Origin of the sequence: Pseudomonas sp. IT-P176 (assembly GCF_949767245.1) — a bacterium.
Taxonomy (GTDB): domain Bacteria; phylum Pseudomonadota; class Gammaproteobacteria; order Pseudomonadales; family Pseudomonadaceae; genus Aquipseudomonas.
Genome location: NZ_CATKPN010000048.1, coordinates 1 through 57,671, shown reverse-complemented (window position 1 = coordinate 57,671; position 57,671 = coordinate 1). Strand labels below are relative to the sequence as shown.

At 63.5% G+C, this 57,671-nt stretch carries 43 protein-coding genes, 1 pseudogene and 1 riboswitch (1 of these 45 running past the window's edge); of the genes and pseudogenes, 25 read left to right on the top strand and 19 right to left on the bottom strand.

Annotated features, from left to right (window positions below; all coding sequences use genetic code 11):
* The 3 genes in view from imuA to ACM6IP_RS14695 are tightly spaced (at most 7 nt apart) and all read left to right on the top strand, a layout consistent with a single transcriptional unit that may run on beyond the window.
* A protein-coding gene (gene imuA, locus ACM6IP_RS14705) for a translesion DNA synthesis-associated protein ImuA (protein ID WP_159996857.1) crosses the window boundary here: on the top strand, positions 1 to 368 show its 3' portion. 250 nt of this gene lie to the left of the window's left edge; only the last 368 of its 618 coding nucleotides appear in the window; the start codon falls outside the window, past its left edge; its stop codon occupies positions 366 to 368.
* 7 nt (positions 369 to 375) lie between these two features.
* Entirely contained in the window at positions 376 to 1,791 is a 1,416-nt protein-coding gene (locus ACM6IP_RS14700) for a Y-family DNA polymerase (RefSeq protein ID WP_414861736.1), read from the top strand.
* On the top strand, positions 1,767 to 4,865 hold the full coding sequence (locus ACM6IP_RS14695; RefSeq protein ID WP_414861735.1) for an error-prone DNA polymerase: 3,099 nt from the start codon (positions 1,767 to 1,769) through the stop codon (positions 4,863 to 4,865). Before ACM6IP_RS14700 ends, ACM6IP_RS14695 begins: the two co-directional genes overlap by 25 nt.
* A gap of 1 nt (position 4,866) precedes the next feature.
* On the opposite strand, the gene ACM6IP_RS14690 is transcribed toward ACM6IP_RS14695, so the two are convergent.
* Positions 4,867 to 5,817, bottom strand: coding sequence for an alpha/beta fold hydrolase (locus ACM6IP_RS14690; protein WP_414861734.1), 951 nt, complete (start codon positions 5,815 to 5,817; stop codon positions 4,867 to 4,869).
* Between the two features lie 325 nt (positions 5,818 to 6,142).
* On the opposite strand from ACM6IP_RS14690, the gene ACM6IP_RS14685 reads away from it, so the two are divergent.
* From ACM6IP_RS14685 to ACM6IP_RS14665, 5 genes are all read left to right on the top strand, one after another.
* Positions 6,143 to 6,817: a CsgG/HfaB family protein gene (locus tag ACM6IP_RS14685; protein WP_177440723.1), complete on the top strand. Its 675-nt coding sequence runs from the start codon at positions 6,143 to 6,145 to the stop codon at positions 6,815 to 6,817.
* Positions 6,818 to 6,845: 28 nt separating this feature from the next.
* Positions 6,846 to 7,214 (top strand): DUF4810 domain-containing protein, encoded by a 369-nt coding sequence (locus ACM6IP_RS14680; RefSeq protein ID WP_095171761.1) that lies wholly within the window; start codon positions 6,846 to 6,848, stop codon positions 7,212 to 7,214.
* A complete protein-coding gene (locus ACM6IP_RS14675) occupies positions 7,211 to 7,870 on the top strand; it encodes a DUF799 domain-containing protein (RefSeq protein WP_095171763.1) in 660 nt (219 codons plus the stop codon). The genes ACM6IP_RS14680 and ACM6IP_RS14675 overlap by 4 nt, the downstream gene beginning before the upstream one ends.
* Before the next feature lie 222 nt (positions 7,871 to 8,092).
* Positions 8,093 to 10,168: an ATP-binding protein gene (locus ACM6IP_RS14670; RefSeq protein ID WP_414861733.1), complete on the top strand. Its 2,076-nt coding sequence runs from the start codon at positions 8,093 to 8,095 to the stop codon at positions 10,166 to 10,168.
* Positions 10,169 to 10,291: 123 nt separating this feature from the next.
* Positions 10,292 to 10,531: a DUF465 domain-containing protein gene (locus tag ACM6IP_RS14665; protein ID WP_095171767.1), complete on the top strand. Its 240-nt coding sequence runs from the start codon at positions 10,292 to 10,294 to the stop codon at positions 10,529 to 10,531.
* Between the two features lie 38 nt (positions 10,532 to 10,569).
* Here ACM6IP_RS14665 and ACM6IP_RS14660 read toward each other — a convergent pair whose 3' ends face one another.
* Together ACM6IP_RS14660 and ACM6IP_RS14655 are read right to left on the bottom strand one after the other, a co-directional pair.
* Positions 10,570 to 11,676, bottom strand: a complete 1,107-nt coding sequence (locus tag ACM6IP_RS14660) for an SMP-30/gluconolactonase/LRE family protein (protein ID WP_414861732.1) — start codon at positions 11,674 to 11,676, stop codon at positions 10,570 to 10,572.
* A complete protein-coding gene (locus ACM6IP_RS14655; RefSeq protein WP_414861731.1) occupies positions 11,676 to 12,830 on the bottom strand; it encodes a sterol desaturase/SRPBCC family protein in 1,155 nt (384 codons plus the stop codon). The genes ACM6IP_RS14660 and ACM6IP_RS14655 overlap by 1 nt, the downstream gene beginning before the upstream one ends.
* A 120-nt stretch (positions 12,831 to 12,950) precedes the next feature.
* On the opposite strand from ACM6IP_RS14655, the gene ACM6IP_RS14650 reads away from it, so the two are divergent.
* Entirely contained in the window at positions 12,951 to 13,355 is a 405-nt protein-coding gene (locus ACM6IP_RS14650) for a DUF488 domain-containing protein (protein WP_414861730.1), read from the top strand.
* Between the two features lie 6 nt (positions 13,356 to 13,361).
* Here ACM6IP_RS14650 and ACM6IP_RS14645 read toward each other — a convergent pair whose 3' ends face one another.
* From ACM6IP_RS14645 to ACM6IP_RS14635, 3 genes are all read right to left on the bottom strand, one after another.
* A complete protein-coding gene (locus ACM6IP_RS14645; protein WP_159996843.1) occupies positions 13,362 to 14,225 on the bottom strand; it encodes a LysR family transcriptional regulator in 864 nt (287 codons plus the stop codon).
* A 143-nt stretch (positions 14,226 to 14,368) separates the two neighbouring features.
* On the bottom strand, positions 14,369 to 14,683 hold the full coding sequence (locus ACM6IP_RS14640; RefSeq protein WP_095171774.1) for an SCP2 sterol-binding domain-containing protein: 315 nt from the start codon (positions 14,681 to 14,683) through the stop codon (positions 14,369 to 14,371).
* 51 nt (positions 14,684 to 14,734) lie between these two features.
* The gene (locus ACM6IP_RS14635; protein ID WP_414861729.1) at positions 14,735 to 15,445 is read right to left on the bottom strand and encodes a histidine phosphatase family protein; all 711 of its coding nucleotides are present in this window, start codon (positions 15,443 to 15,445) and stop codon (positions 14,735 to 14,737) included.
* A gap of 205 nt (positions 15,446 to 15,650) precedes the next feature.
* Here ACM6IP_RS14635 and sohB point away from each other — a divergent pair, with 205 nt between their 5' ends.
* Both sohB and ACM6IP_RS14625 read left to right on the top strand, forming a co-directional pair.
* A complete protein-coding gene (gene sohB / locus ACM6IP_RS14630; protein ID WP_095171778.1) occupies positions 15,651 to 16,673 on the top strand; it encodes a protease SohB in 1,023 nt (340 codons plus the stop codon).
* 222 nt (positions 16,674 to 16,895) lie between these two features.
* The gene (locus ACM6IP_RS14625) at positions 16,896 to 20,798 is read left to right on the top strand and encodes a dermonecrotic toxin domain-containing protein (protein ID WP_414861728.1); all 3,903 of its coding nucleotides are present in this window, start codon (positions 16,896 to 16,898) and stop codon (positions 20,796 to 20,798) included.
* Positions 20,799 to 20,825: 27 nt separating this feature from the next.
* On the opposite strand, the gene ACM6IP_RS14620 is transcribed toward ACM6IP_RS14625, so the two are convergent.
* Entirely contained in the window at positions 20,826 to 21,320 is a 495-nt protein-coding gene (locus tag ACM6IP_RS14620; RefSeq protein ID WP_095171782.1) for a DUF934 domain-containing protein, read from the bottom strand.
* Positions 21,304 to 22,962, bottom strand: coding sequence for a nitrite/sulfite reductase (locus ACM6IP_RS14615; RefSeq protein ID WP_095171784.1), 1,659 nt, complete (start codon positions 22,960 to 22,962; stop codon positions 21,304 to 21,306). The genes ACM6IP_RS14620 and ACM6IP_RS14615 overlap by 17 nt, the downstream gene beginning before the upstream one ends.
* Before the next feature lie 521 nt (positions 22,963 to 23,483).
* On the opposite strand from ACM6IP_RS14615, the gene ACM6IP_RS14610 reads away from it, so the two are divergent.
* Positions 23,484 to 24,569: an ABC transporter substrate-binding protein gene (locus ACM6IP_RS14610; protein ID WP_320332572.1), complete on the top strand. Its 1,086-nt coding sequence runs from the start codon at positions 23,484 to 23,486 to the stop codon at positions 24,567 to 24,569.
* An 8-nt stretch (positions 24,570 to 24,577) separates the two neighbouring features.
* On the opposite strand, the gene ACM6IP_RS14605 is transcribed toward ACM6IP_RS14610, so the two are convergent.
* A complete protein-coding gene (locus ACM6IP_RS14605) occupies positions 24,578 to 24,796 on the bottom strand; it encodes a DUF2970 domain-containing protein (RefSeq protein WP_095171787.1) in 219 nt (72 codons plus the stop codon).
* Positions 24,797 to 24,909: 113 nt separating this feature from the next.
* Here ACM6IP_RS14605 and ACM6IP_RS14600 point away from each other — a divergent pair, with 113 nt between their 5' ends.
* Positions 24,910 to 25,755, top strand: a complete 846-nt coding sequence (locus tag ACM6IP_RS14600; RefSeq protein WP_414861727.1) for an SDR family NAD(P)-dependent oxidoreductase — start codon at positions 24,910 to 24,912, stop codon at positions 25,753 to 25,755.
* Positions 25,756 to 25,830: 75 nt separating this feature from the next.
* Here the strand turns inward: ACM6IP_RS14600 and ACM6IP_RS14595 are convergent, their stop codons facing one another.
* Both ACM6IP_RS14595 and ACM6IP_RS14590 read right to left on the bottom strand, forming a co-directional pair.
* Positions 25,831 to 27,603 (bottom strand): acyl-CoA dehydrogenase C-terminal domain-containing protein, encoded by a 1,773-nt coding sequence (locus ACM6IP_RS14595; RefSeq protein ID WP_414861726.1) that lies wholly within the window; start codon positions 27,601 to 27,603, stop codon positions 25,831 to 25,833.
* Between the two features lie 76 nt (positions 27,604 to 27,679).
* Positions 27,680 to 29,302 (bottom strand): acyl-CoA synthetase, encoded by a 1,623-nt coding sequence (locus tag ACM6IP_RS14590; protein ID WP_095171790.1) that lies wholly within the window; start codon positions 29,300 to 29,302, stop codon positions 27,680 to 27,682.
* Between the two features lie 206 nt (positions 29,303 to 29,508).
* On the opposite strand from ACM6IP_RS14590, the gene ACM6IP_RS14585 reads away from it, so the two are divergent.
* Complete coding sequence (locus ACM6IP_RS14585) at positions 29,509 to 31,785, top strand: PAS domain S-box protein (protein WP_401131164.1); 2,277 nt, start codon at positions 29,509 to 29,511, stop codon at positions 31,783 to 31,785.
* Positions 31,786 to 31,789: 4 nt separating this feature from the next.
* Positions 31,790 to 32,425: a response regulator transcription factor gene (locus ACM6IP_RS14580; protein ID WP_159996831.1), complete on the top strand. Its 636-nt coding sequence runs from the start codon at positions 31,790 to 31,792 to the stop codon at positions 32,423 to 32,425.
* Between the two features lie 598 nt (positions 32,426 to 33,023).
* Here ACM6IP_RS14580 and ACM6IP_RS14575 read toward each other — a convergent pair.
* Positions 33,024 to 33,953: a LysR family transcriptional regulator gene (locus ACM6IP_RS14575; RefSeq protein WP_401131258.1), complete on the bottom strand. Its 930-nt coding sequence runs from the start codon at positions 33,951 to 33,953 to the stop codon at positions 33,024 to 33,026.
* A gap of 98 nt (positions 33,954 to 34,051) precedes the next feature.
* Here ACM6IP_RS14575 and ACM6IP_RS14570 point away from each other — a divergent pair, with 98 nt between their 5' ends.
* From ACM6IP_RS14570 to ACM6IP_RS14550, 5 genes are all read left to right on the top strand, one after another.
* On the top strand, positions 34,052 to 34,915 hold the full coding sequence (locus ACM6IP_RS14570) for an AraC family transcriptional regulator (protein WP_159996827.1): 864 nt from the start codon (positions 34,052 to 34,054) through the stop codon (positions 34,913 to 34,915).
* Positions 34,916 to 35,013: 98 nt separating this feature from the next.
* A complete protein-coding gene (locus ACM6IP_RS14565; RefSeq protein WP_320332567.1) occupies positions 35,014 to 36,840 on the top strand; it encodes a DUF1302 domain-containing protein in 1,827 nt (608 codons plus the stop codon).
* Positions 36,841 to 36,852: 12 nt separating this feature from the next.
* Positions 36,853 to 38,190: a DUF1329 domain-containing protein gene (locus ACM6IP_RS14560; RefSeq protein WP_401131255.1), complete on the top strand. Its 1,338-nt coding sequence runs from the start codon at positions 36,853 to 36,855 to the stop codon at positions 38,188 to 38,190.
* Between the two features lie 72 nt (positions 38,191 to 38,262).
* Positions 38,263 to 39,618 carry a DUF1254 domain-containing protein gene (locus tag ACM6IP_RS14555; protein ID WP_414861725.1) on the top strand — a complete coding sequence of 452 codons (1,356 nt, stop codon included), beginning with the start codon at positions 38,263 to 38,265 and terminating at the stop codon, positions 39,616 to 39,618.
* 3 nt (positions 39,619 to 39,621) lie between these two features.
* Positions 39,622 to 41,025, top strand: coding sequence for a DUF1254 domain-containing protein (locus ACM6IP_RS14550; RefSeq protein ID WP_414861724.1), 1,404 nt, complete (start codon positions 39,622 to 39,624; stop codon positions 41,023 to 41,025).
* Positions 41,026 to 41,358: 333 nt separating this feature from the next.
* Here the strand turns inward: ACM6IP_RS14550 and ACM6IP_RS14545 are convergent, their stop codons facing one another.
* Complete coding sequence (locus tag ACM6IP_RS14545) at positions 41,359 to 43,332, bottom strand: alkyl/aryl-sulfatase (RefSeq protein WP_414861723.1); 1,974 nt, start codon at positions 43,330 to 43,332, stop codon at positions 41,359 to 41,361.
* A gap of 151 nt (positions 43,333 to 43,483) precedes the next feature.
* Here ACM6IP_RS14545 and ACM6IP_RS14540 point away from each other — a divergent pair, with 151 nt between their 5' ends.
* The 4 genes from ACM6IP_RS14540 (at position 43,484) to ACM6IP_RS14525 (ending at position 48,413) form a co-directional block, all read left to right on the top strand.
* Positions 43,484 to 44,155: an ABC transporter ATP-binding protein gene (locus ACM6IP_RS14540; RefSeq protein ID WP_095171897.1), complete on the top strand. Its 672-nt coding sequence runs from the start codon at positions 43,484 to 43,486 to the stop codon at positions 44,153 to 44,155.
* A complete protein-coding gene (locus tag ACM6IP_RS14535; protein ID WP_414861722.1) occupies positions 44,152 to 46,629 on the top strand; it encodes an ABC transporter permease in 2,478 nt (825 codons plus the stop codon). The genes ACM6IP_RS14540 and ACM6IP_RS14535 overlap by 4 nt, the downstream gene beginning before the upstream one ends.
* Positions 46,619 to 47,692 (top strand): lipocalin-like domain-containing protein, encoded by a 1,074-nt coding sequence (locus ACM6IP_RS14530; protein WP_414861721.1) that lies wholly within the window; start codon positions 46,619 to 46,621, stop codon positions 47,690 to 47,692. The genes ACM6IP_RS14535 and ACM6IP_RS14530 overlap by 11 nt, the downstream gene beginning before the upstream one ends.
* Positions 47,693 to 47,834: 142 nt before the next feature.
* A complete protein-coding gene (locus ACM6IP_RS14525) occupies positions 47,835 to 48,413 on the top strand; it encodes a hypothetical protein (RefSeq protein WP_159996809.1) in 579 nt (192 codons plus the stop codon).
* 279 nt (positions 48,414 to 48,692) lie between these two features.
* Here the strand turns inward: ACM6IP_RS14525 and ACM6IP_RS14520 are convergent, their stop codons facing one another.
* From ACM6IP_RS14520 to ACM6IP_RS14510, 3 genes are all read right to left on the bottom strand, one after another.
* The gene (locus tag ACM6IP_RS14520; protein WP_414861720.1) at positions 48,693 to 50,090 is read right to left on the bottom strand and encodes a VOC family protein; all 1,398 of its coding nucleotides are present in this window, start codon (positions 50,088 to 50,090) and stop codon (positions 48,693 to 48,695) included.
* Between the two features lie 180 nt (positions 50,091 to 50,270).
* Positions 50,271 to 51,200, bottom strand: coding sequence for an alpha/beta fold hydrolase (locus tag ACM6IP_RS14515; protein ID WP_414861719.1), 930 nt, complete (start codon positions 51,198 to 51,200; stop codon positions 50,271 to 50,273).
* Positions 51,201 to 51,220: 20 nt separating this feature from the next.
* Positions 51,221 to 52,675: a flavin-containing monooxygenase gene (locus tag ACM6IP_RS14510; protein ID WP_414861718.1), complete on the bottom strand. Its 1,455-nt coding sequence runs from the start codon at positions 52,673 to 52,675 to the stop codon at positions 51,221 to 51,223.
* Positions 52,676 to 52,902: 227 nt separating this feature from the next.
* Between ACM6IP_RS14510 and ACM6IP_RS14505 the strand changes: the two genes are divergently transcribed.
* The gene (locus ACM6IP_RS14505; protein WP_414861717.1) at positions 52,903 to 53,976 is read left to right on the top strand and encodes a diguanylate cyclase; all 1,074 of its coding nucleotides are present in this window, start codon (positions 52,903 to 52,905) and stop codon (positions 53,974 to 53,976) included.
* Positions 53,977 to 53,988: 12 nt separating this feature from the next.
* Here ACM6IP_RS14505 and ACM6IP_RS14500 read toward each other — a convergent pair.
* From ACM6IP_RS14500 to ACM6IP_RS14490, 3 genes and pseudogenes are all read right to left on the bottom strand, one after another.
* Positions 53,989 to 54,897: pseudogene (locus tag ACM6IP_RS14500) on the bottom strand (ABC transporter substrate-binding protein); the annotation flags it as partial.
* Complete coding sequence (locus ACM6IP_RS14495; protein ID WP_401131237.1) at positions 54,890 to 55,261, bottom strand: (2Fe-2S) ferredoxin domain-containing protein; 372 nt, start codon at positions 55,259 to 55,261, stop codon at positions 54,890 to 54,892. The pseudogene ACM6IP_RS14500 and the gene ACM6IP_RS14495, both read right to left, overlap by 8 nt.
* 13 nt (positions 55,262 to 55,274) lie before the next feature.
* Positions 55,275 to 57,140, bottom strand: coding sequence for a TonB-dependent receptor plug domain-containing protein (locus ACM6IP_RS14490; protein WP_414861737.1), 1,866 nt, complete (start codon positions 57,138 to 57,140; stop codon positions 55,275 to 55,277).
* A gap of 204 nt (positions 57,141 to 57,344) precedes the next feature.
* Positions 57,345 to 57,550, bottom strand: a riboswitch (cobalamin riboswitch).
* Positions 57,551 to 57,671 lie beyond the last annotated feature (121 nt).

Here is a 57,671-nt window from a genome sequence, read left to right as displayed (position 1 = left end):
CGCCGCCCTGCGTGCCCTATCCCCAGGCGTGGCAGAACGCCGGGATCGACCTGCGCCAGTTGTCGGTCATCCAGGCCAGTGACCGCGAGGCCCTGTGGGCGGCGGAACAATGCCTGCGCTCGGGCAGTTGCGGCGCAGTACTGTGCTGGCCGAAACAGGCCGATGACCGCGCCTTGCGGCGTTTGCAGGTGGCTGCCGAAACCGGCCAGACCCTGGCCTTCGCCTATCGCTCGATCAAGGACGCGATCAACCCTTCGCCGGCAGCCCTGCGCATCGCTATCGATGCGCGGCCCGCCCAGTTGCGGGTGCTCAAGTGCCGCGGCGGGCTGGCCCGTACGGCGCCCATTGCCTTCGCCCCGGGGCATTGAGGTTGCTATGCGCTGGGTCTGTATCCTGTTCCCGCAACTGGCGCTGGACGCTGTCTTGCGTCAGCGCAGCGACCCCGACGAGCCGCTGGCGCTGCTGAGCGGCCCGGCACAACGCCGGGTGTTGCAGGCGGTGAATGAGCCGGCGCGGGCCCTGGGCTTGCGGGCCGGGCAGTCGATGACGGCCGCCCAGGCCCTGAGCAAGGCTTTTGCCTGCGCCGACTATGACCAGGCGGGAGTGGAACACTGGCAGCAGTTTCTCGCGGCCTGGGCCTACCGCTTCAGTTCCCAGGTCAGCGTGCATTTCCCACGTACCGTACTGTTTGAAATCGAGTCGAGCCTGGCGCTGTTCGGGCCCTGGCCGCAGTTCGAGGCCCGCTTGCGTGCCGAGCTGACGGCCCTGGGGTTTCGCCATCGCCTGGTGGCGGCGCCCAATCCCTTGGCCGCGCGGATCCTGGCCAACGCCTACGACGGCCTGGCGGTGTCGGACTCCCAGGCCCTGGGGCCGTTGCTTGGGCAGATGCCGGTCGAGCGCATCGGCCTGGCGCCGACGGTCGCCAGCGCCCTGTCACGCATGGGCCTGCGCACCCTTGGCCAGGTCCAGGCGCTACCCCGGCAAACCCTGGCCCGGCGGTTTGAGGCAGCGGTGCTCAAGCACCTCGATACCCTGCTGGGCGACCGACCGCTGGCCTTGGCCTTCTACCTGCCGCCGGACCGCTTCGACGTGCGCATCGAACTGAATTTTGATGTGCAATCGCACCAGGCCCTGCTGTTTCCGTTGCGCCGGCTGACCGCTGACCTGGCGGCGTTTCTCTGTGGTCGTGACAGTGGCGTGCAGCGGTTCGACCTGTACCTGGAGCACGCCGGCCTGCCTGATACCCTGATCAAGGTCGGGCTGCTGAGTGCCGAGCGCGACCCGGGCATGCTGTTCGAGCTGGCCCGGGGGCGCCTGGAACAGGTACAGGTCGAGGCCCCGGTACGTGGGTTTCGCCTGTCGGCGCAGGACTTGCCGAGCTTTGTACCGCAGCGCCGCGAGCTGTTCGACGAACGCCCGCAGCAATCCTTGCCCTGGGAGCAGTTGCGCGAGCGCCTGCGCGCCCGCCTGGGCGACGATGCCGTGCAGGGCCTGGGATTCCAGGCCGACCACCGCCCCGAGTGTGCCTGGCAACCCCATGCCCAGAGCCAGCCTGCCACGCTGCTGTCGCGGGCGCAGCGCCCGGGCTGGTTGCTGACCGAGCCGCAGGCGGTACAGGAAAGCGCGGCACGGATTCTCATGGGGCCGGAACGCATCGAGTCCGGCTGGTGGGATGGCGCCGATGTGCGCCGCGACTATTACCTGATCCAGACTCGTGCCGGGCAACAGGGCTGGGCCTATCGCGGGGTGGGCGAGGGTGGGCCGCTGTGGCTGCAGGGCTGGTTTGCATGAGCGGCGGGTATGCCGAGCTGCACTGCCTGTCGAACTTCAGTTTCCAGCGCGGTGCCTCCAGTGCCGGGGAACTGTTCGAACGGGCCAGGCGCCAGGGCTACCAGGCCCTGGCGATCACCGACGAATGCACCCTGGCCGGCATCGTTCGCGCCTGGCAAGCGGCCAGGGTGCAGGGGTTGCCGCTGATCATCGGCAGTGAAATGCGCATCGAGAACGGCCCGAAGCTGGTGCTGCTGGTGGAGAACATCGAGGGTTATCAGGCCCTGTGCCGCCTGATCACCCAGGCCCGGCGGCGTGCGGAAAAAGGCCAGTACCGGGTCCTGCGCGAAGACTTTGCCGAGCCCCTGCCCGGGCTGTTGGTCTTGTGGCTGCCGGACCCGGACGATGCGCCGGGCGAGGGCGCCTGGTTAAAAGGGCTGTTTGGCGCGCGGTTGTGGCTGGCGGTGGAGTTGCATTGCGGGCAGAACGATGCCCGGCGCCTGGCCGATCTGCAGGCCCTGGCGGCACAGTTGCAGATCCGCGCCGTGGCCAGCGGTGATGTGCACATGCATGCCCGTGGTCGCCGGGCGCTGCAGGACTGCATGACTGCGATTGCCCTGCATGTGCCGGTGGCCGCCGCCGGGCAGCGCCTGCACCCCAATGGCGAGCGGCATCTGCGCAGTCTTGAGGCGCTGGGTGAGCTGTATCCGCGCGCGCTGCTCGACGAAACCCTGGAGATTGCCCAACGCTGCCGTTTCGATCTCACTCAGTTGCGCTATCAATACCCTCGTGAGCTGGTGCCTGAAGGGCAGACGCCGACCTCCTGGCTGCGCCACTTGACCGCGCAGGGCCTGGCCCGGCGCTGGCCGCAAGGCCCGGACAGCAAGGTGCAGGCGCTGATCGACAAGGAACTGCAACTGATTGCCGAGCTGGGCTACGAGAGCTATTTCCTCACCGTCGAGGACATCGTCAGCTTCGCCCGGCGCCAGCGCATCCTGTGCCAGGGCCGAGGCTCGGCGGCCAACTCGGCAGTGTGTTTTGCCCTGGGCATTACCGAAATCGACCCGAGCCGGATGAACATGCTGTTCGAGCGGTTCCTGTCCCGCGAGCGCAACGAGCCGCCGGATATCGACGTCGATTTTGAGCACGAGCGCCGTGAGGAGGTCCTGCAATACGTGTTCCAGCGCTATGGTCGGCGCCGGGCGGCGCTGACGGCAGTGGTCAGCACTTACCACGCGGCCGGGGCGATCCGCGATGTGGCCAAGGTCCTTGGTTTACCGCCCGACCAGATCAACGCCCTGGCCGACTGCTGCGGCCACTGGAGTGACGACGCGCCGGGGCTTGCGCGTTTGCGTGAAAGTGGCTTTGACCCTGACACCCCGCTGCTGCGCCGGGTGTTGAGCCTGACCCGGCAACTGATCGGCTTCCCTCGGCACCTGTCCCAGCACCCGGGTGGCTTCGTGATTTCCGAGCAGCCGCTGGACAGCCTGGTGCCGGTGGAAAACGCGGCCATGGCCGAGCGCACGATCATCCAGTGGGACAAGGACGACCTGGACATGGTCGGCCTGCTCAAGGTCGACATCCTGGCCCTGGGCATGCTCAGCGCCATTCGCCGCTGTTTCGACCTGCTGCGCTACCACCGCGGGTTGGACCTGAGCCTGGCGAATATCCCGGCCGAAGACCCGCCGACCTACGAGATGATCTGCCGCGCCGACACCATCGGCGTGTTCCAGATCGAGTCCCGGGCGCAGATGTCGATGCTGCCCCGGCTGCAACCTCGCACCTTCTATGACCTGGTGATCGAAGTGGCGATCGTCCGTCCCGGGCCGATCCAGGGCGGGATGGTGCACCCCTATCTGCGGCGGCGGAACAAGGAGGAGCCAGAAACCTATCCCAGCGTGGCGCTCGAAGCGGTGCTCAAGCGCACCCTGGGGGTGCCGTTGTTCCAGGAACAGGTCATGCAGATCGCCATCGTGGCGGCCGACTACAGCCCCGGCGAGGCGGATCAACTGCGCCGCGCCATGGCCGCCTGGAAACGTCACGGTGGCCTCGACTCGCACCAGGTGCGCCTGCGCGAAGGCATGCTGAAAAACGGCTATTCAGAGGCGTTTGCCGCGCAGATCTTCGAGCAGATCAAGGGGTTTGGCAGCTACGGTTTCCCCGAGTCCCACGCCGCCAGCTTTGCCCTGCTGACCTACGCCAGTTGCTGGCTCAAATGCCATGAGCCGGCGGCGTTTGCCTGTGCCTTGATCAACAGCTGGCCGATGGGTTTCTACAGTCCCGACCAGATCCTCCAGGACGCGCGCCGGCATCAACTGCAGATCCGCCCGGTGGACATCAGCGCCAGTGCCTGGGATTGCAGCCTGGAACCGATTGCCCAGCAGCAGCCGGCGATCCGCCTGGGCTTGCGCATGATCAAGGGGTTTCGTGAGGAGGACGCCCGGCGTATCGAGGCGGCACGCCTGTGCCGGGCCTTCGTCGATGTGGCCGACCTTGGCCAGCGCGCCGGGCTCGATGCCCGGGCCCATGCGTTGCTGGCCGATGCCGGCGCCTTGCGTCCGCTCGCCGGCAATCGTCACCGGGCGCGTTGGGAGGTGGCGGGGGTGCAGCAACAACTGGGACTGTTCGCCGGCTTGCCGAGCCAGGACGAACCGCCGGTGAGCCTGCCGACCCCCACCGTCAGTGAAGACCTGCACGCCGACTACCACAGCGTCGGCACCACGCTCGGCCCCCATCCGCTGGCACTGTTGCGCGAGCAGTTGCGGGCCCGGCGTTGCCGCAGCTCACTGCAGTTGCTGGAGGTCGAACACGGACGCAACGTCAGCGTCGCCGGCCTGGTCACCGGCCGCCAGCGTCCGGGCACCGCCAGTGGCGTGACCTTCGTCACCCTGGAAGACGAGTTTGGCAACATCAACGTGGTGGTCTGGCGCGACCTCGCCGAGCGCCAGCGCAAGACCCTGGTCGGGGCGCAATTGCTCAAGGTCGACGGGCGCTGGGAAAAGGTCGGCGAAGTGCGCCACCTGATCGCCGGCCGCCTGAGCGACCTGAGTCCGCTGCTGAACGGCATCAGCGTGCACAGTCGGGATTTTCATTGAATCAGCCGTTGGCGAAATTGCGCAACAGTCGCGCGGTTTCCACTGGACGCTCCAGCATGGGCAAGTGGTTGCAGCCGTCCAGGGTCACCAACTGCCGGGCCTGATGGGGCGGCAGGCGGTTTTCCAGGGTCTGCAGGGCAGAGATATCGATCACTCGATCCTCGCGGCAGCCGACGCCGAGCACCGGTATGTTGAGCCGGCCCAGACGCGGGTCCAATGCCCGCCATTGGGAAGGCGGGCGGATTTGCTCCAGGGTCGATTCGATGAAGGCGCGCTGGGCGCGGTTGAGACTGATGGCGTCTGCCACCTGCTGGTCGGACATCGGCAGTGGATCGAGGTAGACCAGGCGCGCGGTGCGTTCGACACCGGCACGGTCATCGTAGATAAACGGGTTGTCACCGGCATTCAGGGCACGGATGAAGTCGTTTTCGACAAAGCTCAATCCCAGGGATCCGATCAGCGCCAGTCGGGCTACCCGCTGTGGCCGTTCGACGGCATGCACCCCGGTTATGGCGCCGCCCATGGAATGACCGACCAGGGTGAGCTGTTGGAGATCAAGCGCCTGGATAAACCCATCAAGGCGCGTCGCCTGGGCTTCAATGTCATAGTTCTGGCCCGGGAGGCGCGTCGATTCACCCCAGCCAGGAAGGTCGGGAATGATCAAGTGAAAGTCTGTGCCGAGGTCTGCGGCGAGGCGGGCCCAAACGTCCTTGCCGGAAGCAAACCCATGGACGAGCAGCAGGCTCGGGCCGTTTTTCTCGCCCTCGTAATAGGCCCAGGTCGTGTCACCGACCTGGATCGCACGGGACTGCAGGGCGGTGCCTGGGGGCGGCAAACCATCGGCACGGGCCGTGGCGAGGCAAGGCAGCAGGGCCAGCGCAAGACTGAGCAAATGGGCCAGCAGTCGGTTGCGGGATTTATCGCGACGGGTGAAGCGCGGGTCAACGTCCATGTCATTACAGTCCTGTAGGCGAGGTGGGTGGGCTCATGCCCTGCAGGATCGATTTGAAGAGGAGTGCGGCGTCGCGGCAATGCTGGCAACCGGGAAAAACTGCCAGTTGAAGTTTCCGCTTGCTGCCGACCTCGAAGGTGGCCGGCACAGCGCCTTATTAGTGCTGTCCTCGGCGATAGCACTTTGCAATAATGCCGCGCGCCGACTCCTCGAAGCCTGGCTGTCGATTTCCATCCCATCATTATCTTTTGTTGCTGCAACGTGCAGTAACCAGGCCTGTTCGTGCCGGGATAAACAGTTTTTACATAAGGAATATGCAGTGAGAATGATCTCTCGGATGGTGCTGTCAGGTGCAGCGATAGCCATCGCGGCCACGCTCGGCGGATGTGCAACCGAAAGCTCCCGTGCCTTGCCGGTGGCCAAAGTCGAAAGCGCCACTCAGGCCTGGAGCGGTGCTCGGGTGCCTATGGCAGTCGGCAAGTTCGACAACCGCTCCAGCTACATGCGCGGGATTTTCTCTGATGGCGTAGACCGTCTCGGTGGCCAGGCCAAGACCATCCTGATCACACATTTGCAGCAGACCAACCGCTTCAGCGTGCTGGACCGAGACAACATGGGTGAAATCCAGCAGGAAGCGGCTATCAAGGGCCAGGCCCAACGCCTCAAGGGCGCCGACTTTGTGGTGACCGGCGATGTCACCGAGTTCGGTCGCAAGGAAACCGGCGATCGCCAACTGTTCGGCATTCTTGGTCGTGGCAAGACCCAGGTGGCTTACGCCAAGGTCAACCTGAATATCGTCAACATCAGCACCTCGGAAGTGGTGTATTCGACCCAGGGCGCGGGCGAGTACGCGTTGTCCAACCGCGAAGTGATCGGCTTCGGCGGTACCGCTTCCTACGACTCGACCCTCAACGGCAAGGTCCTGGACCTGGCCATGCGCGAAGCGATCAATCGTCTTGTAGACGGCATGAACGCCGGTGCCTGGAAGCCGGGCAACTGATCAAGGTCGATCACCAGGAGCGATACCGATGAGCAAGTGTATGGCGTGGCCAATGATGGCCCTGGCCTTGTCGGGCAGCGTGTTGCTGGCCGGATGCAGCACCCCGAAAACCCTGTACCAATGGGAAGACTACCAGCCCCAGGTGTATGAGTACTTCAAGGGCGAAGAGCCCAAGGAAGCTCAGGCCGAAGCGCTGGAGCGCGACCTGCAGAAGATCAATGCCACGGGCAGCACCCCGCCACCGGGTTACCACGCCCACCTGGGGCTGTTGTACCTGAGCATGGGCAAGGACGATCAGATGGTGCAGCAGTTCCGGACCGAGAAAGCCCTGTTTCCCGAATCCGGGCCGTACATGGACTTCCTGCTCAAGAACGCCAAGACCGGAGATGCCAAATGATCGTGCGCTCAGTAAAACTGCTGGCTGGGGCCCTGGCCCTGGCCCTGCTGGGTGGATGTGTCAGCCCCAAGACCGTGGACTATTCGGCGTACAAGCAAAGCCGTCCGAAAAGCATCCTGGTGTTGCCGCCGCTGAACGACTCGCCGGACGTCAAGGCCACTTACAGCATGCTGTCCCAGGTGACCTTCCCATTGGCGGAAGCCGGTTACTACGTCTTGCCCATCGCCCTGGTTGACGAGACCTTTCGCCAGAACGGCCTGACCACGCCGGCAGACATCCACCAGGCGCCCGCCAATAAGCTGCAGGAGATCTTCGGTGCCGACGCCGCGCTCTACATCACCGTGAGTGAGTACGGCACCAGCTACATGCTGATCGCCAGCGACACCGTGGTCACGGCCAGCGCCAAGTTGGTGGATCTGCGCACCGGCACTACCCTGTGGACTGGCACCGCCCGGGCCTCCAGCGAAGAGAGTGGCGGCGGCGGTGGTGGCGGCCTGGTCGGCATGCTGATTACCGCGGCGGTCAAACAGATCGTCAACAGCTCCACCGACGCCGGTCACCCGGTTGCCGGCATCACCAGTGTCCGGCTGCTGTCAGCTGGGCAACCAGCAGGCCTGCTGTATGGACCGCGTTCGCCCAAGTACGGCACCGATTGAGCTGAACTGACTGCGGATTCAGGCGTAGCTCGGCCCGCACATCGCGGGCTGACAAGCGCCGCGAGTTGGACAACAATGAAACCATCAGCGCCGGCCGCGCTCCAAGCTTTGAGCGCGGGCCCACCTGCGTCGGTCCGTTGTTCCACCTTTGCGCTGTGCGCACAGAGTCCATCGATGCAGTTTCTAACGCAGAATCATGGTTGTAGCGGGTGGAGCGGCGAAATGGCCGAACGCATTCGCGCGTTCGACTGGAGCGTCACCGAACTGGGCAGCTACGATACCTGGTCGCGCAGCCTGCGCAGTTCGGTGCAGTTGCTGCTGGCCTCACCGGTGCCGCTGGTGATGCTCTGGGGACGCCCCGGCTACATGATCTACAACGATGCCTATTCGGTGTTTGCCGGCGGGCGTCATCCCTATCTGCTCGGCTCGCCAGTGGAACTGGGTTGGCCGGAGGTCGCCGAATTCAACCGTAACGTGGTCGACACCTGCCTGGCTGGTGGCACCCTTTCATACCGCAACAAAGAGCTGGAGCTGTTGCGTAACGGCCAGCCCGAAGCCGTGTTCATGGACCTCTACTACAGCCCGGTGGCCGATGATGACGGCGTGCCGGCCGGGGTCCTCGCGATTGTCGTGGAAACCACCGCCCACATGACCTCTGAACGCCTGCGCGAACAGGCCGAAGCAGCCTATCGTGCCGACAACGAACGGGTACGCCTGGCGCTCAATGCCGGGGCCTTGCTGGGGTCGTTTGTCTGGGACATTCGGGCCAATCTGCTGTCCGGGGATGAGCGGTTTGCGCGGACTTTTTCCTATCCGTGCGAGCAGTCGCTGGAGCTGATGTCACCCGAGTACGCCGCGACCAGAATCCATCCCGATGACTTGCCAGAGGTTAATCAGCTGGTGGAGCAAGCCCTGGAAAATGGTGGCCCGTTCAATGCTGAATACCGTATCCGGCGGGCGGATGACAGTTATTGCTGGGTGCTGGCCAGTGGTTGCTGCGAGTTCGATGAACAAGCTCAACCCCTGCGTTTTCCCGGGGTGCTGATCGATATCCACGAGCGCAAGACTGCCGAAGAGAACCTGCTCAAGTTCACCCGCAACCTGGAGCAGCGGGTCGCCGATGAGGTGGAAGGGCGCCTCGCCGCTGAGGAGCAATTGCGCCAGTCGCAGAAACTCGAAGCCATTGGTGGATTGACCGGCGGCATTGCCCATGACTTCAATAATCTGTTGCAGGTGATCGCCGGCAACCTGCACCTGTTGGCCCGCCATGAAGCCGAGAACGCCAACGTGCAGCGCCGGGTCGGTGCCGCCCTGGCAGCCGTCGAGCGCGGTGCCATGCTGTCCTCGCAACTGCTCGCCTTTGCCCGCCGCCAGCCCTTGTCGCCGGCGGTCTACAACCCTCGGCAAATCTACCAGCGCCTGGGGGAATTGCTGCAGCGTGCGCTGGGCGAAACCATTCAGATCGATGTGCAACTGCCCGACGACCCCTGGTGCATTTCGGTCGACCGCAACCAGTTGGAAAACGCCTTGCTCAACCTGGCGATCAATGCCCGTGACGCGATGCATAGCGAAGGCACGATTGTGATCAGTGGCAAAAACGTCGTGCTCGATCGCTTCGTGTGCGTCGGCAAGGGCATCAGCGCTGGCGACTATGTGCGCCTGTCGGTGATCGACCCCGGCGAGGGCATGGATGCGGCGACCCTCAAGCAGGCGTTCGAACCGTTCTTCACCACCAAGGCCGACGGCCAGGGCACCGGCCTGGGCCTGAGCATGGTGTTCGGTTTCGTCAAACAGAGCGGTGGGCATATCGAGATGACCAGCGAGGTCGGCGGCGGCACGTGCGTGCACATGTATTTTCCTCGCAGTGAACGCGCCCAGAGCCGTGAGATGCCATCGCGAAGTGTGCCAGGCACAGGCGGCAACGAGACGATCCTGGTGGTGGAGGACAACGAGGAAGTACGTGGTACCGCCGCCGAATTTCTCCAGGCCTCGGGCTACCAGGTGTTGCTCGCGGGCAATGGCGACAGTGCCATGCAGTTGCTGCTGGACGGGGCGACGGTGGACCTGATTTTTACCGACGTGGTGATGCCCGGGCTGATCAAGAGTTCCGACCTGGCCGCCTGGGCCAAGGTCCAGGTGCCTGCAGTGGCGGTGCTGTTCACCTCGGGCCATACCCGCGACATCATTTCCGACAATCATCAGCTTAGCCCCGACACCTACTTGCTGAGCAAGCCCTATGGTCCGGATGCGCTGTTGAGCATGATCCGCAGTGTCCTGGGGGAGAGCGGCCGCGGGTGAGGGGCGACGAACGGACACCGCTGGTCCGATTGACGGTCGACAGCGACCCTCAGGCAAGGCCATGCTGATAACTGGTGAACACAGGACAAGTGTTCGCCACCGATCAACAAACGGAGGTGTTCCATGCCGGTGAAACATGACCTGTATCAGGACTTGAGCTATTCAAAGGAAGACATTCAGAAAAAGCGTGCCAATGATCCCCACCTGCACGCGCTGCTGGATAAATACTCGGATATCGACACCCAGGTACTGAAGGCGGAAGCCGCTGCCCAGGCCGACGACGAGGTGAGGAAGCTCAAGGCCAAACGCCTTACGATCAAAGACGAAATCTCCAAAAGCTTGAACGGTGCCTCCAAGGCTTGACCACTCGGCGGGGGCGCAGCGTCGCCCCCGTGATTTACTCAAGGCAGTGCTGACAACGCCTTGGCCAAAGGCAGTCGCACCATATGACTGGACTTCAGCGAACCGAAATACAGCCAGTCGCCATACTCGCGGACCGTGGTGATGGGTGAGTAGTTGCCACTGCTGGCATCCTGCAGGTTACTGATCACCTTGCCGTCCAGATCCAACCCCAGGGCAAACGCTCGGCGCTCCACCGGCTTGGGCAGGAGCATCATCGCCCTGACGATCATCTTGCGCACGAACGGATACCCGGCCAACCCATCGAGCAGGCTGTTGCGCGGTGCGTACAACGCCACCCAGAAACGCTCCTGGCCATTGAAGCTGAGGTTGTCCGGCAAGCCCGGCAGGTTGTCGACGAACACTTCGCGGGTGCGTGCCTTGGGGCCGCTCAGCCAGTAGCGGGTGATGCGATAGGCACCGGTTTCGTTAACCAGCACAAAGCTGTCATTGGGCCCCAGCGCCACGCCATTGGCGAACTCCAGGCGGTCCAGCAACTGCTCGGTCTTGCCACTCTGGAAGTCATAGCGCAACAGACGCCCGTCACCCCCGTGCTCGATGATCGCCTCGCCATCATGGCCGTAGCCCCACCGACTGGAAGCATCGCTGAAATAGGCGTAGTGCCCGGTCCGGTCGATGACCACATCATCGGTAAAGCCCAGGGGCACGCCGCCGGCCTCGGTGCTCAGGGCGATCAACTGGCCTTGGGTATCGAGGGCCAGCAGGCCCTTGATGGCGTCGGCGATGATCAGCCGGCCATCCGGATGCCGGGCCAGGCCCAGGGGGCGGCCGCCGGTGTCGGTCAGCACCTTGAGGACCTTGCCGTCCAGGCTGCTGCGGATTACCCGGCCGTCATGCAGGCCGCTGATCAGGAAGCCGTCTTCCAGCAGCAGGGCTTCGGGCCCCGGGAGGTTGGCCGCGCCGACGTGCTCCACGTCCCTGAGCCGTTGGTTTTCGGCAAACACCCCCGAGACCAGGGAAGGTGCTGGCGACGGCTTCCAGGCCACGGGTTGCACCTGGGTCGGCGCCAGCAGCAGGAACAGCCCGATCAGCACCACGACCACCAACAGCAAACCACTGAGGCTGACGCGCCGGCGCGCGCCGCTCATCAAGCGACGGCTCCGGCGGGCTTGACCAGCGTGCCCAGCGCGCGGTCGCGCAGGGCCAGCAGCGACACCGCTGACTCGCGGTCGATCCGCCGCTTGAGCAGCAATTGATTGGCCAGGCGCATCCACAGACCGCTGAAGCGGTACTCCAGGGTACGCACAAAACGGCTGCCGTCGCCCTCGCTGCTGCATTCATAGGTCAACAGCAATTCCAGGCCATGATCGCCCTGGGCCCGGGCGCTCCAACGACGCCCCGGCAGGTATTCGTTGACCTCCCAGCTCAGGTGCCCGGCGCGACCACCGGCGTGGATGTCCTCTTCAAAACGTGCCCCGGCATGCAGCGGTCCTTGCGGCCCCTCGACCCGCAGCGAGGAGGGGTGCCACTCCGGCCAGCGGGTGGCGCTGCTGGCGTAGGCGAGCACGGCAATCGGCTCGCGGGCAATGTCGATCTGGTGCTGCAGGCGGGTCATGGGCGTTCTGCTCCAAGGCAGGTGGGCGTGGTTGGGGTGGTCTTCCCAGTACAGCGTGTCAAACAGGTAGTCCATCAGTGGCAACACGATGTTGAAGTTGCGCGCCTGCATCAGCTCGCGCCGATGATGCAGTTCATGCAGGTGGCGCATCTGGCGGATCCACGGCAGGCGGGTGAGGGGATTGCTCGGCGGCAGGTGTTCGCAGGCATGAAACACTTCGTAGGTCAGGTAGCCGAGGATCATGCAGCCGGCGAACAGTCCAGCAACGTTGCCATTGAACTGCGCCAGCAACCACCAGGCGGGCAAGGTGACCAGCAGGCAATGCACCACGATCAGCCAGGCCGGAAACAGAATCACCCGCCAGTCGCGCGCGGTGTCGTAGGCCATTTGGCCGGGGGCGAAAAAACTGTGGTGATCGCCGGCATGACGGGCATAAAACAGGCGGGCAAAGGCATGCTTGTGATGGCCCAGGTGCCGGTGCACGGTATAGACCACCAGGTTGAACAGCAGCAGGGTCAGCGGCACCGCCAGCCATTCGAGCACTTGCACCTGCTCCAGCGTACCCCAGAACAGGCTGATCGCCGTGATCCCGAACACCAGCACAAACCCTGCGTGTAGCCACGGATTGTAGAAGCGGTGGATCTCGGCGCGATATCGGTTGCGAAACGCCTGCGTGGTTTGCCTCACCCTGATCACCTGTTGTCGTTGTTATTGACAGAAGATTAGTCGCGGGCAAATTATCCGGCCAATGGATCTGCGTAATAGCCGGTGATCCAGGCGCTGAATGCCGATCCGGGAGGCCAGGTGATGATTGACTGCAAACGTGCTTACGCGCCGGCGGAGGCCAGTGACGGTTGTCGAGTGCTGGTGGATCGGCTCTGGCCGCGCAATTGTCCCCGCCAGCAGTTGGCGCTGGCTCAATGGCTGCCGCAGGTGGCGCCCTCGACTGCGCTGCGACGCGCCTTCAAGACCGCCGAAATTGACTTTGCGCACTTTCGCCTGGGTTACCGACAAGAGTTGGCGGCGCAACCGGGCCATTGGTGGCAATTGCTGGAGTTGGCCGAACGTGGCCCGCTGACGCTGATCTACGCGGCTCGTCATGAGACGCAGAACAATGCCCGAGTCCTTGCCGAGTGGCTGGAGGACGAGCTGGACCGATGTGACACTGGCAGTTCACCGGTGTGTTATGCCGAGCTGTTCAAGGCGCCTTGAGCGCCTTCAGAGCAGTGGGTCCCAGCGCTGTGACCAGTCGCTTTCCCGCTGGACCAGTTGGCGCAGTAGCTCGAACGCCTGCTGCAGTACCTGGGAATCACGATCGCGCGAATACACCAGGAACGTCGGGTAGCTGAACTCCGGCGCCTTGGGCACCCGCTCCAGCACCCCGCTGTCCAGATAGGACTGCACCACCCGGGTCCGGAAGTAACCGGCGCCACCGTTCTGCAGAATGTACTGCAACGCCAGCGGCCCGAGGTTGAAACTCAGCACGGCTTTGGCCTTGTCCGGCAGCGCAGAGTCGTGCTGACGGCGAAAGTCGCTGCCCCAGTCGATGTACACATAGGGTTCGGGTTGCGAGGGCAGTCGTACCAGGATCAGCTTTTCCTCGAGCAGTTGCTCGACCTGCAGCCGCGGCCAGTATTCGGGTTGAAACACCAGGGCGGCGTCCAGCACGCCCATTTCCAACTGCCGCAGCAGGGCTTCGCCGTTGCCGATTTCCGTGCGCAGGGCGTAGGCCGGAATGTTGGCGCGAATGTCCCGGGCCCAACTGAGCATCAACGGATTGCACAGGCTGACCTCGCCACCGATGTGCAGCACATTGCGGTAGCCGTCCGGCAGGGGCAAGTCGCGGCGGGCCGCCTCCCAGGTCTGCACCAACTGATTGGCATACACCACAAAGGCCTCACCGTCGGCCGTCAGGCGGGCGCCGGCACGGTTGCGCACGAACAGGGTGGCGGCCAGTTGGCTCTCGAGTTTTTGTACCCGCGCGGTGATCGCGGTCTGGGTGACGTGGAGTTTTTCCGCGGCCGCGGCCAGGCTGCCGCAACGCACGATTTCCAGGAAGGTACGGGCGAGATCGATGTCCATGGGCCGGTCGCTGACGTAAAGGGCCCCGCAGTGTAGAGCAAGCGGGCACTGAAGGCCCGTCGGGGGCCTGAAACGACGAATCCCGCCTTGGCGGCGGGATTCGTCTGCAGCTTGGCCGGGCCTCCACAGGGGAGGCCGCTGGCTTAGGCCGGGAACAGCTCGGACAGTTTCATCGCCAGCATCATGTCGCCTTCAGCGCGCAGTTTGCCGCCCATGAAAGCCTGCATGCCATCGGTTTCGCCGCTGACGATGCCTTGCAGGGTTTCGCTGTCCATGACCAGGGTCACTTGGGCGTCCGGGTTCTCGCCTTCTTTCAGTTCGCAGGTGCTGTCTTTGACAACCAGCGAGAAGTTCTTGTCTTCGTCGATACGGAAACCGAACACCAGGTCCAGGCCGGCAGCGGCGGCTGGGTTGAACTTGGCTTGCATTGCTTGTACGGCGTCAGCTACGGAGGTCATGGTTCGATCCTTTTATGGGGTGTTACAGCAAGGGTCACAGTAATCCGGGGTTCATCGGAAAGTGATGAGTTCCGGGGCCTTCAACAGTTGCAGGTGGGCATGACTGTTGAAAGAAGCCAGGGCCACCTCGCGACCACGGAACTTCAAGTGGTTGAGCGAGGTGTTGACGATTTGCCAGTTCAGCTCGAAAGCCTGTTTGGCTGGCATCAGCGTAATCAGGTGGAGCAGGGCGGTAATGGTGCCGCCGGAGGTGAACACGGCGATCTTCTGGGTGTTGTCGGCCTGTTCCAGTATGCGTTGCAGGCCGGCCTGCACCCGTTCGACAAACCCGAGCCAGCTTTCCAGGCCGGGTGGGTCGTAGGTGCCGGCCAGCCAGCGCTCGATGATCAGGGCGAAGATGCGCTGGAACTCGCCGCGGTTGTGCGCCGCGTTGCGTAGGATGTGCAGGGCCTCGGGTTCTTCGGGCAGCAGGTCCGGGAGCAGCGCACGGATCACCGCGTCGGCGTCGAACTCATTGAAGGCCGAGTCGGTCTCCAGGGTCGGCACCGGCAGGCCAACGGCGGCGAACTGCGCCAGCGCGCTGTTGGCGGTGTGTTGCTGGCGGCGCAGGTCGCCGGCCAGGCAGCGATCGAAGCTCAGCCCCAGCTCAGCCAGGTGGCTGCCGAGGATTTCTGCCTGGCGCACCCCGGTCGGCGACAACACGTCGTAGTCGTCTGCACCGAAGGAGGCCTGGCCATGTCGAATCAAGTAGATGCTGCCCACGTCCGCGTCATCCCGGTACGTTGAAGGTTTTGCGAGGTTATGAGGATGCCGGTGAGCTGTCAATGAAAAAACATACGCTTGTTTGAAATGCTCGTTGGAGGCCCCTCGCATCAGGTTTCACGGCTGGCCGCAACGCGGTCGCATGGGTATGCTGGAGCTATCCGCGCCCGCGTATCGAGCGGCGCACCGTCGTTAAGGAGTCCATGTGGAGTTTTTTGCCGAGTACGCAAGTTTTCTGGCTAAAACCGTTACCCTGGTGATCGCCATCCTGGTGGTCCTGGCCAGCTTTGCCGCGCTGCGCAGCAAGGGCCGGCGTAAATCAGCGGGCCAGTTGCAGGTCAGCAAACTCAACGATTTCTACAAGGGGCTGCGCGAGCGCCTGGAGCAGACCTTGCTCGACAAGGACCAGCTCAAGGCCCTGCGCAAATCCGAAGCCAAGTCCGAGAAGAAGCACAAGAAAAAGCCTGAGGCCAAGCCGCGGGTGTTCGTCCTCGACTTCGACGGCGACATCAAGGCCTCGGCCACTGAGAGCCTGCGCCACGAAATCACCGCGCTGCTGTCCCTGGCCACGCCCAAGGACGAAGTGGTCCTGCGCCTGGAAAGCGGCGGTGGCATGGTGCATAGCTACGGGCTGGCCTCCTCGCAACTGGCGCGGATTCGCCAGGCCGGCGTGCCACTGACCGTGTGCATCGACAAGGTCGCCGCCAGCGGCGGCTACATGATGGCGTGCATCGGCGAGAAGATCATCAGCGCGCCCTTTGCCATCCTCGGCTCGATCGGCGTGGTGGCGCAGTTGCCCAACGTCAATCGGTTGCTGAAAAAACACGACATCGACTTTGAAGTGCTGACCGCTGGCGAATACAAACGCACCCTGACGGTGTTTGGTGAAAACACCGAGAAGGGCCGGGAGAAGTTCCAGGAAGACCTGGATGTGACCCATGAACTGTTCAAGAACTTCGTCGCCCGTTATCGCCCGCAACTGGCCATCGATGAAGTGGCCACCGGGGAAGTCTGGCTGGGTATCGCCGCGCTGGACAAACAACTGGTGGATGAACTCAAGACCAGCGACGAGTACCTGGCCGAACGCGCCAAGGGCGCCGAGTTGTTCCACCTGCACTATGCCGAGCGCAAGAGTTTGCAGGAGCGTGTCGGGTTGGCTGCCAGTGGTTCGGTGGATCGCCTGTTGTTGACCTGGTGGAGCCGCTTGACCCAACAACGGTTCTGGTAACTAACCAGGGATCTGTGTCGTCATGTAGGGGGGAACTCCTACAGGTTTTTTCCAAGCCCTGAATACAAGTAGCGATCCTTGTTACGGGGCTTTTTTGTCATAGATGAATAACTGACTTCATGTGTCGGGATTTCGCCGCCAGTTGGCGATTTTTCCGGCGCGGATCCAGCAGTTCGATCGCTTAGGCTGGGGGTTCCCCACCCACCGCAATGGAACTGCCCAATGAATCAACCTCAACACCCTTTGCCCTTGGCGCTTTCGCGCGAAGACCTCAAGGCAACAGTCGATACCGTCCTGCCGTTATCGCCCGCGCAGTTCGCCAACCAACTGATTCAAGCCAAATGGGGTCATGACCTTGATCCCGAGACCGCGCAACTGGTCACGCTCAACTACAACTTTCACGGCCATCCAGCCCAGGCGGGTGTCGAGCAGGGGCGGGTGGCGAGCACCCGGAGCCTGACCCAGCTCCTGGTGGACAATTATCAAACCGTCGGTGACGGGCGTTTTGGCGAAACGGCGTTCGGTTTGTATACGCCACCCGATATCGGCCCAGCTGTGCAAATCGTCGCCAAAGTCGATGAGTTTGCCTATGTCGGCAGTGGCAACCATGACACCTATGAAGGCATCTACCGTCAGGCTGATCCGCAGACCTACGACCCTTCAACCCAGCTGAAAATCCGTCCTGTGGATTTCAAGCGCTGGGTCTGGGATCTGGAGTTGAAGGACCGCTACAGTGACTATCTGGACCAGGCCTGGCCCACCGATGAGGTCATCATTGCAGCGCCAGCCTACCCGCTGCGCACCTCGGTCAAGACGGCCCTGGTCATGGCGGCGTACTTGCAGCGCCAGGAGCACAGCCTGAGCGAACAGGGTTTGGCCATCGTCCTGCAAGTGGCCGGCCTGGCGCCGCAGCAGCCTTGGGCGCAGGTGACGCTCGAGCAGTTGCAGGCACCGAGCCGCAGCTCGCGCCAGGTCGAAGTCGCGCGCCTGGTGATCTATCGCTACAGCGCCACGGATATCTGGAGTTTTTCTCGTCCCGGCGACCCGAGCGTCGTGCTCTACATCCCCGGCAACTCCTCACCCTTGCATGAGTTTGCCGATACCCGTGCGCTCTGTGCCTGGATCGTGGAGCAGGCCAGGGATGCCGACAAAAAAACCGCACTGGCTGCGCACTTTGCCGAAGACGACCGTGTCGATGGAACCCTCCATGCCGGGGTCGTAACTGCCCTGGAGGGCATGGCGATCTATCCCAGGCAGCACCATCTGCAGCCGGGCCATGGGTTTTTTAATGATGATGGGTACTGGGATGCCGCCAACTATGTCCATCTGGACGTAGCGCCCAGGGCGACCGACCCGTGCGCACAGTTGGTCCTGAGCATGAAGCGGGCGGCCCGTGCCAGCGTTGAAAGCATCCGCGATGACGCTCAGGTCAATCGCGATAACCTCAATGCGGTGGTTGAACCCATGGTGCAATGGATCAACCGCTATGCCCCCTTGGCCTTGTTTGTCCCCGGCGGTGAAGGCCTGTTGGCGCTGGCCGGGATCATCGATGCCGGATATGGCCTGGACCAGGCCGTCAATGGCAGTGATGCGCAGGCGCAGGCCAATGGTGTGACACGCCTGGTGTTTGGCTTGCTCAATGCCCTGCCATTGTTGCGGGCCGGTGCGGTGTTGCGCGGCGAGGCTGGCGCATTGGAGCAGTCGCCCGCTGCTGAGGCCCTGAAGGACCCCGACGGCAGCCTCGACTCTCCTGAACTCTCTACAGCCGTCCCATCACCAGGCCCGGCCACGCGCCTGACCCTGTTGCGTGGGCTGGGTGCGCCGGTGGCTACTTTCAGTGATGAACTGTTGCAGCAGATCGGCAAAGTCAGTGCGGTCGATGACGACATGCTGCACTTGATGCAGGCTGGTCGCCGGCCACCGACGCCGTTGCTGGCCGATACCCTCAGCCGTTTCCGGCTCGACCAGGAACTGGCCGGCGTTGCCGATCCCGCTGCGCGTAGCGAGCTGTTCAATCGCCGCTACCTGGCACTCCAGCACTCGGAGAATGAGTGGGTGCGCCTGTTGCAACGCCAGTATCCCGGCCTGCCGAAAGCCGTTGTGGAGCAGATGCTCGACCGCGTGGGCGTTGACCTCGCCCAGGATCTCGATCCGGCCGCCTGCCGCCAGGTTCTCAAGCGGCTCGACGCCAAGGCCCGTCAATATCAGCAGCACGTGCGCTTGAATCGAGCGTATGAAGGGCTGTACCTGCGGGCGATGAGCAACCCGGAGTCGGACACCCTGGCCCTGCATACCCTCGGGCGCCTGCCCGGCTGGCCGAAGGGTATGCGGATCGAGGTGCTGGACGGCTCGATCAGTGGGCCTGTGCTGGATCATATCGGTCCAACCGATGGCGCCGATTGTCGGCGCTTGATCCGGGTCGGCGCGGGATATCAGCCGTCCGATGTGGCCGCCAACGCCGAGGCTGCAATCGACCTGTATAGCGGGCTGCTTGCGCAGCTGGACAAAGAACAGCGTGCAGCCTTGGGTTTGCACGGAGCGGACCAGGCCGCACAGTTGCGCCGATGTCTTGCGGACCAGGCGTTGTCGCGCTCCGAACTCATGCATGGCCTGGGCCGGATGGATCTGGGCTTGCCGTTCGAGCCTCAGGGGCTGGCAGGCGGCGGTTTTCCCACGACTCTCCAGGGCAGTGCGCTGACCCGCGAAACCATACGCCTGCAGGTCCGCGACCTATACCCCGATTTCACCGATGCCCAGGTCGATGAGCTGCTGCAACGCGAAGGGGCAGGAGCGGCCGCCTGCCTCGACAGGCTGCACAACCAGTTCCAGCAACTGCTGGCGCAACTCAACCTGTGGCTCGATCAGACCGTGCAGGACATCGGCGACATGCAGCACGGTTTTCTCGCCGTCGGTGATCTCGAAGCAGGCGGGATGAACCAGGCTCAGGTGCATGCCCATAACCTGGAGATACTGCAAGCCGATGTTGGTCATGAGCGTGAAGCGCGCAAGGAGCTGGCCCAAGACCTGATTGCGATCTGGCAGCAGCGCACGCCGGCCCCCGGTTGCCTGTACAGCGGCGATGCCATAAACGGTTTCTCGATCAACATGGATTTCGAGGAGTTCCACCGCCTGCCGAACCTCGATGTACGGTTCAGCGCAGTGCGCGAATTGTCCATGCGCGATATTCACCTGGTGGAGCGCGACAGCCTGAACATCTTTCTGCGCAGCATGCCGAATTTGCACAGGCTGAATCTGGAGCGTGTGGATCTGCGTCTGCTGGCCACCGAGGATGACCTGCAAGGCAGATTGCCTGCCGCGATCCTCGACATGAAGGGCTTGCAGAACCTCAATCTGCGCTCGACCTTCCTGGTGTTCGATGAGCGCAGTGCTGGCCAGTTGAGTGGCCTGAAGCAGTTGCAGAAGCTGGACCTGAGTGACAACCCTCTGGGCGTTCCGCCGCTGGTAATGGGGCTCGATGAACTGCAGGTGCTGAACCTGCAGGGTACGGGCATCAGTTGGTGCCCGGTGGGTGTCGCCAAGCAACCCTACCTGACGTCACTGGACCTGCGGGACAACCAGATCAGCCGCGTTCCCCAGGCGATCCTCAACCAGGCGGTATCCCGTGATCGGCTGGGGTTGTGGGGCAATCCACTGACGGATGAGGACACCCTGCTGCGCCTGGTCGAACACCGCGAACGTACCGGCATCAATCTCTGGCTGAGCCAGCCGGGCGAAGGGTATGGCAGCGCCCAACCTTGGTTGGCGGAAGGCGACCCGGCGCTGCAGCAGGCTCGTCAGTCGGTCTGGCAGCGTCTGTCCGTGCGGCCCTCGGGCACGGCGCTGCTACGGGTAATCGATGGGCTGAGCCTGAGTGCGGACTTCCAGGTTGACTATCTGGCGTTGCAGGCGGGGGTCTGGCAACTGTTGGTCGAGGTCGATGCCAGTGAGGAGTTGTGGGGCTGGTTAGGCCGGCTTATCGAATCGACGCCGGGGGATTCGCAAAACCCGTTCAGGTTGTTCGCTGTGCTGGAAGACCGCGCCCGGCTGTACCGTGACTGGGTAGCCCTGGGACGGCCGATTTCGATGGCGGGGCAGGATCTGCCTCGAATGGGGGAGGCGCCTTGAACCCGGGGTGGGTCCAAGGCGTGACGATCAGCGGCGACGGAACAGCGGCAGCGGTTCGTCAGTGGCGGCCTGGTAGGTCACCGAGAAGTCCTTGAGGCTTTCCAGCGCTTCGTACGGGTCTTTGTCGGCACGCAAGGCGTAGGCGTCAAACCCGCAGCGGCGCAGGTAGAACAACTGGTCGCGCAGGATGTCGCCAATCGCCCGCAGCTCGCCTTTGAAGCCGTAGCGGTCGCGCAGCAAACGGGCGTTGGAGTAGTTGCGGCCGTCGGTGAACGCCGGGAAATTGAGGGCGATGACCTGGAATTTATCCACGTCGTCACCGATTTCCTCGGCTTCTTCATCGGCGTCCAGCCACACGCCCAGGCCGCCATCACGGGCCAGGAGCATGCGCCCGTGTTCGCGCCACAGTTGCAACGGCACGATGTAGTCGTCGCAGTTGCTGATCTCATCGATGTTGAAATCCTTGGGCAGCAAGTGCCAGGTTTCGTCGATGACTTCGTTGTTCTTAATGATTCGCTGCATAGACGCGTTCCTTGAAGAGGTCGATGCCGATACGTTGATAGGTGTCGATGAAGCGCTCGTCTTCGGTACGTTGTTCCACGTACACATCGATCAGCTTCGAGATCACGTCCGGCATGGCGTCCTGGGCGAAGGACGGGCCGAGGATCTTGCCCAGGCTGGCGTCGCGGCTGGCGCTGCCACCCAGGGACACCTGGTAGAACTCTTCACCTTTCTTGTCCACCCCGAGGATGCCGATGTGGCCGACGTGGTGGTGACCACAGGCGTTCATGCAGCCGGAGATGTTCAGGTCCAGTTCACCGATGTCGAACAGGTAGTCCAGGTCATCGAAGCGACGCTGGATCGATTCGGCAATCGGGATCGACTTGGCGTTTGCCAGGGAGCAGAAGTCACCCCCCGGGCAGCAGATGATGTCAGTCAGCAGGCCGATGTTCGGCGTGGCAAATCCTTGCTCGCGCAACTCGCCCCACAGGGTGAACAATTGGCTCTGCTCGACGTCGGCGAGAATGATGTTCTGCTCGTGGGAGGTGCGCAGTTGACCAAAGCTGAAGCGATCGGCCAGGTCGGCCACTGCGTCCAGCTGTTTGTCGGTCAGGTCGCCCGGGGCAACGCCGGTAGGCTTGAGCGACAGGGTCACGGCAACATAACCCGGCTTCTTGTGGGCCAGGGTGTTGCGGGTGCGCCAGCGAGCGAAGCCTGGGTGTTGCTGGTCGAGTTCGGCCAGTTCGGCGCTCTGGTTGTCCAGGGCCTTGTAGTCCGGGTCGACGAAATGCTTGGCGACACGCTGCACTTCGGCTTCGGTCAGGGTGGTCTGGCCACCGCGCAGGTGCTCCATTTCCGCGTCGACTTTCTGGGCGAAGACTTCCGGCGTCAGGGCCTTGACCAGGATCTTGATCCGCGCCTTGTACTTGTTGTCGCGACGGCCATAGCGGTTGTACACACGCAGGATGGCGTCGAGGTAGCTCAACAGGTCTTGCCAGGGCAGGAATTCATTGATGAACGCACCCACCACTGGCGTACGCCCGAGGCCGCCGCCAACCAGCACGCGGAAACCCAGTTCGCCTGCGGCGTTGTGCACCGGCTCCAGGCCAATGTCATGGACTTCGATGGCGGCGCGGTCGGAAGTCGAACCGTTGATCGCAATCTTGAACTTGCGCGGCAGGTAGGCGAATTCCGGGTGGAAGGTGGTCCACTGGCGGACGATCTCGCACCACGGGCGCGGATCGATCAACTCGTCGGAGGCCACGCCGGCAAACTGGTCGGTGGTGACGTTGCGCAGGCAGTTGCCGCTGGTCTGGATGGCGTGCATCTGCACGGTGGCCAGCTCAGCCAGGATGTCTGGAATGTCTTCCAGTGCCGGCCAGTTGAACTGCACGTTCTGCCGGGTACTGATGTGGGCATAACCCTTGTCGTAGTCGCGAGCGATCTTGGCCATCATTCGCGTCTGCCGCGAAGTCAGTTGGCCATAAGGCACGGCAACCCGCAGCATCGGGGCGAAGCGCTGGATATAAAGGCCATTTTGCAGGCGCAGGGGGCGGAATTCTTCTTCGCTCAGCTCGCCTGCCAGATAGCGTCGGGTCTGATCACGGAACTGCTTGACGCGGTCCTCGATGATCCGCTGATCGTACTCGTCGTATACGTACATATAAGTCCTGTTCTCAGGCTTGGGCCCCTCGAAAATCGCGGCGTTTCTCGCTCGCTGAGTTCCGAAAATGCCTTGGCAATTCTGCGCGCACGGCCGCGCACTCCCCACGGAGCCGGGGCAAGATACCAGTTTGCGTTTATGCGCAAAAGTGATGTTTGAGTATATGGAAAGAACCAAATCGACTAATGAGACTGATTATTGTCTTACCCTTATTTGTCGTATGGGCAATCCTCGACTTAACTGTGATCGAGTCTTCATGCAATCACCGATAAAACCGACAAGAGGCGATGCAATGAGCAATCCGACCAAAGCAGGCAAAAGCGATAGCAGCGTCGATGCGTGGGCGATTCTGTTCCTGATCATCCTGGTAGTGGGCACTGCCGTGTACTGGGTCAGCCATCAGTAAACCCGCGTGGCCGGGCCCTGATCCGCTGATTGTCGGACGACACGTTAATTAACCGCAATGTGCCAGCCAGTGGCCGGCTATAATGCGCGGCTAATTTTCGGGGCTCGGTTGTTTAATGTTCAGGTTCGTGTGGGGGATTTTACTGACGCTTTGCGCGGTCTTCGGACCCGGCGCGCAAGCGGCGTCGGTGGTATTCCTCAATCCGGGAACCACCATGGAAGTGTTCTGGGTCAGCTACAGCCAATTCATGCAGGCGGCCGCTCGCGACCTGGGCATGGACCTGCAGGTCCGTTATTCCGAGCGCGTGGCGCAATCCACCATCGAGCAGGCACGCGAAGTGCTGCTGGGGCCCAACCGCCCGGATTACCTGGTGTTCGTCAACGAACAGTATGTCGCCCCAGAAATCCTGCGCCTGTCCCAGGGTAGCGGGGTCAAGCTGTTCATGGTCAACAATGCCCTGACCGCCGACCAACTGGCGTTGCTCGGTGACGCGCGGGAAAAATACCCCGACTGGCTCGGTAGCCTGGTGCCCAACGACGAGGAGGGCGGCTACCTGATGCTCAAGGAACTGATCCGCCAACATCCGCCCGTCGCCCCCGGCCAGAAGCTGGAGTTGCTGGCGTTTTCCGGACTGAAGATCACCCCGTCCGCGCAGTTGCGCGAGAAAGGCATGCAACGTGCGCTGCGTGAGCATCCCGAGGTGCAATTGCGACAGATGGTCTATGGCGCCTGGAAGCGCGAGCGCGCCCATGAGCAGGCGGCACAACTGTTCAAGCGTTACCCTGGGGTATCGCTGGTCTGGGCCGCCAATGACGAGATGGCCTTCGGCGCCATGCAGGCTTACGAGGAGGTCGGTGGGCAACCGGGCAAGGGCGTCTTGTTCAGCGCGGTGAATACCTCGCCGGCGGCGTTGCAGGCGTTGCTGGACGGGCGCTTGAGCGTGTTGGTAGGCGGCCATTTCAGCCTCGGCGGCTGGGCCCTGGTGCAGTTGCATGACTATGACCAGGGTGTGGCCGTCGAACAGTACGGCGGGCGCGACCGGCAAATACCGCTGTTGCAACTGATCGACCGCAACCAGGCCCGGCGCATGCTGGCGCTGCGCGACAGCCAGGGCTACGGAGTGAATTTCCGCAGCCTGTCGGCCAAGGGCCGTCCAACCAGTTACCGCTATCCGTTCAGCCTGCAGACCCTGATGCGCTGAGCCGCTCGCTAGACCCCGGCCAGATGCACCACCAACTTGACGATGGCAAACAGGGTCAGGGCAAACACCGCCGTGAATATGATCCCCAGCAGCACAAAATGACTCGGCTTGCCGTGGGTAAAGTCGCGAGCGCGGTTCTTCCCGCTTTGTACGCCAAAGGCCGCCGCCATCACGCTGTGGAGCATCTGCCAGAAGCTGGGGGGCTTGTTGTCGATTGGATCGTCCATAAATCCCTCGTCACCGGTGGGTGTCAGCCAAGCATAGTCAAACTTCCCGGGAGCGGGGTGGCCAGGTCGCTCCGGTAGAGGGTAGGGTGGCGTGGTCTATCAGGAGAAAGACCATGCAATTTAAAGGAACCACCGCAATTGTCACTGGCGCCGGCCGAGGCCTGGGCTGGTGCTATGCAGAGGAGCTGGCGCTGCGTGGCGCCAACGTGGTGATCAGTGATGTCGGGGCTGACAGTGTCGGCGCCGGCAGCGACGGCTCGATCGCCCTGGACGCCGCTCGGGCGCTTCAAGAGCAGGGTCTGAGTGTCATCGGCCACGCTGGCGACCTGGCCTCGCAACAGGGCTGCGAACACCTGGTGAACAGCGCCATCGAGGCCTTCGGTCAATTGGATATCCTGATCCATAACGCCGGCTGGGTCGGCTACCAGGCTATCGAGGACAGCGACCCTGGGTTCATCCAGCGGGCGCTGGAGATCAACGTCTACGCCCCCATCTGGCTGTGCAAGCACGCCTGGAAACACCTCAGGCAGTCAGATGCACCGCGGGTGGTGCTGACCACCTCCGACCGCGCCATGTACCAGGTCTATGCCCAGTCGGGCCTGGCGGCCTACGCCGCAGGGAAAATGGCCCAGTTGGGCCTGATGAATGCCTTGAGCATGGAGGGCGCAGCCGATGGCATCCTGGTCAACGCCGTCTCACCGGTGGCCAAGACCCGGATGTGGGGTGTCACCCAAGAGCCTGACGAACTCAAGCCCCAATGGGTGGTGCCCGGGGTGATCTACCTGGCTTCGGCGCAGTGCCAGGACAGCGGCTATGTCTTGCGAGCCAGCAACGGCCAATTCACCGCCACCCGCTTCAATGAGAACCCGCACGTCAGCTATCCCCGCGACCTGGCCCGGGTCGAGGCTGAGAGTGCCGAAGAGGTAGCGCAGTTGTGGGGGCAGATCAGGGAAGGCTAAGGGTGTGCGCAACGTCAGGCGCCCGCCGTGGAGACGGGCACCCATTGCCCCGCCCTCGCGAGGGCGCAAGGGGCCTCAGAACTGTTCGGCGCTGAGGTCGAACAACGGCTGGCTGCCAGCACGAATCGCTTGCTCCAGGCCCAACACCCGTGGCAGCAGGCGCTGCATGTAGAACTTGGCGGTGGCCAGTTTTGCGCCGTAGAACCCGGGGTCGTCCTGCAACTTGTGTTTCGCCACCTGGGCCATGCGTGCCCAGAGCCAGGCATAGGCGACATAGCCGAACAGGTGCAGGTACTCCACCGAGGCCGCGCCGATTTCGTTGCGATTGTTCGCGGCCTGGTCTTCCAGCCAGTCGCTGAGGTCTTCCAGGCGTTGCACCGCCTCGATCAATTGCGTGCGGTAGGGCGCATCCGGTTGTTGGGCGAACTGGTGGATTTCCCCGGTGAACAGGCGCAACGTCACGCCGCCGTCAGCCAGCACCTTGCGCCCCAGCAGGTCCAGGGCCTGGATGCCATTGGTGCCTTCGTAGATCTGCGCGATGCGCACGTCTCGCACCAGTTGCTCCTGGCCCCACTCCCGGATGTAGCCATGGCCGCCGAACACTTGCTGGCCGTGGATGCAGCTTTCCAGGCCGGTGTCGGTGAAGAACGCCTTGGCCACTGGCGTCAGCAGGGCCACCAGGGCCTGGGCGCGGTCCTGCTCGGCAGGGTCGGGGGAGAACTTCGCCAGGTCCAGCTGTTGCCCGACGTAACTGGCGAACGCCCGGCCGCCCTCGGTCATGGCCTTGATGCTCAGCAGCATGCGCCGCACATCGGGGTGGACGATGATCGGATCGGCGACCTGCGCCGGAGCACTGGCCCCGTTGGCTGCCCGACCCTGCAGGCGGTCACGGGCGTAGGCCACGGCGTTCTGGTACGAGGCTGCGGCGCAGCCGATACCCTGGATGCCGACGGACAGGCGCTCGTAGTTCATCATGGTGAACATCGCCGCCAACCCCTTGTTGGCTTCGCCCACCAGCCAGGCGCTGGCGCCGTCGAAGTTGATCACGCAGGTGGCCGAGGCCTTGATACCCATCTTGTGTTCGATCGAACCACAGCTCACCGCGTTGGCCGCGCCGAGGGAACCGTCCGGGTTGACCAGCACCTTGGGCACCACAAACAGCGAGAGACCCTTGGGACCGGGCGGCGCATCCGGCAGCTTGGCCAGGACCAGGTGGATGATATTTTCGGTCAGGTCCTGGTCGCCTCCGGTGATGAAGATCTTGCTGCCGCTGATCCGATAGCTGCCATCGGCCTGGGGTTCGGCGCGGCTGCGGACAATCCCCAGGTCGGTGCCGGCATGGGCTTCGGTCAGGCACATGGAGCCGGCCCAGCGGCCTTCATACATGGGCGGCAGGTAGAGGCGTTTGAGGGCGTCGCTGGCGTGGGCGTCCAGGGCCAGGCAGGCTCCGGAGCTCAGGGCGCTGTACAGGGCGAAGCTTGAGTTGGCAGCGTAGAGCATTTCCTCGAACTGCACGGCGAGCATCTTGGGCATGCCCATGCCGCCGAAGTCGGGATTGCCGGACAGGCCGACCCAGCCGCCTTCGATGTAGGTGGCATAGGCCTGCTGGAAACCCTCGGGAGTGCTGACCAGGCCGTCGTGCCACTGGGCACCCTGTTCGTCGCCACTGCGATTCAATGGGGCGATCAGTTGGCCGGTGACTTTGGCGGCCTCCTCGAGAATGGCATCGGCGGTGGCGGCGTCGACCGTCTCGGCCAAAGCCGGCAGGCGCGCCCACAAGGCCTGGGCGTCGAACACTTCATGCAGGACAAAGCGCATGTCGCGCAACGGGGCGTTGAATTCGGGCATTACGTGAACCTCAATGGGACTGTGGGCACGGCGAGGTCTACACCCCGCCGCCGGACGGTTGGACCACACGCCTGGTTTACAGGGCCTGGGCCCGCTCGCGCAGGAGGTACTTCTGGATCTTGCCGGTGGAGGTCTTCGGCAGCAGGGTGAAGACCACGCTGCGCGGCACCTTGAAACCGGCCAGGTGGTCGCGGCAGAAAGCGATGATGTCGGCCTCGCTGACGTCCTGGTGATCGGCCTTCAGGGTGATAAAGGCGCAGGGGGTTTCTCCCCACTTCTCATCGGGACGGGCGACCACCGCCGCTTCCAGCACGCCGGGGTGGCGATACAACACACCTTCGAGTTCGATGGTGGAAATGTTCTCGCCGCCGGAAATGATGATGTCCTTGAGCCGGTCCTTGATCTCGATGTAGCCGTCCGGATGACACACCGCCAGGTCGCCGGTATGGAACCAGCCGCCCGCGAACGCCTCGGCGGTGGCGGTAGGGTTCTTCAGGTAGCCCTTCATCACTGTGTTGCCGCGCATGAAGACTTCGCCGATGGTCTGGCCGTCGCGCGGAGTGGGCGCCAGGGTCCGCGAGTCGCCGACCATCACGCCCTCCAGCGTCGGGTAACGCACCCCCTGGCGGGACTTGATCTGGGCCCGTTCATCCAGGGCCAGTTCGTCCCATTCGGCGTGCCAGGCGCACAGCGTCACCGGGCCATAGGTTTCGGTCAGGCCATAGACATGAGTGACCTTGATGCCCATTTCCTCCACGGCGCCAATCACCTTGGCCGGCGGTGCGGCACCCGCGACCATGGCGTTGACCGGGTGATCGATGGCCGCCTTCGCCGACTCTGGCATGTTGACCAACGCGTTGAGCACGATGGGCGCGCCGCACAGGTGCGTGACCTGGTGCTCGCGGATCAGGTTGAGGATGCGCTGCGGATCGACCCGGCGCAGGAACACATGCACACCGGCCAGTGCGGTGATGGTCCAGGGATAGCACCAACCGTTGCAATGGAACATCGGCAGGGTCCAGAGGTACACCGGGTGGTTGCCGATGGACCAGGTCATCTGGTTGCCCAGGGAGTTCAGGTAAGCCCCGCGGTGGTGGTACACCACGCCCTTGGGATTGCCGGTGGTGCCGGAGGTGTAGTTCAGCGAAATGGCCTGCCATTCGTCCGCCGGCCACTGCCAGGCAAAGTCCGGGTCGCCTTCGGCCAGCAGCGCTTCATAGTCCAGCTCGCTGACAGCCTCGCCTTCGCCGTACTCCGGATCGTTGACATCGATCACCAGCGGCGGGTGATCGAGCATCCCCAGCGCCGCGTGGATCACCCCGTGGAATTCACGGTCGGTGATCAGTACACGGGCTTCGCCATGCTGGAGCATGAAGGCGATGGCTTCGGCATCCAGGCGCACGTTGAGCGGGTTGAGCACGGCGCCAATCATCGGCACGCCGAAATGCACTTCGAGCATCTCGGGAATGTTCGGCAGCATCACCGCCACCGTATCGCCCTGGCCTATTCCGCGCCCGGCCAGAGCCGAAGCCAGGCAGCGGCAACGATCGTAGGTCTGCTTCCAGGTACGGCGCAGCGAGCCGTGGATCACAGCGGGGTAGTGGGGGTAGATGCTGGCAGTGCGCTCGATGAAACTCAGGGGCGACAAGGCGATGTGATTGACCGGGACAGGGCTGAGCCCTTGTTCATAAATCGACATGACGGATTCTCGGTGGCTGATTGTTAGCTCTACGGACGACCCTGGGCGCGGTGGCCGGGATCGTCTCTTGGGTCCGGTAGACTTTATATAATATTCGTCGATCTATATGGAAGTTAAACCTAAGCACTATAGTATATGTACTATATTTGTTTCATCCAAAGCCATGGCCGGTATATGCTGGGCGCCCCGGATGAAGTAGACCTGCAATGACCCACGTTCCCGTTCGATTGCACAGCTGGTTGCGCCTGCAGCGCGAAGGCGTGCCCCTGGCAACGCGGGCCGACGCCTTGTGCCGTGCATTGCAGGACTGCCCCGAAGTGCGCCGGGCGTTTTATTTGCGCTGGCAACCGCAGGCGCGCCTTTATAGCCATGCCGGTGCTGCCCGGCATTTTCCGCCGGGGCAGGGCGATCCGGCGCTGGCCAGCGATCAGCGATTGCTCGATCAACTGCAGCAAGTGGGGCGCTTGGACCTGGCCCAGGTGCGCCAGCTCGATTGCTGGCTGGCCGGACGCCTACGCCGGGCCGCCATTCGCCATGGCCAAGTGTTCGAGCTGGCTTTGCAGGCCGGGCAGCCGGGGCTGTTGCTGATTGAAGTGTGCGAGGGTGTCAGTCTCGATTGGCTGGGCTGGGTCCATGACCTGTTGACGACCCTGCTGCACAGCGCCAATGGCACGCTGCGCGCGTCACCGCTGTTGGGTCACGATCCGCAGCCGAGCCTGCTGCTCGATGCCCAGGGCCGGACGCTGGAATGCAACGCCGCGCTGTTGGCCTTGCTCGGGGACAAGCCGCTGGCTGAGGTGCCGGGTTTGTTGCCAGTCAATCATCGCGAACTGGTGCGCGCTTGCCTGGAGCAGCAACGCGCCATCGACGGGGTCGAGGCCCAGTGCCAGGCACAGATCCTGATCTGGACTTTTATCCCCGACCCACAGGATGAGCGGGTACTCGCCCGTTGTCGCGACGCCACCACCCAGGTGCTGGCCGCACGCGAAGCGGCCACGGCCCGTAGGCTTTATCGCTTGATCATCGAGAACACCACCGACCTGATTTCCCGGCACACCCCGGACGGGCGCTTTCTCGACGCCTCGCCGGCGTCCTGGACCCTGTTGGGCTACTGGCCGGAGCAATTGCGTGGGCGTCTGGCCCGCAGCCTGTTCCATGAACATGACCTGCACAGCCTGGTGCAGCGGGCGCGGGATGCGCTGGAGCAAGACGGTTATCACACCATGACTTACCGCATCCGCCACTGTGACGGCCATTACCTGTGGTTCGAAACCGCGAGCCGGGCGATCCGCGAAACCTACACCGGGGCGGTGGTCGAGGTGGTCAGCGTGTCCCGGGACATCACCGCCCGGGTGCAGGCCGAGGAGAACAAGCGGCGCCTGGCCGAGGTGGTCGAGGTCAATACCGATCCGGTGTTGTTCATCGACCCGCAGGGCCAGGTGACCTACCTCAATCCGGCGGCCCGGCGCCTGCTCGGGATCGCCGACGGACAACCGTTGCCGGAGCTGGCCGCGCTGTTTGCCAGTGACGACCTGGCGCGATTGCAGCGTGACGGCTGGAGCAGCGCCGAGCGCGATGGCGTGTGGAGCGGCGACGCGCGCCTGCAACCCTTGGCTGGCGCCAGTTCGGTGCCAGTGTCGCTGGTGCTGCTGGCCCACCGTTCGGCAGGGGGCGAGCGTTACTACTCGCTGGTGGCGCGGGACATGACCGAACGGGAATTGCGCGAAGCCCAGCAGCGTCGCCATCAGGACGAACTGGCGCACACTGCGCGGGTGGTGACCCTGGGTGAACTGGCCTCGGGGATCGCCCACGAGATCAATCAACCGCTGGCGGCGGTGGTCAATTATGCCAATGCCAGCCAGCGCTATTTGCAGAGCCTGGAGAGCAATCCGCAGGCCGCGGAAAAAGTCGCCCAGGGCCTGCAACGCATCACCCATCACGCCACCCACGCCTCGCAGGTGATCAGCCGCCTGCGGGCATTCCTGCGCAAGGGTCAGCGGCGCATGCAGGCCCTGGATTTTGCCGAGGTGGCCCGCGGCGCCGTGCGTTTGTGCGCCTGGGAAGCGAGCAATTGGCAAGTGACAATCGAGGATCGCCTGCCGGATAATCTGCCGCCCGTGTATGCCGACCGGGTGTTGCTGGAACAGGTGTTGCTCAATCTGTTGCGCAATGCCATCGATGCCAACCGCGAGCGCCATCCCGGCCAGCCTTCGCTGATCCTGATGGCGGCGCAGCAGGGTAGCGCGGGCAACGTCGAGATCACGGTGCATGACCAGGGGCCGGGTGTCAGCGAGTCGCAACTGGCGCAGATGTTCACTCCGTTCTACACCAGCAAGGCCGACGGGCTGGGCCTCGGCCTGTCCATGAGTCGCAGCATCATCGAAGGTTTTGGTGGCGAGCTTGAGGCTCGGCGCCAGGCCGTCGGCTTGCTGATGAGCTGCCGCTTGCCGCTGGCCGGCCCAACCAGACAACCTCAGGAATAACGTAATGGCGGGTGCGACAGAACACGTGGTGTATGTGGTCGACGATGACCAGGGCATGCTCGACTCAACGGTCTGGCTGCTCGAATCGGTGGGGCTCAAGGCCTTGCCGTTTACCAGTGGGGTCGAGTTTCTCAATGCCTGCGATGCCAGCCTCGATGCTTGCGTCTTGCTCGACGTGCGCATGCCCGGCATGGGTGGCTTGAACGTGCAGGAGGAAATGCGCCAGCGCGAGCTGAACCTGCCGATCATTTTTGTCAGCGGCCACGCCGATGTGCCGATTGTGGTGCGCGCCTTCAAGGCCGGGGCCCATGACTTCATCGAAAAGCCCTACAACGAGCAGTTGCTGCTGGACAGTGTGCAACAGGCGCTGAGCAATGGCGCCGCTGGCCGCTCCGGCAACCAGGGGCACCAGGCCTTGCAGGCGCGCCTGCAGACGTTGACCCCACGGGAGCGCGATGTGTTGTTGCCGTTGGTACAGGGTTACACCACCCGAGAGATTGCCGAGCAATTGGGGGTGAGTGCCAAGACTGTCGACCTGTATCGTTCGCGGGTGATGAAGCGGATGTTGGCGCAGACTTTGCCGGATTTGGTGGGGATGGCTATTGCGGCGGGGTTGGTTGATCCGCTGCGGTTGCGGTGATTTTTTTTGGGGGAGGGTGGGTACATATCCGTTGCTGCGGTAACGGCGGCTTAGGGTTTCGCCCTTACGGCGAGGCACTTTTGTCAAACGACACAAAAGTACCCAAAAAGTCTTGCCCCCAGCGTTCGGCCCCTCGCTAAGGCTCGGGGTCCCTTCGCTACGGTATCCATCAGGGGGCATCGCCTACGGTTTGCTTCGCTGCACCTCCTCTCGATGCATGCGGCTTCGCCGCACGGCGCTACGCGCCTCCCCCCTGATGGACACCTTCGCTCAGCCTGCCGAAGGGGCGGGTGGATCAAGATCAAAAGCAAGAGCACGGCGACCTGACAGTCGGCCTGAGTGGTAAAAGCGGGCGAGGCGGCCTACCGGCCGACCTGTTTGCCCTGGTGTCGCGTTCCCTTGTGGGAGCGGGCTTGCCCGCGATGGCGATCTGCGCCAAACCACAGATCTCGGTAATACCCCAACCCCCGTAGCAGCTGCCGAGCCCGCGAGGCTGCGTTCGAGGACGCAGTCCTCGCCGCCTTTCAATCCTGCCGACGGTGCAGGGGGATCAAGATCAAAAGTCGCCGCACGGCGATCTGCTTGTCGGCCGGGTGGGTTATACCATCGCGCCTTCCAGCTCCAGCAAGCGTCGATCCACCCGCACAATCGCATCGACCATGGCCAGGGCCGCCGGGGTCAGGGAGTGTCCGGCGCGGCTGACGATTCCGTAATGCAGCTGCAGTCCCGGGTCGTCTGTGGGGATGTCGGTGAAGCTCAGCAGGCTGATTTCGCCCTTGAGCGCCAACTCGCTCAAGGCTTCCATGGTGGCGAGGCCGACGGCGTCGGAGCGCATTACTACGCGGCGGATCGCGTCGAACTGGGCACATTCCACGCGGGTCTCGAAGTCGGCTTCGCCCTGCACGTCGGCGAGGATTTTGCGGATCATCGGCGGGATCCGCGTGCCCACCACCGGGTAGTCGAGCAGGGCCCGCAGTGCCAGCGGCCGGCCGTGGCTCAAGGGGTGTCCGGCGCGGCAGAAGAACCGCCCGCGACGGGGTCGCAGTAACTGCACCTGGTACTGCGGATCGCCGGTGAAATAGCGCGAATCGGCGACCAGGAATTCGATCTGCTGCTCCTTGAGCCAGCCTGCCAGTTGTTCCCAGTCACCCTGGTGAAAGCGGGTACGGATGGCCGGGTGGGCGCTGATGAATTCGGCCAGGGCTTCGGGCACCAGCAATTGCGCTGGGTAGGGCCCACAGCCGAAATGCAGCTCACCGCCGGTCAGGCCGTTGTATTGCATCAACTCGTTGTGCAGCGCCTGGCTGCCCGCCAGCAGGCGTCGGGCATGCTGCAGCACCAGTTGGCCCTGGCCGGTCAGGCGAAACTCGCGGCTGCTGCGCTCCACCAGCGCACAATCGAGGTCGCGCTCCAGGGTCTGGATGCTGCGACTGAAGGCCGGCTGGCTGAGGTTGATCGCCTCGGCCGCCCGCACAAAACTGCGGTAATCGGCCAGGGCCACCAGGTGGCGAAGCTGACGGAGGTCCACTATGCGTCTCCTGCATTCGTTGGATACTTTTAATGCATTTGATCGATAGCATACGGGCTGGCATAAGTACAACCCTCTTTTGCCTGCAGCGCTCGCTCATGCCTGATCAAACGTTCGCCTCCAGTGCCTTCACCCGCACCATCCTCAGTCATGCCCGCCAGGTCGGCCTGTGTGAGCAAGTCTTGTTGCAGCGTGCCGGTATCAGCCTGTCCTGGCTCGACGACCAGCACCAGCACATCCCGGCGCACCTGGTGGAACAGTTGTGGCGTGAATGCGAGAACGCCGGCGTTGGGCGCCACTTCGGCTGTGACCTGGTCAATGGCATGGCCACCAGTTGCCTGCAAGGCATGAACATCCTGCTGGACTCGGCCGCCACCTTGCGCGCCAGCCTGCGCTGTTTTACCGACTATCTGCCGCGGGTCACCAACCATGTCCTGGCCGAGCTCGAGGAAAGCACCGACGAGGCCCGTCTGCACCTGCGCCCGGCCCGGCAGATGCCGCATTTTTTTGGCCTTGATGCTGCCACCTTGAGCCTGGTGCGCAACATTTCGCGGCGAGTTGGCCTGGCACCGGCCCAGTTGTTCAGCCGCGTGCGCCTGGCACCCGGGCAGGCGGCTGGCGAATGGCTGGATGGGCAGGGGGTCAGCACCGAGGTGGCCGAGCACCCGTGTCTGATCCTGCCAAGGCTCAGCCTGGAACTGCCGGTGCTCAGCGCCCATCCCTTTTTGCACCAGAGCATGCTGCGCCACTGGCAAGCGGCGGCGCCCAACGAGACCCGCACTGACAGCCTGGAGTTGGCGCGGCACTGGTTGACCGCTGGCGACCAGCCGATCGAGCGGATTGCCGAGCGCCTGGGTTATCGCCAGCCGAGCAATTTCATCCGCGCCTTCCGCAAGCAGTTCGGTATCACCCCCAAGCAGTTTCGCCTTGGGCACTTCCAGGGTTGCGCTGACCCGGCCTAAAAAACCGGATGATCATTTTTTGTCGCGCCACGCTTGCGCCTGTTGTTGGATTGTTGGGCATTTTGACCGGGCTGAGTACATCTGACCGGAGCCTAATAATGATAAAAACATGCTCGGCCAACGCCTGCGTCGCGCCACGACGCAAAAGGCTTGGCCACACCCGACCGCAACCGCTAGCCCTGGCCATCCTGGCGGCCATGGTCGCGCCTGCCCAGGCGACCACCTTCGAGTTCAACGAAGACTGGAGCCTGTCGACCAAGACGACCCTGTCCCTGGGCAGCAGTTGGTCGACGCAAAATCCCGACAAAAGCATGATGACCCGGGCCAATGCCCTGCAGGCACAGCATGTGCAGGCCAATGGCAGCAGCGTCAGCGCCGACGACAACCGGCTGAACTTCGAGAAGGGCGACCAGATCTCGCAGATCTTCAAGGGCCTGACCGATTTCAGCCTTGATGGACAAGGGCAGGGGGCCTTTCTGCGGTTCAAGTACTGGTACGACGAGGCCTACGAAAACGGCGAAGGACGCTTCAAGCAGTTCGACGATTCGGGCTGGGACGACTTGTCCAAGTTCAAGGGTTTCAAGACCCTGGACGCCTATCTGTGGAAGGACTTCGTGGTCGCTGACCGCCCGCTCAACGTCAAGGTCGGCAACCAGGTGTTGTCCTGGGGTGAGTCGCTGTTGATCCAGAACGGCATCAACGTGATCAACCCGCTGGACGTCTCGGCGTTCAACCGTCCCGGGGTGGAGATCAAGGAAGGCCAGTTGCCGGTGGAGATGCTCTCCTTCAGCCTCGGCCTGACCGACACTCTGAACCTGGAAGGCTTTTACCAGTACAACTGGCGGCCCAGCGTGCTCGACGGCTGCGGCACGTTTTTCGCCAGCAGCGACGCGATCCAGAAGGGCTGCGGACCGCTGTACCTGAGCCAGGTACAGACCGATCAGCAAATGCAGAGCGCCGGGCTCTACGCCACCTCCCGTGGCAACGAATCGCCGTCCGATAACGGCCAGTTCGGCTTTGCCCTGCGCAACATGATCCCGGCGCTGAACGACGCGGAAGCGGCGATCTACTTCATCAACTATCACTCGCGCCTGCCGTACTTCACCCTCGACGCGCGGGATGTCACCCAACCCGGGACGTTCCCCGGCGGCATCCAGAACCCCAGCTATGCGGCGGCGTTTCCCGAGGACATTCGCCTGTACGGTTTCAGCCTCAATGGCGTCGAGCCGAACTCGGGCATCTCCCTGGCCGGCGAAATCAGCTACCGGCCGAACATGCCGCTGGCGATCAACGCCCCGGACATCAACGTTGCGGTGATTTCCGGGCCGGGCGGCAGCTCCTGGGTCGACCTGCCGAGCGGGTTTGATAACACCCATGGCGACCGCTACGACGGTTGGGTGCGCAAGGGCGTGTGGCAGATGACCGGTTCGGCGACCCAGGCCTACGACAACATCCTCGGTGCCACGCGCCTGAGCCTGTTCGGCGAGGCCGGGGTGGTGCACATCGAGGACCTGGGTGACGAGCGCCTGGGACGCAACGCCGCCTTTGGCCGCAGCAGCCCGAAAAATGGCGCGCAGTGCAATTCCGTGGCCTCGGGTGTGACCAACCAATATTGCACTGACAAGGGCTTCGCCACCGACTGGTCCTGGGGTTATCGCCTGCGCGCCAGCCTGGAATACAGCGACGTGTTCCCGGGGGTCAACCTGATCCCGGCGGTCAACTGGCGCCACGACGTCTCGGGTTATTCCTATGACCCCCAGGGCCCGTTCCAGGAAGGCCAGCAAGCGCTGGGCCTGAGCCTGACCGCCAATTACCTCAACGACTACAGCGTGGAGCTGGCCTACAACAGCTTCTTCGGCTCGAACGACTACAGCACCCTGGACGACCGCGATTTTGCCTCGGTCAGCTTCAAGGTCGACTTCTAAGGAGTATCAGTGATGCGTATGCAACTTTGTGTGCTGGCCCTGGCCTGCGCGGCGAGCCTGGCGCAGGCCAAAGGCAGTGATCCGGCGGCCCTGGGCAAGACCCTGACGCCGATGGGGTCGGAAATGGCCGCCAACGCCGACGGCAGTATTCCAGCCTGGACCGGGGGGCTGGCGGGCAACGCCGGCACGGTCGACGCCAAGGGCGGGTACAGCGACCCCTACGCCAGTGAGAAACCGCTGTTCACCATCACCGCGCAAAACCTGGCGCAGTACCAGAAGTTTCTGAGCCCGGGGCAAGTGGCGATGTTCAAGCGCTACCCCGATACCTACAAGATGCACATCTACCCCACGCACCGCAGCGCCAACCTGCCCAAGACGGTGCTCGAACAGAGCCGGGAAAACGTCGCCAAGACCAGCTTGGCCGATGGCGGCAACGGCCTGCACGACTACGTCCACGGCATTCCGTTCCCGCTGCCCACCGAAGCCCTGGAGGTGATGTGGAACCACATGACCCGCTACCGTGGTGGCAGCTACGAGCGCATCAGCAGCTCGGCTTTGGTGCGCGAGAACGGCGCCACCAGCTACGTGCGCAACCAGTCATTGATCAACTTCGCCGACACCATCAGCGGGCTTGAGCCGGGCAACAACACCCTGTTCATGTTCAAGAGCCGGGTGCTGGAACCGGCCCGTCTGTCCGGTGAAGCGGTGCTGGTGCACGAGCCGATCGACCAGGTGGCCGAGCCGCGTTCAGCTTGGCAATACCTGCCGGGGCAGCGTCGGGTGCGTCGTGCGCCGATGATCGCCTACGACAACAGCGCCCGTTACAGCAACGGCCTGATTACTGCCGACAACATCGATGGCTACAACGGTGCGCCGGACCGTTTCGACTGGAAGCTGGTGGGCAAGCAAGAGCTGTACATCCCCTACAACAGCTACAAGATCGGCAGTCGCGACCTCAAGTACGACGCGGTGATCAAGCCCAACCACGTCAACCAGGACCTGGCCCGTTACGAGAAGCACCGGGTCTGGGTGGTGGAAGCCACGCTCAAGCCCAATGCCCGGCACATCTACGGCAAGCGTCGGTTTTATATCGATGAAGACAGCTGGCAGATCGCGCAATCGGACCAGTACGACAGCCGTGGCGAACTGTGGCGCAGCGGTGAGTTGCACGCGATCCAGCACTACGATCACGGGTTCACCTACAACGTCCTGGAAACCTCGTACGACCTGATCGCCGGGCGCTACTACGCCGGAGGCCTGGCCAACGAAGAGACCGAGCCGATGCGCGTGGGTTTTGCCGCCAAGACCGACGACTACACCCCCTCGGACCTGCGACGCTGGGCCAAGTAACCCGTCCTGCGGGGCCCGCTCCTACAAAGCGGGCACTGGGCGCCGCGTTCATTGCTGTCAGGAGACATTTCCATGCGCCACTGGATTTCCGCATTAGCCTTGGGGCTCAGCGCGAGCGCCGTACAAGCCGCCAGCCTCGATCAACCGCAAGCCCGGGCCCTGGCCCAAGAGGCTTATGTGTTTGCCTACGCCACCGGCGAACACCTCAAGGTGCTCAGCGCCATCGCCGCCAAGCTGCCGTTCAACATGCTGTACAGCGAGCCACGACTGCTCGGCCCGCAAGACAACAAAGTGGTTTCCCCGAATAACGACACCTTCTACTCGCGCGCCTTGCTCGACCTGCGCGGCGAACCCCAGGTGCTGCAAGTCCCCGAGGTCGAGGGGCGATACTACAACTTCCAACTGGTGGACCTGCGCACCGACAACCTTGACTACATCGGCACCCGCGCGACCGGCAGCAAGGCCGGGCGCTACCTGATCGCCGGTCCAGACTGGCAGGGTGAGGTGCCGTCCGGTTTCAACGGGGTGATTCGCTCGCCGAGCCGCGTGGTGTTCCTGATCGGGCGCACCGAGGTCAAGGGTGCCGACGATCTCACGCAGGCGGCGCAGGTGCTCAAGGGCTACGCCTTGCAGCCCCTGTCCAGGGTGCTGGGGAACCCGGCACCCGCGGCGCTGCCCACCCTGCAGTTACCGGCCTATGAGGACAGCAAGCAGGGGCCGGCGGTGGCGTTGTTCGAGCGCTTCAATCGCCTCGCGGCGCTGCACCAGTGGACCCCCGCCGAACAGCAGAAGCTGGCACGCTATGCCGAAATCGGCATCCAGCCAGGCGTCGCATTCATGCCGCCGCAAGACCTCAAGGACGCAGTGGCCGAAGGCGCCGAAGCCGGCCGCGAACAGGTGCGAGTGGCCTCCAGCAAACTGTCCGTGGAGCAGCAAGGCTGGTTCCGCTCGCCGTCCAACGTCGGCAAGTTCGGTGACGATGACCTGACTCGCGCGGCCGTGGCCTGGCGCTACATCTATGCCAATGATCCTGCCGAAGCGCTGTATCCCATGGCACTGCACGACGCCCAGGGCCAACTACTCGATGGCAATAAAACCTATCGCCTGCATTTCGCCGCCGGGCAGTTGCCACCGGTGAATGCCTTCTGGTCCCTGACCCTGTACGACGGCAAGAGCCAATTGCTGGTGGCCAACCCGCTGGCGCGTTACTCCCTGGGTGATCGCAGCCCCGACCTGCGATACGACGCCGATGGCGGCCTGACCCTGACCCTGGCGCACGCGACCCCGGCACAGGACGCCCAGAGCAACTGGCTGCCGACGCCGCAAGGGCCGTTCAACCTGATGCTGCGGTTGTACCTGCCACAACAGCGGGCACTGGATGGCAGCTACCCATTACCGACCATCGAAGCCATCAAAGGCGAGGGCTGAACCATGAATGCTCCTTTCAGCCGTCGTCGTCTGCTCGCCGGCATGAGTGTGGCCGGTGCCGCACTGGCGTGTCCGAGTTGGTTGCTGGCCGCCAGCCAGGTCTACCCAACCTCTGCCGAGGATATCCAGGCCATCACCCGGGACGCGTGGATCTACGCCTACCCGATGCTGATGCACTACCAGACCATGGAAAAGCAGGTGCTCGACCCCAGTGCTGCCGAGTATGTCGGCGGCTTCAATTGCTTTCGTCACTACAGCAGCCTGTACACGCCGAAGAACCGCGAAATTGTCACGCCGAACAATGACACGCCGTACTCCTGGGCCTGGCTGGACCTGCGCAGTGAGCCACAGGTCTTGAGCGTGCCGGCAGTGGCCGAGGACCGTTACTACGTGCACCAGCTGGTGGATCAATACACCCACAACTTTGCCTATGTCGGGGTGCTGAGCACCGGGCGCGAGGCGGGGGACTACCTGATCGCCGGGCCTGGCTGGACGGGCGCAACCCCGGCCGGGATCAAGGCCGTACTGCGCAGTGAAACCGAGATCGTCATGGTGCTGGGCCGCACCGCGCTGAAGAACACCGAGGACATGCTGGCGGTGCGTGCCTTGCAGCAGCAGTATCGCCTGCGCTCGCTGCACGAGTATGCCGGTACCCCGGTACCCGCAGCAGCACCCGCCATCGCGTGGCAGGCGTGGGACAGCAAGACCGGGCTGGGGCCAGGGTTCATCAATCAGTTGAACCAGATCCTCACGCTGTGTCCGGTCCAACCGAGCGAGCAAGCGTTGCGTGAACGCTTTGCGCGGATCGGCGTCGTTGCGGGGCAAGCTTTTGATCCGGCCGCGTTGTCTGCCCAGCAGTTGCAGGCATTGCTGGCGGGTATCCAGCAGGCCCAGGCAGAGATGAAGGTCGCCGGGGCCAAGGTCCGTAGCACCCTGGGCATGTTCGGCAACCGCGAAGCCATGCACAACAACTACCTCAACCGTGCCCTGGGGGCGGCCATGGGTATCTACGGCAACAGCGTCGAAGAGGCGTTCTACACCGGCAGCCAGCAGGACAACCAGGGTCAGTCGTTGGTGGGCGGGCGCCGCTACCGCCTGCGCTTTGCCCCGGGGCAGTTGCCACCGGCCAGCGAATTCTGGTCACTGACCCTCTACGACCTGCCGGACCGGCAACTGGTGGCCAACCCTATCGATCGCTATTGCCTGAGCAGCCGCGACCACCTGCAGCCGGACGCCGACGGTGGCCTGACCTTGCTGGTGCAGAGCACCGCCCCCGAGACCTCGAGCAACTGGTTGCCGGCCCCACAAGACGGCGCCTTCACCCTGATCCTGCGCCTGTACGGCCCCGAGCGGCAGGTGATCGAGCAGCGTTGGCAGATGCCGGCGGTGGAGATCGTCCAGGCCTGACCCACCGGCATCGCGAGCACCCCAAACCACCGTGGGAGCGGGCTTGCCCGCGATGGGGCCAGCCCATTCAACATCGATGGTGCCTGACACACCGCCATCGCGGGCAAGCCCGCTCCCACAGGTTTGATGTGGTGTATACAGAATCTGTGAGCAGCCAAAACCACTGTGGGAGCGGGCTTGCCCGCGATGGGGGCAGCCCATTCAACATCGATGGTGCCTGACACACCGCCATCGCGGGCAAGCCCGCTCCCACAGGTTTGCTGGGTATATGCAAAATCTGTGAGCAGCCAAAACCACTGTGGGAGCGGGCGCCCGCTTGCGGCTTGCCCGCGATCAGGGCGTGACGATGTTGAACTGCGGGCTGAAGGTGTCCAGGCTGCCCAGCAGCTGACCCAGTTTCTTGCCGTCGCCCTGCAACGTGACCAAGCCTTTTTGGATCGCCGTCGGGAAGTCCAGTTGCTTGAGGCTGATTTGCTCCAGGGTGGCCTTGCTCATGCTGACGCTGGCGTCGGCCTGGGGATTGCTGCCGCTGCGGTGGGTCAGCACGCCGTTGCGCAAGGTCAGGTTGTAGGCCTGGTTCGGGTCGTTGAAGGTCCAGTTCAACGTCAGGTCATGGCCGACGGCTTTCTCGCTGTTCAGGCGAATGGCCAGGAAGTCGAAGAACATCTCCGGGGTCAGCGCCCGCACCATGTCCACCGACACCGAACTGCCGGCAGTCGGTGGCACACCATTGCGCAGTTCCATGGCGGCGGTCAGGTACATGTTGCGCCAGGTGGCGTTCTCGCTCTGGTAGCCCAGTTGTTCCAGCGCCTGGGCCTGGGTTTCGCGGCCTTCGCTGTTGTCCGGCTCGGCGAACATCAACTGATTGCCCAGTTGCGTGGCCCAGCGGTAATCACCCTTGGTCATGGCCTCGCGCATCTTGCCAATCACGGCCGCGCTACCGCCGATGGCCTCGACATAATGCTTGGCGGTTTCCACCGGCGGCAGCGGGTTGAGGTTCGACGGGTTGCCGTCATAGAAGCCCATATAGCGCTGATACACCGCCCGTGAGTTGTGGCTCAGCGAGCCGTAGTAGCTGCGGGTGTACCACTTGTTCTCCAGGTCGCCCGGGAGCTTTTGCATGTTCTGCGCGATCTCCATCGGCGTCAGGCCCTGGTTCAACAGGTGCAGGGTGCGGTCGTTGAGGAAGGCATACATGTCGCGCTGATCGGCGAGGAAGGTGCGGATGCGCTCGCCACCCCAGGTCGGCCAGTTGTGCTGGGCAAAGAGTACGTCGGCCTTGTCGCCGTAACGCGTCAGGCTGCTGTCCAGGTATTGCGACCAGGCCTTGGCATCGCGCACCGGAGCGCCGCGCGGAGTGAGGATGTTGTGCATCATCTGCGTAGCGTTTTCCGCCATGCACAAGGCTCGCAACTGCGGCAGGTAGAGGTTCATCTCCGACGGTGCTTCGGTGCCCGGGGTCAACTGGAACTGCACCTCGATGCCAGCGATGGTGCGAGTCTCGATTTCCTGGCTGATCAGGTCGGTCGGTGGAATCAGGGTGATGGTGCCGCCCGATGGCGTGTTCTTGCCCATGCCGGCGTCCACCTGGCCCTTGTCGCCCCGGGGCAACAGGCTGCCGAACTGGAACTGTGCACGGCGGCTCATGGCGTTGCCGGCGTAGACGTTCTCGCTCATCACATGTTCCATGAACCCCGATGGCGCGAACACCTTGACCTTGCCGGCCTTGACGTCGGCTTCGTCGATCACCCCGCGCACGCCACCGAAGTGGTCGACGTGGGTGTGGCTATAGATCACTGCCACCACCGGCTTGTGCGCACGGTTCTGGTAGTAGAGGTCGAGGGCGGCCTTGGCGGTTTCGGCCATGGTCAAGGGGTCGATGATGATCAGCCCGTCATCGCCTTCGATGATGGTCATGTTGGCCAGGTCCAGGCCGCGCACCTGATAGATCTTGTCGCTGACTTCAAACAGCCCGGCGTGGGCGCTGAGCTGGGCCAGGCGCCACAGGCTCGGGTTGACGGTGTCGGGGGCCTGGTCCTTGTCGAGGAAGGCGTAGGCCTGCATGTCCCAGATCACCTTGCCGTCGGCGCTCTTGATCTGGCCCTTGAACGGGGCGATCAATCCGCGGTTGACCGACTCGTAGTCGGTGCGGTCGCTGAAAGGCAATTGCTTGAGGACGGCGGCGTTGCTGGCAGCGGTCAGGGGGCTGGCGGCGGCGGGGCCTTGGCTGGCACCAGCGGACTGGGCCAGGCAGGCGGCGATCAAGGCGGCCAGCAGGCCACGGGTGGACAGTGTGAAACGAGGCATGGAGTCTCCGTTTTTATCGTTATGGCTATTCCAGTCTTGAGCTTAGGGCGCGCACTTGGCACCCCGGCAATCGTCAAACGACAAAAACCATGCAGGGCCGATGACCCGGTCCGCTATCCTTGAGCTCTCTGTCACCGAGCGAGCGTTGCCCATGCTGGAGGTTCAAGGGGTGTTCAAGAGCTACGCCACCGCCCAGGGACCCTTGGCGGTGTTGTTGGGGGTCGACCTGCGCCTGGAACAGGGCAGTAGCCTGGCGCTGATGGGCGAGTCGGGCAGTGGAAAAAGCACGCTGCTGCACCTGGTGGCCGGGCTGGACCAGGTCGATCGCGGCAGCATCCGGATCAACCAGCAGCCGTTGGAGCGGATGAACGAACGCCAGCGGGCCCACTGGCGACGCACTGAAATCGGCCTGGTGTTCCAGCAGTTCAACCTGATCGGCAGCTTGCGCGTGGAAGACAACCTGGCCTTCCAGGCGCGTCTGGCCGGGCGCCTTGATCCGGCCTGGCAGGCGCAACTGGTGGAACGCCTGGGCCTGGGGGATCTGCTCAAGCGCTACCCGGAACAATTGTCCGGCGGCCAGCAGCAGCGCGTGGCGCTGGGCCGGGCGCTGGCCTCGCGACCGCCCTTGTTGCTGGCCGACGAGCCCACCGGCAGTCTCGATGAAAGCACCAGCGATGAGGTGCTCGACTTGATGCTCGAACTGCTCGCCGACAGCCCCAGCAGTTTGCTGATGGTCACCCACAGTCCGCGGATCGCGGCGCGGCTGGCGCAGCGGGTGGTGTTGCACGGCGGACGCCTGGTCGACCCCGGCCCGCGGTCATGAACGTCTGGCGGGAAACCCTACGGGCGCTGCTCAGTCACTGGCGCCGGCACCCGGTGCAGTTGTTCAGTGTGCTCACCGGCTTGTGGCTGGCCAGCGGCCTGCTGACTGGGGTCGAGGCGCTGAACAGCCAGGCGCGCGACAGCTACGCCCGGGCCAGTCAGTTGATCGGTGGCGAGCCCCAGGCCAGCCTCGCAGCCGTCGATGGCGCAACCTTCGGGCAACAGCTGTTCGTCGAGTTGCGCCGGGCGGGCTGGCCGGTGTCGCCAGTGTTGCAGGCGCGGATCCAGCTTGAGGACCAGCCCGACCAGCGATTGCAACTACTGGGCATCGAGCCCCTGTCGTTACCCATCGGCTCGGCGCTGGCCGGACAAACCCTGAAGCTTGAGCAGATGGTCGACTTTGTCAGCCCGCCGGGACGGACCTGGATTGCCCCGACAACCTTGCAGGCCCTGGGTCTCAAGGAAGGCGACCGGCCGTTGACCACCACGGGTCGCACCTTGCCGGCGCTGCACGGGCAAGCCGACATGGCGCCCGGCGTGCTGTTGGTGGACATCGGCGTGGCGCAGCAGGTGCTGCAATTGCCCGGGCAGCTTTCGCGCCTGCTGCTGCCCAAGGAATTTGCCGCCAGCGCGCCGCCGTTGCCCGGCTCACTGGGTGCGCGCTTGCAGCTCAAACACAGTGGCGAAGAAAACAATCTGGCGCGGCTCACCGAGAGCTTTCACCTGAATCTGGATGCCTTGGGCGTGCTGTCGTTTGTCGTCGGCCTGTTTATCGTCCACGCCGCCATCGGCCTGGCCCTGGAGCAGCGCCGAGGCCTGTTCCGGACCCTGCGCGCCTGCGGTGTGAGCGGGCGGACGCTGATCGGCTGCCTGTGCCTGGAACTGGCAGGCCTGGCCTTGCTCGGTGGTCTGTTGGGGGTGGCCAGTGGTTACCTGCTGGCCAGTGTCTTGCTGCCCGACGTTGCCGCCAGCCTGCGTGGGTTGTACGGCGCCGAGGTGGCGGGGCAGTTGAGCCTCAGCCCCTGGTGGTGGTTCAGTGGCCTGGGCTTGAGCCTGTTGGGCGCCTTGTTGGCGGGGGGTAACAGCCTGCTGCGTGCGGCGCGCATGCCACTGCTGGCGCTGGCCAATCCGCAGGCCTGGCACCAGGCCCACGCCCGCTGGTTGCGACGCCAGGCCTGGGTCGCCCTGGGGGCTGCGGTGATTGGCCTGCTGGCATGGGGCTGGGGCGACAGCCTGGCCAGTGGTTTTGTGCTGATGGCAGCGCTGCTGCTGGGGGCAGCCCTGGGTTTACCGGTGCTGCTCGACGCGCTGCTGAATCTGTTGGCGCGGCGCCGGCGCTCGGTACTCGGGCAGTGGTTTCTCGCCGATTGCCGCCAGCAATTGCCGGCCCTGAGCCTGGCCCTGATGGCGCTGCTGCTGGCGCTGGCCGCCAACATCGGGGCTGGCAGCATGACCGCCGGCTTTCGCCTGACCTTCAATGACTGGCTGGAGCAACGGCTCAGCGCCGAGCTCTACGTCAATCCGCAGAGCCCGGCGCAGGCCACTGCTTTGCAGGACTGGCTGCCCCGGCAAAACCTTGACGCGGTGTTGCCCAGTTGGCAGGTCGCGCTGTCGCTGCAAGGTTGGCCGGCGGACCTCTACGGGGTGATCGACGACCCCAGCTACCGTGCGCACTGGCCCTTGCTCGAAGCCCTGGGGGAGCAACCCTGGGACCAGTTGGCGACGGGGGACAGGCTGATGCTCAGCGAGCAACTGGCACGCCGGCTCAAGGTGCGCCTGGGCGATCACCTGAGCATTGCCACGCCCCAGGGGCCGTGGTCGGTACAATTGATCGGGATCTACGCCGACTACGGCAATCCCAAGGGGCACCTGTTGGTGAATGCCCAGCAGTTGCTACGGCATTGGCCAGGGCTGGCCCCCAGTCGTTTCAATCTGCGGCTGCAGCCGGCACGGATTCCCGCGCTGGTCAGTGCCTTGCACAGGGACTTTGCCCTGGATGACAGCCGCATCGTCGACCAGGCCCGACTCAAGGGCTGGTCGAGCGAGGTCTTCGAGCGCACCTTTGCCGCCACCGCGGCGCTAAATAGCCTGACCTTGGGGGTCGCCGGCGTGGCTTTGTTCATCAGCCTGTTGACCCAAAGCGAAAGTCGTCTCGGGCAATTGGCACCGCTGTGGGCGCTGGGGGTGACCCGCCGCCAGTTGATGCTGCTCAACCTCGGGCAGACCTGGCTACTGGCGTTGCTGACCCTGGTGCTGGCGTTGCCCCTGGGCATCGCGCTGGCCTGGTGCCTGGACACGGTGATCAATGTGCAGGCATTCGGCTGGCGCCTGCCGTTGCGGGTGTTTCCCCTGCAATTGGCGCAACTGATGGGGTTGGCGCTGTTGGCCACGCTGCTGGCTTCGGCCTGGCCCTTGTTCAAGCTGTACCGCAGCCAGCCTGCGGACTTGCTCAGGCGATTTGCCCATGAAAATTAACCGGCTGTCTGCGTTGCTGCTGGTGCTGGGATTGACCGGGTGCGATGAGCCGTCGGGCGACCAGGGGTTCGCCGGCCTGGGTAGCGACGCGGCAGCCTTCAGTCAGGTGACACCCGGACGCACGTTGAGCTTTCCCGCCGATCACGCCGCCCACGACGGCTATCGCATTGAATGGTGGTACCTCACGGCCAATCTCAAGGATGCCCAGGGGCGGGAGTTCGGGGTGCAGTGGACGCTGTTTCGCAACGCGCTCAAGCCCGGTCCCGAACAACCAGGTTGGGCCAGCCAGGTGATCTGGCTGGGGCACGCCGCCGTGACCTCGGCCACCGTGCACCATGCTGGCGAACGCTACGCGCGCGGCGCAGTGGGTCAGGCCGGGGTGCAGGGCGTGCCCTTTGATGCGTGGATCGATGACTGGCGCCTGAGCACCCGGGCTGATGCCCAGGAACCGCTGGCAGAGATGCAGGTGCAGGCCAGTGGCGCGGGCTTTGCCTATCAGCTGCAACTGACGACCAACCGGCCATTGGTGCTGCAGGGCGAGCAGGGTTTCAGTCGCAAGTCCGAGCAGGGCCAGGCTTCGTACTACTACAGTCAGCCGTTTTTCCAGGCGCGCGGCATCCTGGAGATCGACGGCGTGCGTTACCAGGTCAGCGGCCCGGCCTGGCTCGACCGGGAGTGGAGCAGCCAGCCATTGCTGGCCGGGCAGAGCGGCTGGGATTGGTTCTCCCTGCATCTGGACAGTGGCGCGCACCTGATGCTGTTCCGGGTCCGGGAGAAAGACGGGCAAGGCTACCTCAATGGCACCTGGATCAACCCGGACGGCAGCAGCCGGAGCTTGTCACGCCAGGACATCAGCCTGACGCCTCTGGCTCGTAGCGAGGTGGCGGGGCGCCAGTTGCCAACCCAGTGGTCGCTCAAGGTGGCGGGCGAAGGGTTGGACATTCGGGTCGCGGCGCTGAACCCCAGGGCCTGGATGGCCTTGCGCATTCCTTATTGGGAGGGTCCGGTGCAAGTGAGTGGCACTCACCCGGGCACCGGTTACCTGGAAATGACCGGTTATTGAGTGGTCAGTCGCAGTCCGCGACCCTGTTCAGGAATGTTTTAGGAAAAGTGCTGATCTATGTCTATGCTCACTCGACACACAAGACTTTAGGCTTGCGTAGTAAGTCACTGCCCATATTTTATTGCACAGGGAATGTATCGCCATGAAGCTTCATACACTGACCAAAGCCATCACACTTGCCACCCTGCTTTCTACCGGCAGCCTCAGTGCCTACGCTGCGGATATTCCACTGTCGGAAGTAGTGGAGGCCAACCAGGTAATCACCAAGGTGATTTCCGTCGATGCAGCCAATCATGAAGTGGTACTCGAAGGCGCCGAAGGCAAGCCGGTGCACATCCAGTTGAGCGACAAAGCCAAGGACCTGGGCAACCTCAAGGCCGGTGACAAGGTGCAGCTGGACGTTATCCGTTCGGTCGGCACGTTCCTTGATACCGATGTCGACAAGAGCCTGCCAGGCTCGGTTGAGCGGGTCGGCGAAATGCGCGCCACCGAGAACAATCCGAACCCAGGCGGCACCGCCTACCGTCAGGTCAAGGTCCAGCTGAAAATCACCGCCATTGACCTGGCGAAAAACCAGGTAACGCTGCAGAACCCGGCAGGCCTGAAAAAGACCGTGACCGTGGAAAAACCTGAGCTGCAGGCCAAGCTCAAAAACCTCAAGGTCGACCAGAGCGTGGTGGTGGTCTACACCGACGTGCTGAAGGTCACCACTGCACACTAAGATTTATTGCCGCACGATAAAACCAGACCCGGTGATGGTGACCCCATACCGGGTTTCGTTTTTTTTCGCTTATGAATTCTGTTGAAATATGTCGTGCACATTTATTCAGAATTTGTCACCGGACATATCTGCCAACTTGCATTAAAATCACCGCCGTTCGCCCAGTGCCATGGCTCTTTACCAGTGCAAGGATTGCCAGGTTATGACACTGGGCGAACTCCTCTCTAAAAAGTTCGACAAACAACATTCAGATGTACAACATTTCTGAATGTTCGTGCCTCAGTTTCGCGCTGGCAGATTCAACGCCGCGTAACACTCTTCAAGCGAACGTTGCTGCGTTTGCGCATACAACCCCAGCTCATCGATGGTCGAACGCCCCAACGCCTGCTCGAACGCGGCTTGGTTGGAGTGCTGTGCATAGTGGGTCTGGGCGGCATCGCCGAGGTTCGACTGGAAGATCCCGGCGGCGCTGACTGGCAGGAAATCCTCGTACACCAGCGGCTCGAACCGCAGGAAACCGGCCTGCAGCAAAGCGTCCAGGCTCAGGCCCGCGAGCGCTTGGGCAGGGGCGGCGCGGCCTTGTTCAGTGACGAAAAACCGGAAGTAGGCCAGGCCTTGCTCACGCAGGGCGGCGTAGCTGTCCGGGAACGCTTCGAAGTGCTGGTGCATCAGGCGGTTGTAGCGTTCGGCGTTGGCTTCGTTGGGGAAGTCCTGCAGCTCGTCGCGGGCGGCATTCAGCAGCCGGTCATAAAGAGCCCGGCCTTGGGGCGTAAGGGCAGCGCCGCGTTGCTCGATTTCGCCGAAGCGCGCGCTGTGGCTGCCACTGGCCTGCTGCTGGTCGGTGAAGGCGATGGCTTCATCCAGCGCCTTGAAGCTGGTCTGGCGCAGCAGGATCGGGCACTGGCGACGGGGTGGGCCTTCGATGACGGCCTTGGGGGTGATGCCATGACTGGGCATCTGCGCCTGCACGATGTCGATGTCCAGGGTGCGCGGAGTCAGGTGGTTGATGTGCGGGCCCTTGAACGCCACCACATCGGCGACCAGCCGGTGCTGGGCACTCAGTTGCTGGTACTGCGCGGCGGTGACTGTGGCGTGGTGGTGCCAGCGGAAGGTTTCCAGTGCCTGTTCGACAAACGCCTCGGCCTGGGCTTCGTCCAGACCGCCTTGCTGTTCGGCCTGGTCGATCAGTTCCAGGGCCTGGGTGGTGAAGATCGAGCGCCGGGCCAGCACCGATTCGGCAAAGGCGCGCAACTCGGGGTCGGCGATCAGTTCCAGGCGCAGCAGCGAGGTGAACACACGAAACGGGCTGATCTGCAGGGCGCTTTCATGCACCGCGCGAAACGCCGTGGAATGCACCGGCACCCCGGCCGGGGTAAGGTCGTAGTAACCCACCGGCTCCATGCCCATTACCGCAAACAGCCGGCACAGGGTGGCCAGTTCGCTGGCGCTGCCAACGCGGATCGCGCCATGGCGTTCCAGGTCCAGGCGGTCGATTTCACCGGTCGCGCGCAGTTGTCGGGCGATGGCCGGATCCTGCTCCAGCACCTGGGCGTTGGTCTGGGCTACCAGCTCCATCAAGGCGCCGTACAGCGGCACTTCTTCGCGGTACATGTCCGACATCGCCCGCGAGAAGCGTTGGCGGATCAGGTCAGGGCTGACGACGTTCTGGTAGCTCATGAATAGGAATCCCGGCGCAGTGACAGTGAAGTAGGCCGATTCTGTTCGGCGCTGGCGAGGCTTGCAAACGAAGTTTCTTCCGAACTTCATTCTGCAAACGACTGCTGCACAGCTCGTTATCACGTCTCTAGCTGTCGGCTGGGCGGATCAGTAGTTTTTCGACTGCCCTCTGGCGGCGGGCTAACGCCGCGGGCGCTCGAGAAACTGCCGAAACAAGGCTGCAGTCTGCGCCGGGCGTTCAACCATCGGCATGTGGCCGATACCGTCCCAGATTTCCAGGCGGGCGCCGGCGATGCCCTTGGCCCAGACCTCGGCGCTGCTGACATGCAGCAAGCGGTCTTCGCGCCCCCACAGCAGCAAGGTGGGAGCATGGATCTGCCCCAGCCGGGAGCCGATCGGCTGGCTGGCGTGAAAGTCCTCGAAGATCTCCGCCAGTTCTTCACGCCGGTCCTGGTAACGTTCGGCAATGGCCGCCAGCACCACGCCCGGGACCCAGGGCGGGGATGCCATGGTCATCCGATAGAGCTGCTTGAAGTCAGCTGGCGAGTGGATCAGGAACGGATTAATGCCGGCGGCCAGCAACCGCTCCATGTCGCTGGGCTCGGGCGAGCTCAGGCCTGCGGGGTCGATCAGCGTCAGCGAAGCGATACGCCCTGGGTGGGCGGCCGCCAGCCACGCGGCGACGTAGCCGCCCATGGAATTGCCGATCACGTGGACCTTGCCGATCCCGCAGGCATCGAGCAACTGGATCATCCGTTCGGCCTGGGTCGGGATGTCATAGCCGCCACCGGCCTTGAACCCGGTTTCGCCATGGCCGGCCTGGTCGGGGATGATCACCCGGCAGTCGTCGACAAAATGCCGGGCGAAGCGCAGCCAGATGGTTTTGTCGGCGCTGTAGCCGTGGAGCAGCAGGAGGGTCCGGTCCGGCGTGTCAGGCCCGCCCTGGTAGGTGACCATGCCCATTTCGGCAATCGGCATGGTGATTTTTTCCAGGCGATATAGGCGCGCCTCCAACGCCGTGCTGGCGTCGTACAGCAGGTGGCCGAGACGCGGCCAGGTGCGCCAGGTCCAGTAGGCCAGCAGCAGCGCAAGGATCAGCACAATTACCATCGCGTTCTCCCCAGTACTCGTCAGGACAGGATGTGGTCGCCCGGTTTCAGTCGGCGCGTCAGTTGGTGGTAGCTGAAACTGAATCCGGGAAACATCGCGATCACGTGACCGCTCTTGCTTTGATACCAGCTGTGGCAGCCACCGGATTTCCACACGGTGCGCTGCATCTGCTGGTGGATCATTTCGGTATAGGCGCTTTCGGCCTCCTTGCGTACTTCTATGCTGCGCAGGCCCTGCGCCTTGAGGGTGCGAATGCAGTCGAGGATGTAGTTCATCTGCGACTCGATGATGAACAGCGCCGAGGTATGGCCAATGCCAGTGTTGGGGCCGGTGACGATAAACAGGTTGGGAAAGTCCGGCAGGCTGGTACCCAGGTAGGCGCGTGGGTAGAGCGCCCAGACGTCGCTCAGGCGAGTGCCGTGTTTACCCAGCACCGGATAATTGATCACCCCGTCGGTGGCGTCGTAGCCGGTGGCCCAGACGATCAGGTCGAGCTCCAGGTGCTGGCCGTCGAGGGTGCGGATGCCCCGTTCGTCCAGTGCGGCGATGCCCTGGTCGCGGCCGTGCAGGGTAACGTTGGCGCGGCTCAGCGCCGGGTACAGGGTGCTGGACAGAATCACCCGCTTGCAGCCGATGGTGAAGTCCGGGGTGAGCTTTTGTCGCAGCTGCGGGTCCGGCACCTGGCGCTTGAGATGATTGAGCGCTTGCCGTTGCACCAGCTTGAGGGCGGTTTTCGAATACTTGAAGGCAATCACCCGGGTTTCGAATTGCCAATAGATCAGCCAGCGCAGCAGCTTGTAGGCCGGCTTGAGTCCCAGCAGCCAGCGCTGGAAGCGGCCGAAACTGCGGTCGGCGCGGGGCAGCACCCAATGCGGGGTGCGCTGGAACACATGCAAGTGGGCGACCTGCGGCGCAATGCTGGGAATGATCTGCGCCGCGCTGGCACCGCTGCCGACGATGGCGACCCGCTTGTTGCGGTAGTCGTAGCGGTGATCCCAGGCATTGCTGTGAAAGGTGCTGCCGGCAAAACGTGGCAGGCCCTCGAACGCCGGGATCACCGGTTGGCTCAGCGGTCCGGAGGCGTTGATCAGGAACTGCGCCCGGAAGGTGCCTTTGCCACGGGTGAAGACCTGCCATTGCCGGGCGTTGTCGTCCCATTCGACCCGCTCGACATCGGCCTGCAACTCGACCTTGTCACGCAGTTGGTAGTGCTCGACCACATGTTGGGTGTAGCGGTGCAGCTCGGCCTGTTCGGCGAACATCTGCGTCCAGGGCCAGGAGGCGAACGACAGGGAGTAGAGCGGGGAGGGCACATCGACTGCGGCGCCGGGGTAGGTATTCTGACACCAGGTGCCGCCAAAAAAATCACGCCGTTCCAGCAGGCGGAAGTCGTCGATACCTGCCTTGAGCAGATTGACTGCCGCACACTGGCCGCCAAAACCGCTGCCGATGATCAGAACCTGATGGGTGTGCATGCTCCTCCTCGTTTTTCGTCGTGCCGCACACCCGCGCCAGCGGTGCGATGAGTCCCTGTCATTTATAGTCAATCTTTCGGCGCAGGGTAGGCTGGGCCGGCTTTTTCTGGCTGCTGGACGGTGATGGCAATTTGACGTTGCCCTGATAGACTCCGATGTGTTGCCGTCTGCGGGACTAGCTGTCGCAGGGTTCCCATCTGCCGTACCAAGAGGAGCTTTGGCCCCCTATGCAACCTGTTGCAGGAAAGGGACTTTCAATGGCCAAGAGGCTGTACACCTCGCGCTCCCTCGGCCTGGTGCTGGGCCTGTTGTGCGTGGGTGCGGCGCTGCTGCCGCTCAAGCCGCCGGTCTGGCTGGTGGCATTGATGCTGTTCAACGGCCTGGTATGGCCGCACCTGGCGTACCAGTGGACCCGCCGCTCGGCGGTGCCGTATCGCGCGGAATATCGCAACCTGTTGCTTGACTCGTTCATGGGCGGCTTCTGGGTGGCGGCCATGCAGTTCAACCCGTTACCCAGCGTTGCCACACTGTCGATGATGGCCATGAACAACGTGGCCATTGGCGGTTTGCGCTTCCTGCTCGCCGGTCTATTGGCCCAACTGCTGGGGTTGGGGCTTGGGCTGTTGTTGTTCCTGCCGACCTTCATCCCGCCGACCAGTTCCTTGCAGATGTATGCCTGCTTGCCGTTGCTGACCTTCTACCCACTGGCACTCGGTTGGATCTGCTTTCGCCAGACCCATGCCCTGGGCAAAAGCAAACGTGAACTGTTGGCCCTGAGTCGCACCGACAGCCTGACCGGGCTGTTGAACCACGGGGCCTGGAAAGACGCCCTGGAAATCGAGTTCCAGCGCTGCCAGCGTCAGCAGGCCGGCGGGGCGATTGCCCTGATCGACATCGACCACTTCAAGTCGATCAACGACACCTACGGGCATGTCGCCGGGGACATTGTGCTGCGCCAGTTGAGCAAGATCCTCAAGCAGAACCTGCGCGCCACGGACGTCGCAGGGCGTTACGGCGGGGATGAGTTCTGCGTGATCCTTCCCGACGTGCCGCTGGCCCATGCGGTCCAGGCGATGGACGCCCTGCGCGACCGTTTCTCGGGCCTGGGCTATGAACAGAGCCCGACCCTGCAAGTCAGCCTGAGCATCGGCCTGGCGGCGTTCAACCCGATGCACAGCGACGCCACGCAATGGCTCAGCGACGCCGACCTGGCGCTGTATGCCGCCAAGACCACCGGCCGCAACCGCGTCATCTGCCACGCCGACGGGCTGGTCCAGCGCGTGGCCATAGGGGTCCCGTAGCAGCTCCATGCGTATCTCCTTTAAACGCTGCGCCAACTCCAGCGCCACGCGCCCGCTGGCGAACGTTGGCACCAGGTGGGCGAATGGTACGTCGAGCATGCGGTTTTCCTTCACTGCCCGCAGTTGCGAGAGCACCGGGTCGTGGCGCAGCAGATAACGCTTGCGGCTGGCCGGAGACCAGACGGCGTCGGCCAGCAACAGCACGTCGGGGTCACTGTCGAGCAAGGTCTCGCGGCTCACGCTCAGGCGGCCCAGGTCGACCTCGGCGAAGGTGTTGCGCGCCCCGGCGGCGCTGAGCAGGGCCGTGACGAAGGCGTTTTTGCCGACGCTGTCCAGGCCGTCCGCCTCGCTATCGAGGTAGAACACCGATAACGGTTTGGCACCGCTGTGCAGCGCCGCGGCCCGGGCCAGGTCGGCGTCCAGGGCGGCGCTCAATTGCTGCGCCTGCCCGGGGCGTTGCAGCAGAGCGCCGAGGGTTTGCAGGTCGGCACGGATGTGCGCGAAAAAATCCAGCGAGCGCTGATCGCAGGCGGACTCCAGCAGGTAACTGGCGATGCCCTGGCGAGCCAGCATCGGCCGTGAGCTCAGGTGTTGCGCAAAGGCCGAGGCAAACCCGCCCACCACCAGGTCGGCGTGCTGGGTGTACAGCACCTCAGCCGATGGATAACGCTTGGAGATCAGGGGGATGCCGCGGTAGGCGCCTTGTTCGATCGCCACATTGTCATCGTCGATATAGGCCACGCCAATCAGCGCCGGACCGGCTCCCAGGGCCAGCAAGGTGTCGGCGCTGTGCTGGTTGAGCGCGATGATTCGTTGCGGTGCCTGTTCGATTTCCCGGGTTGTCCCGCAGTTGTCGTAGGTCTGCGCCAGTGCAGGTAGCGGGGTACAGAGCGACACACTGAGCAGCAGTCGCCTAAGCATTGGACGGATCTCCTGCAGGCGCGCCGATCAGCAGGTGCGCGACCACCGCACCCGCCACCAGATGCCCGTCCACCAGTTGCTTGACCTCCTGGTCATCGCGCACCCGGTACCAGCAAGCATCCGGGTACACGGTCAGGACCGGCCCCAGGTTGCAGGGGAACTGGCAGCCGGTGCGGGTCAGCAGGACCCCCGCCGGTGTTTCGATCCGGTCGTGCTTGAGCAATTCCCGGCGCAGGGTTTTCCACAGCGCCAGGGAACCCCTGGCCACACACCGCGGCCCGGTGCACAAGAACACCTGGCGGGCGTGCGGCGGGATGCTCGACCAGGCCGGATCGCTCGGCACGCCGTTGACGTCATATTCCATGGCAAGCACTCCCTCAGAAACGGTAGGTGTAACGCACCTCAGTTGTGAACGGCCGGCCGAGGTTCTCCACGGACGGGCTGCCGGTGGTCATGCTGGTGGCGTAGTCACGGTCGAACAGGTTTTCCACCAGCAGGCTCAGGCGGTGGCGCCGGGCGTTGTCCAGGTAGCGATAGGCATCGGCATCGACCACCGAGTAATGGCCGTAATCCACGTCCTTGGCGCTGACCACCGAACGGATGTAGCGCAGCGCCCCTCCGGCCCCCCACAAGCGATTGTCCGACTCATAGCCCAGGCGTGAGCGGGCGAAGAAGCTTGGGATGTTGCTGATGGTCACGCCGTTGCGGCCTTCCACCAGGTTGCGGGTCATGTCGCCTTGCAGGCTCCAGCGATCATTGAGCTGCCATTGGCCGTCGACTTCGATACCGCGCACCAGGATCTCGCCATCACCGTTGACCCACTGGTCGCCGTCGAGGGTGATCAGGTCATCGATTTCCCGGCGAAAGCCGGTGACGCTGGCGCTGAATTCGCGGGCCAGCAGGGTGCCCCGGTAATCCAGGCCGAGTTCGGCATTGCGGCTCTTCTCGGCCTTGAGGTTGGGGTTGCCCATCTCCTCGCCAGGTTCGTTGACGTACAACTGCTCGGCATTGGGCAGCTTGTAGGCGCTGCCGATCTGGCCCCGCAATGCCCAGTGCTCCGTCAGGTCGTAGAGTGAGGTGAGCATGCCGACCGTGGCGCTTTCACCGCCGCTCAGGTGCTCCTGGCGAACGCCGATGCTCGGGTGCCAGTCCGGTAGCGCGGCGATCACCGGGCGCAATTGGGTATACAGCGCGTGGGCTTCGGCCTGTTGGTTGTCGATGACCATGACATCGTCCTGGCCCTTGAACCATTGGTTGTCGCTGCCGAACACCAGTACGTGGCCACCGGGCAGTTCGGCCTTGCCCTCGGCCTGCAGGCCCCAGTCGGTGAAGCCCCAGTAGTCGTTGTGGTTGAGCACCCGGGTGCCGCCGCCTTCGAGGTTGTAGACCCGGGTGTAGCGGGTGTCCCAGTCGTTGACATGGCCTTTGAGGAAGTAGCTCAGGTCTTGATTGACCTGCTGTTCGAAGGTCGCCGTGGCGATCTGTTGCACCCGGTCGTTGCTGGTGTTGCGGTTGTCCGTGGGGCGGGCGAAGTCCAGGTTGGCGTCGCTGTACTGGTAGAACAGTTCCAGGCGCGAATCGTCGCCGAAGGCCTGGGTGGCCTTGGCGCCAAAGGTGCTGACTTCGTAGCCGCGCTTGCGGTCGGTGGCGGTGCTGCGCATGTCACTGCTGCGAAATGGCTGGTAGCCGTCGGAGACGTTGTGGCTGACGTACGCCAGCAAGCCAAGGTCGCCAAAGCCGTTGCTGACGATCTGTTCGGCGCGCGCGTCGCCGCTGCGGCCCATGAAACTGTCCAGGCCCATGTTGAGTTCACCGGAGGTCTCGCGGGTCTGGGCGCTGCGGGTGACGATGTTGATCACCCCGGCCACGGCCTGGGTGCCGAACAGCAGGCTTTGTCCGCCCTTGAGCACTTCGATGCGTTCGATGGCATTGGCCGGCAGGGTGTCGAGGTAGAGCCCACCGTACAGGCGATTGTTCAGGCGCACGCCATCGAGCAGGATCAGCGTGTCGTCGTTGCGCCCACCCAGCAGCGAATAGTTGGCGTAGTCGAAGGGGCCGTTTTTCGGCGCGACGTAGAGGCCGGGCACTGACATCTGCAGCACGCGGGTGATGTCGGCGTCGGGGCCGGCGCGCTCGATCCGGGCGCGGTCGATGATCTCGACCTTGCTGCCAAAGCGCGCCATTTCGGCGACGGTGGTGGATTCCACCGACGGGGCGCTGACGAGTTGCTGGTCGAGGGTCATGGCCGAGGTGTCGGCCAGGGCGGGTGGGCTGATCAGGCAGAGCAGGGCGCCACAGGCATACAGTCGCGCAGGACGCTGGTCCTGGCTGGAAGGAGTTGGAATCTGAGTCATTTTTGGTCTTCTCGAAAAAAATCTTCGCAGAAGCACGCAGGAGAAAGTACCGGACACGCGCCAATACCGGCCCATGCCCGCCCACCGCAGGTTTGCCAAACAGAAATTCCAGGCCGGTCTCCGGGCTTGCGAGGCTCGAAGCGTTCACCTTCCCAGGCCTTTGGGCCCAGTGGTCTGTCGAACGCGTCACTCGCTTACCGTTGCGGGGGCAGCACCGGACTAACCCTGAAAAGGGCGCACCGGTTTCCCGTTTCACCTCATGCACGGCGGCATGAGGCACCTGAAACTGGGCGGTATCTGAACACTCGGATGACCGTTCGTCAAATAATCAGGTGGGCTTTAGTACGCGGGGTACATATCCATTTCTGCGGTAACGGCCTCCTATGGTTCCGCTTTTACAGCGGCTCACTTTTGGAGGAG

Coding starts and splice junctions, on each gene's coding strand:
- ACM6IP_RS14515 (WP_414861719.1), bottom strand. CDS start 51,200: ATGGTAATTGTGCTGATCCTTGCGCTGCTGCTGGCCTACTGGACCTGG.
- ACM6IP_RS14540 (WP_095171897.1), top strand. CDS start 43,484: ATGCTGGAGGTTCAAGGGGTGTTCAAGAGCTACGCCACCGCCCAGGGA.
- ACM6IP_RS14525 (WP_159996809.1), top strand. CDS start 47,835: ATGAAGCTTCATACACTGACCAAAGCCATCACACTTGCCACCCTGCTT.
- ACM6IP_RS14510 (WP_414861718.1), bottom strand. CDS start 52,675: ATGCACACCCATCAGGTTCTGATCATCGGCAGCGGTTTTGGCGGCCAG.
- ACM6IP_RS14495 (WP_401131237.1), bottom strand. CDS start 55,261: ATGGAATATGACGTCAACGGCGTGCCGAGCGATCCGGCCTGGTCGAGC.
- ACM6IP_RS14605 (WP_095171787.1), bottom strand. CDS start 24,796: ATGGACGATCCAATCGACAACAAGCCCCCCAGCTTCTGGCAGATGCTC.
- ACM6IP_RS14700 (WP_414861736.1), top strand. CDS start 376: ATGCGCTGGGTCTGTATCCTGTTCCCGCAACTGGCGCTGGACGCTGTC.
- ACM6IP_RS14670 (WP_414861733.1), top strand. CDS start 8,093: ATGGCCGAACGCATTCGCGCGTTCGACTGGAGCGTCACCGAACTGGGC.
- ACM6IP_RS14675 (WP_095171763.1), top strand. CDS start 7,211: ATGATCGTGCGCTCAGTAAAACTGCTGGCTGGGGCCCTGGCCCTGGCC.
- ACM6IP_RS14545 (WP_414861723.1), bottom strand. CDS start 43,332: ATGCCTCGTTTCACACTGTCCACCCGTGGCCTGCTGGCCGCCTTGATC.
- ACM6IP_RS14585 (WP_401131164.1), top strand. CDS start 29,509: ATGACCCACGTTCCCGTTCGATTGCACAGCTGGTTGCGCCTGCAGCGC.
- ACM6IP_RS14555 (WP_414861725.1), top strand. CDS start 38,263: ATGCGCCACTGGATTTCCGCATTAGCCTTGGGGCTCAGCGCGAGCGCC.
- ACM6IP_RS14530 (WP_414861721.1), top strand. CDS start 46,619: ATGAAAATTAACCGGCTGTCTGCGTTGCTGCTGGTGCTGGGATTGACC.
- ACM6IP_RS14665 (WP_095171767.1), top strand. CDS start 10,292: ATGCCGGTGAAACATGACCTGTATCAGGACTTGAGCTATTCAAAGGAA.
- ACM6IP_RS14640 (WP_095171774.1), bottom strand. CDS start 14,683: ATGACCTCCGTAGCTGACGCCGTACAAGCAATGCAAGCCAAGTTCAAC.
- ACM6IP_RS14660 (WP_414861732.1), bottom strand. CDS start 11,676: ATGAGCGGCGCGCGCCGGCGCGTCAGCCTCAGTGGTTTGCTGTTGGTG.
- ACM6IP_RS14535 (WP_414861722.1), top strand. CDS start 44,152: ATGAACGTCTGGCGGGAAACCCTACGGGCGCTGCTCAGTCACTGGCGC.
- ACM6IP_RS14620 (WP_095171782.1), bottom strand. CDS start 21,320: ATGCAGCGAATCATTAAGAACAACGAAGTCATCGACGAAACCTGGCAC.
- ACM6IP_RS14595 (WP_414861726.1), bottom strand. CDS start 27,603: ATGCCCGAATTCAACGCCCCGTTGCGCGACATGCGCTTTGTCCTGCAT.
- ACM6IP_RS14650 (WP_414861730.1), top strand. CDS start 12,951: ATGATTGACTGCAAACGTGCTTACGCGCCGGCGGAGGCCAGTGACGGT.
- ACM6IP_RS14615 (WP_095171784.1), bottom strand. CDS start 22,962: ATGTACGTATACGACGAGTACGATCAGCGGATCATCGAGGACCGCGTC.
- ACM6IP_RS14505 (WP_414861717.1), top strand. CDS start 52,903: ATGCAACCTGTTGCAGGAAAGGGACTTTCAATGGCCAAGAGGCTGTAC.
- ACM6IP_RS14560 (WP_401131255.1), top strand. CDS start 36,853: ATGCGTATGCAACTTTGTGTGCTGGCCCTGGCCTGCGCGGCGAGCCTG.
- ACM6IP_RS14550 (WP_414861724.1), top strand. CDS start 39,622: ATGAATGCTCCTTTCAGCCGTCGTCGTCTGCTCGCCGGCATGAGTGTG.
- ACM6IP_RS14590 (WP_095171790.1), bottom strand. CDS start 29,302: ATGTCGATTTATGAACAAGGGCTCAGCCCTGTCCCGGTCAATCACATC.
- ACM6IP_RS14610 (WP_320332572.1), top strand. CDS start 23,484: ATGTTCAGGTTCGTGTGGGGGATTTTACTGACGCTTTGCGCGGTCTTC.
- ACM6IP_RS14570 (WP_159996827.1), top strand. CDS start 34,052: ATGCCTGATCAAACGTTCGCCTCCAGTGCCTTCACCCGCACCATCCTC.
- ACM6IP_RS14685 (WP_177440723.1), top strand. CDS start 6,143: ATGATCTCTCGGATGGTGCTGTCAGGTGCAGCGATAGCCATCGCGGCC.
- ACM6IP_RS14645 (WP_159996843.1), bottom strand. CDS start 14,225: ATGGACATCGATCTCGCCCGTACCTTCCTGGAAATCGTGCGTTGCGGC.
- ACM6IP_RS14600 (WP_414861727.1), top strand. CDS start 24,910: ATGCAATTTAAAGGAACCACCGCAATTGTCACTGGCGCCGGCCGAGGC.
- ACM6IP_RS14520 (WP_414861720.1), bottom strand. CDS start 50,090: ATGAGCTACCAGAACGTCGTCAGCCCTGACCTGATCCGCCAACGCTTC.
- ACM6IP_RS14690 (WP_414861734.1), bottom strand. CDS start 5,817: ATGGACGTTGACCCGCGCTTCACCCGTCGCGATAAATCCCGCAACCGA.
- ACM6IP_RS14625 (WP_414861728.1), top strand. CDS start 16,896: ATGAATCAACCTCAACACCCTTTGCCCTTGGCGCTTTCGCGCGAAGAC.
- ACM6IP_RS14680 (WP_095171761.1), top strand. CDS start 6,846: ATGAGCAAGTGTATGGCGTGGCCAATGATGGCCCTGGCCTTGTCGGGC.
- ACM6IP_RS14580 (WP_159996831.1), top strand. CDS start 31,790: ATGGCGGGTGCGACAGAACACGTGGTGTATGTGGTCGACGATGACCAG.
- ACM6IP_RS14565 (WP_320332567.1), top strand. CDS start 35,014: ATGATAAAAACATGCTCGGCCAACGCCTGCGTCGCGCCACGACGCAAA.
- ACM6IP_RS14490 (WP_414861737.1), bottom strand. CDS start 57,140: ATGACCCTCGACCAGCAACTCGTCAGCGCCCCGTCGGTGGAATCCACC.